This is a genomic window from Cupriavidus sp. DF5525, assembly GCF_040149425.2.
Lineage (GTDB): Bacteria > Pseudomonadota > Gammaproteobacteria > Burkholderiales > Burkholderiaceae > Cupriavidus > Cupriavidus pickettii_A.
In genome coordinates this window covers 511,345-568,625 of the sequence record NZ_CP168266.1, presented here as the reverse complement: position 1 = coordinate 568,625, position 57,281 = coordinate 511,345, and the positions used below count along the sequence as shown (strand labels likewise).

Annotated in this window: 45 protein-coding genes and 7 pseudogenes (2 of these 52 only partly in view); 19 read left to right on the top strand and 33 right to left on the bottom strand. The window is 64.4% G+C overall.

Annotated features, from left to right (window positions below):
* The 5 genes in view from ABNX08_RS23795 to ABNX08_RS23775 are tightly spaced (at most 33 nt apart) and all read right to left on the bottom strand, a layout consistent with a single transcriptional unit that may run on beyond the window.
* Positions 1-3,863: the 5' portion of a hypothetical protein gene (locus tag ABNX08_RS23795; RefSeq protein ID WP_022535015.1), read on the bottom strand. Its footprint begins 1,930 nt before the window's first position; only the first 3,863 of its 5,793 coding nucleotides appear in the window; it begins with the start codon at positions 3,861-3,863; the stop codon falls past the left edge of the window.
* Positions 3,856-7,071, bottom strand: a complete 3,216-nt coding sequence (locus ABNX08_RS23790; RefSeq protein ID WP_022535014.1) for a hypothetical protein — start codon at positions 7,069-7,071, stop codon at positions 3,856-3,858. The genes ABNX08_RS23795 and ABNX08_RS23790 overlap by 8 nt, the downstream gene beginning before the upstream one ends.
* Positions 7,072-7,079: 8 nt before the next feature.
* Entirely contained in the window at positions 7,080-10,520 is a 3,441-nt protein-coding gene (locus ABNX08_RS23785) for a DUF6603 domain-containing protein (RefSeq protein WP_022535013.1), read from the bottom strand.
* A gap of 9 nt (positions 10,521-10,529) precedes the next feature.
* A complete protein-coding gene (locus ABNX08_RS23780) occupies positions 10,530-12,644 on the bottom strand; it encodes a hypothetical protein (RefSeq protein ID WP_022535012.1) in 2,115 nt (704 codons plus the stop codon).
* A 33-nt stretch (positions 12,645-12,677) separates the two neighbouring features.
* On the bottom strand, positions 12,678-13,679 hold the full coding sequence (locus ABNX08_RS23775) for a hypothetical protein (RefSeq protein WP_022535011.1): 1,002 nt from the start codon (positions 13,677-13,679) through the stop codon (positions 12,678-12,680).
* A gap of 124 nt (positions 13,680-13,803) precedes the next feature.
* Between ABNX08_RS23775 and ABNX08_RS23770 the strand changes: the two are divergent.
* A pseudogene (locus ABNX08_RS23770) lies at positions 13,804-14,235 on the top strand (polysaccharide deacetylase family protein); the annotation flags it as partial.
* Positions 14,236-14,460: 225 nt separating this feature from the next.
* Here ABNX08_RS23770 and ABNX08_RS23765 read toward each other — a convergent pair.
* The gene (locus ABNX08_RS23765) at positions 14,461-14,766 is read right to left on the bottom strand and encodes a hypothetical protein (RefSeq protein ID WP_022535009.1); all 306 of its coding nucleotides are present in this window, start codon (positions 14,764-14,766) and stop codon (positions 14,461-14,463) included.
* A 525-nt stretch (positions 14,767-15,291) separates the two neighbouring features.
* Entirely contained in the window at positions 15,292-15,390 is a 99-nt protein-coding gene (locus tag ABNX08_RS23760; RefSeq protein WP_367576166.1) for a DUF302 domain-containing protein, read from the bottom strand.
* Between the two features lie 103 nt (positions 15,391-15,493).
* Between ABNX08_RS23760 and ABNX08_RS23755 the strand changes: the two genes are divergently transcribed.
* Positions 15,494-16,048 (top strand): GNAT family N-acetyltransferase, encoded by a 555-nt coding sequence (locus ABNX08_RS23755; RefSeq protein WP_367576165.1) that lies wholly within the window; start codon positions 15,494-15,496, stop codon positions 16,046-16,048.
* A 483-nt stretch (positions 16,049-16,531) separates the two neighbouring features.
* Here ABNX08_RS23755 and ABNX08_RS23750 read toward each other — a convergent pair whose 3' ends face one another.
* Together ABNX08_RS23750 and ABNX08_RS23745 are read right to left on the bottom strand one after the other, a co-directional pair.
* On the bottom strand, positions 16,532-16,879 hold the full coding sequence (locus ABNX08_RS23750) for an AAA family ATPase (protein WP_022535008.1): 348 nt from the start codon (positions 16,877-16,879) through the stop codon (positions 16,532-16,534).
* Complete coding sequence (locus tag ABNX08_RS23745; RefSeq protein ID WP_349606111.1) at positions 16,879-18,540, bottom strand: TOPRIM nucleotidyl transferase/hydrolase domain-containing protein; 1,662 nt, start codon at positions 18,538-18,540, stop codon at positions 16,879-16,881. Before ABNX08_RS23745 ends, ABNX08_RS23750 begins: the two co-directional genes overlap by 1 nt.
* 127 nt (positions 18,541-18,667) lie before the next feature.
* On the opposite strand from ABNX08_RS23745, the gene ABNX08_RS23740 reads away from it, so the two are divergent.
* Positions 18,668-18,928 (top strand): hypothetical protein, encoded by a 261-nt coding sequence (locus ABNX08_RS23740; protein ID WP_022535006.1) that lies wholly within the window; start codon positions 18,668-18,670, stop codon positions 18,926-18,928.
* Positions 18,929-19,002: 74 nt separating this feature from the next.
* Here the strand turns inward: ABNX08_RS23740 and ABNX08_RS23735 are convergent.
* The 6 genes and pseudogenes from ABNX08_RS23735 to ABNX08_RS23710 form a co-directional block, all read right to left on the bottom strand.
* Positions 19,003-19,206, bottom strand: a pseudogene (locus ABNX08_RS23735) (transposase domain-containing protein); the annotation flags it as partial.
* 174 nt (positions 19,207-19,380) lie between these two features.
* Positions 19,381-20,385, bottom strand: a complete 1,005-nt coding sequence (locus ABNX08_RS23730) for a tyrosine-type recombinase/integrase (RefSeq protein ID WP_349606109.1) — start codon at positions 20,383-20,385, stop codon at positions 19,381-19,383.
* Positions 20,382-21,320, bottom strand: a complete 939-nt coding sequence (locus tag ABNX08_RS23725) for a tyrosine-type recombinase/integrase (RefSeq protein ID WP_349606108.1) — start codon at positions 21,318-21,320, stop codon at positions 20,382-20,384. Before ABNX08_RS23725 ends, ABNX08_RS23730 begins: the two co-directional genes overlap by 4 nt.
* Positions 21,317-22,576, bottom strand: coding sequence for a site-specific integrase (locus ABNX08_RS23720; protein ID WP_349606106.1), 1,260 nt, complete (start codon positions 22,574-22,576; stop codon positions 21,317-21,319). Before ABNX08_RS23720 ends, ABNX08_RS23725 begins: the two co-directional genes overlap by 4 nt.
* A 152-nt stretch (positions 22,577-22,728) precedes the next feature.
* A pseudogene (locus ABNX08_RS23715) lies at positions 22,729-23,979 on the bottom strand (IS66 family transposase); the annotation flags it as partial.
* A gap of 434 nt (positions 23,980-24,413) precedes the next feature.
* Positions 24,414-24,521 (bottom strand): annotated as a pseudogene (locus ABNX08_RS23710) (IS6 family transposase); the annotation flags it as partial.
* A gap of 62 nt (positions 24,522-24,583) precedes the next feature.
* On the opposite strand from ABNX08_RS23710, the pseudogene ABNX08_RS23705 reads away from it, so the two are divergent.
* A pseudogene (locus tag ABNX08_RS23705) lies at positions 24,584-25,054 on the top strand (Tn3 family transposase); the annotation flags it as partial.
* A gap of 552 nt (positions 25,055-25,606) precedes the next feature.
* Complete coding sequence (locus tag ABNX08_RS23700) at positions 25,607-26,512, top strand: HNH endonuclease (RefSeq protein ID WP_022535003.1); 906 nt, start codon at positions 25,607-25,609, stop codon at positions 26,510-26,512.
* Between the two features lie 314 nt (positions 26,513-26,826).
* Here ABNX08_RS23700 and ABNX08_RS23695 read toward each other — a convergent pair.
* The 9 genes and pseudogenes from ABNX08_RS23695 to ABNX08_RS23655 form a co-directional block, all read right to left on the bottom strand.
* Positions 26,827-27,441, bottom strand: a pseudogene (locus ABNX08_RS23695) (IS5 family transposase); the annotation flags it as partial.
* Between the two features lie 261 nt (positions 27,442-27,702).
* Positions 27,703-28,779, bottom strand: a complete 1,077-nt coding sequence (locus ABNX08_RS23690; protein WP_022535001.1) for a phenylacetaldoxime dehydratase family protein — start codon at positions 28,777-28,779, stop codon at positions 27,703-27,705.
* Positions 28,776-29,738, bottom strand: a complete 963-nt coding sequence (locus ABNX08_RS23685; protein ID WP_349606105.1) for a nitrilase-related carbon-nitrogen hydrolase — start codon at positions 29,736-29,738, stop codon at positions 28,776-28,778. The genes ABNX08_RS23690 and ABNX08_RS23685 overlap by 4 nt, the downstream gene beginning before the upstream one ends.
* Positions 29,739-29,748: 10 nt before the next feature.
* Entirely contained in the window at positions 29,749-31,395 is a 1,647-nt protein-coding gene (locus ABNX08_RS23680) for an MFS transporter (RefSeq protein ID WP_022534999.1), read from the bottom strand.
* Between the two features lie 246 nt (positions 31,396-31,641).
* The gene (locus ABNX08_RS23675) at positions 31,642-32,412 is read right to left on the bottom strand and encodes a TrmB family transcriptional regulator (protein ID WP_022534998.1); all 771 of its coding nucleotides are present in this window, start codon (positions 32,410-32,412) and stop codon (positions 31,642-31,644) included.
* Between the two features lie 472 nt (positions 32,413-32,884).
* Positions 32,885-33,160: an H-NS family nucleoid-associated regulatory protein gene (locus ABNX08_RS23670; RefSeq protein WP_022534997.1), complete on the bottom strand. Its 276-nt coding sequence runs from the start codon at positions 33,158-33,160 to the stop codon at positions 32,885-32,887.
* Positions 33,144-34,346 carry a DNA-binding protein gene (locus tag ABNX08_RS23665; RefSeq protein ID WP_022534996.1) on the bottom strand — a complete coding sequence of 401 codons (1,203 nt, stop codon included), beginning with the start codon at positions 34,344-34,346 and terminating at the stop codon, positions 33,144-33,146. Before ABNX08_RS23665 ends, ABNX08_RS23670 begins: the two co-directional genes overlap by 17 nt.
* Positions 34,347-34,963: 617 nt before the next feature.
* Positions 34,964-36,064, bottom strand: a pseudogene (locus ABNX08_RS23660) (YhcG family protein).
* On the bottom strand, positions 36,061-37,260 hold the full coding sequence (locus tag ABNX08_RS23655) for a site-specific integrase (protein ID WP_022538136.1): 1,200 nt from the start codon (positions 37,258-37,260) through the stop codon (positions 36,061-36,063). The pseudogene ABNX08_RS23660 and the gene ABNX08_RS23655 overlap by 4 nt, the downstream one beginning before the upstream one ends.
* Before the next feature lie 244 nt (positions 37,261-37,504).
* Here ABNX08_RS23655 and ABNX08_RS23650 point away from each other — a divergent pair, with 244 nt between their 5' ends.
* Positions 37,505-38,413: a 2-hydroxy-3-oxopropionate reductase gene (locus ABNX08_RS23650; RefSeq protein ID WP_022538135.1), complete on the top strand. Its 909-nt coding sequence runs from the start codon at positions 37,505-37,507 to the stop codon at positions 38,411-38,413.
* 58 nt (positions 38,414-38,471) lie between these two features.
* Positions 38,472-39,341 (top strand): DMT family transporter, encoded by an 870-nt coding sequence (locus ABNX08_RS23645; RefSeq protein ID WP_022538134.1) that lies wholly within the window; start codon positions 38,472-38,474, stop codon positions 39,339-39,341.
* Between the two features lies 1 nt (position 39,342).
* Here the strand turns inward: ABNX08_RS23645 and ABNX08_RS23640 are convergent, their stop codons facing one another.
* Together ABNX08_RS23640 and ABNX08_RS23635 are read right to left on the bottom strand one after the other, a co-directional pair.
* Positions 39,343-39,909 (bottom strand): flavin reductase family protein, encoded by a 567-nt coding sequence (locus ABNX08_RS23640; protein ID WP_022538133.1) that lies wholly within the window; start codon positions 39,907-39,909, stop codon positions 39,343-39,345.
* Positions 39,906-41,084, bottom strand: a complete 1,179-nt coding sequence (locus ABNX08_RS23635; RefSeq protein WP_022538132.1) for an acyl-CoA dehydrogenase family protein — start codon at positions 41,082-41,084, stop codon at positions 39,906-39,908. The genes ABNX08_RS23640 and ABNX08_RS23635 overlap by 4 nt, the downstream gene beginning before the upstream one ends.
* Before the next feature lie 156 nt (positions 41,085-41,240).
* Here ABNX08_RS23635 and ABNX08_RS23630 point away from each other — a divergent pair, with 156 nt between their 5' ends.
* A complete protein-coding gene (locus ABNX08_RS23630; protein WP_022538131.1) occupies positions 41,241-42,245 on the top strand; it encodes an AraC family transcriptional regulator in 1,005 nt (334 codons plus the stop codon).
* 93 nt (positions 42,246-42,338) lie between these two features.
* Here the strand turns inward: ABNX08_RS23630 and ABNX08_RS23625 are convergent, their stop codons facing one another.
* Positions 42,339-42,482, bottom strand: a complete 144-nt coding sequence (locus ABNX08_RS23625) for an entericidin A/B family lipoprotein (RefSeq protein WP_022538130.1) — start codon at positions 42,480-42,482, stop codon at positions 42,339-42,341.
* A 497-nt stretch (positions 42,483-42,979) separates the two neighbouring features.
* Between ABNX08_RS23625 and ABNX08_RS23620 the strand changes: the two genes are divergently transcribed.
* From ABNX08_RS23620 to ABNX08_RS23610, 3 genes are all read left to right on the top strand, one after another.
* The gene (locus tag ABNX08_RS23620) at positions 42,980-43,177 is read left to right on the top strand and encodes a hypothetical protein (protein ID WP_022538129.1); all 198 of its coding nucleotides are present in this window, start codon (positions 42,980-42,982) and stop codon (positions 43,175-43,177) included.
* 174 nt (positions 43,178-43,351) lie between these two features.
* The gene (locus ABNX08_RS23615; RefSeq protein ID WP_041681990.1) at positions 43,352-43,663 is read left to right on the top strand and encodes a hypothetical protein; all 312 of its coding nucleotides are present in this window, start codon (positions 43,352-43,354) and stop codon (positions 43,661-43,663) included.
* A gap of 311 nt (positions 43,664-43,974) precedes the next feature.
* Positions 43,975-46,239: a VTT domain-containing protein gene (locus tag ABNX08_RS23610; protein WP_022538127.1), complete on the top strand. Its 2,265-nt coding sequence runs from the start codon at positions 43,975-43,977 to the stop codon at positions 46,237-46,239.
* Here the strand turns inward: ABNX08_RS23610 and ABNX08_RS23605 are convergent, their stop codons facing one another.
* Positions 46,240-46,722, bottom strand: coding sequence for a DUF1579 domain-containing protein (locus tag ABNX08_RS23605; protein ID WP_022538126.1), 483 nt, complete (start codon positions 46,720-46,722; stop codon positions 46,240-46,242).
* A gap of 229 nt (positions 46,723-46,951) precedes the next feature.
* On the bottom strand, positions 46,952-47,317 hold the full coding sequence (locus ABNX08_RS23600; protein ID WP_022538125.1) for a DUF2880 domain-containing protein: 366 nt from the start codon (positions 47,315-47,317) through the stop codon (positions 46,952-46,954).
* Between the two features lie 186 nt (positions 47,318-47,503).
* Between ABNX08_RS23600 and ABNX08_RS23595 the strand changes: the two genes are divergently transcribed.
* Positions 47,504-47,995, top strand: a complete 492-nt coding sequence (locus tag ABNX08_RS23595) for a flavodoxin family protein (RefSeq protein ID WP_022538124.1) — start codon at positions 47,504-47,506, stop codon at positions 47,993-47,995.
* 102 nt (positions 47,996-48,097) lie between these two features.
* Complete coding sequence (locus ABNX08_RS23590; RefSeq protein ID WP_022538123.1) at positions 48,098-48,370, top strand: hypothetical protein; 273 nt, start codon at positions 48,098-48,100, stop codon at positions 48,368-48,370.
* A 158-nt stretch (positions 48,371-48,528) separates the two neighbouring features.
* Here the strand turns inward: ABNX08_RS23590 and ABNX08_RS23585 are convergent, their stop codons facing one another.
* Together ABNX08_RS23585 and ABNX08_RS23580 are read right to left on the bottom strand one after the other, a co-directional pair.
* Entirely contained in the window at positions 48,529-49,530 is a 1,002-nt protein-coding gene (locus ABNX08_RS23585; RefSeq protein ID WP_041681727.1) for a BON domain-containing protein, read from the bottom strand.
* Positions 49,531-49,796: 266 nt separating this feature from the next.
* Positions 49,797-50,009: a hypothetical protein gene (locus ABNX08_RS23580; RefSeq protein WP_022538121.1), complete on the bottom strand. Its 213-nt coding sequence runs from the start codon at positions 50,007-50,009 to the stop codon at positions 49,797-49,799.
* Positions 50,010-50,361: 352 nt separating this feature from the next.
* Here ABNX08_RS23580 and flhC point away from each other — a divergent pair, with 352 nt between their 5' ends.
* Both flhC and ABNX08_RS23570 read left to right on the top strand, forming a co-directional pair.
* The gene (gene flhC / locus ABNX08_RS23575; protein WP_022538120.1) at positions 50,362-50,976 is read left to right on the top strand and encodes a flagellar transcriptional regulator FlhC; all 615 of its coding nucleotides are present in this window, start codon (positions 50,362-50,364) and stop codon (positions 50,974-50,976) included.
* A gap of 132 nt (positions 50,977-51,108) precedes the next feature.
* Positions 51,109-51,528 (top strand): hypothetical protein, encoded by a 420-nt coding sequence (locus ABNX08_RS23570; RefSeq protein ID WP_022538119.1) that lies wholly within the window; start codon positions 51,109-51,111, stop codon positions 51,526-51,528.
* A gap of 40 nt (positions 51,529-51,568) precedes the next feature.
* On the opposite strand, the gene ABNX08_RS23565 is transcribed toward ABNX08_RS23570, so the two are convergent.
* The gene (locus ABNX08_RS23565) at positions 51,569-51,874 is read right to left on the bottom strand and encodes a hypothetical protein (protein ID WP_022538118.1); all 306 of its coding nucleotides are present in this window, start codon (positions 51,872-51,874) and stop codon (positions 51,569-51,571) included.
* Here ABNX08_RS23565 and ABNX08_RS23560 point away from each other — a divergent pair.
* From ABNX08_RS23560 to ABNX08_RS23550, 3 genes are all read left to right on the top strand, one after another.
* Positions 51,860-52,522 (top strand): cyclic nucleotide-binding domain-containing protein, encoded by a 663-nt coding sequence (locus ABNX08_RS23560; protein ID WP_022538117.1) that lies wholly within the window; start codon positions 51,860-51,862, stop codon positions 52,520-52,522. The genes ABNX08_RS23565 and ABNX08_RS23560 overlap by 15 nt on opposite strands.
* A 314-nt stretch (positions 52,523-52,836) precedes the next feature.
* Entirely contained in the window at positions 52,837-54,669 is a 1,833-nt protein-coding gene (locus tag ABNX08_RS23555) for a DUF4153 domain-containing protein (protein WP_022538116.1), read from the top strand.
* 293 nt (positions 54,670-54,962) lie between these two features.
* Complete coding sequence (locus tag ABNX08_RS23550) at positions 54,963-55,841, top strand: lipid A biosynthesis lauroyl acyltransferase (protein WP_022538115.1); 879 nt, start codon at positions 54,963-54,965, stop codon at positions 55,839-55,841.
* An 8-nt stretch (positions 55,842-55,849) separates the two neighbouring features.
* Here the strand turns inward: ABNX08_RS23550 and ABNX08_RS23545 are convergent, their stop codons facing one another.
* The gene (locus ABNX08_RS23545) at positions 55,850-56,689 is read right to left on the bottom strand and encodes an IclR family transcriptional regulator (RefSeq protein WP_022538114.1); all 840 of its coding nucleotides are present in this window, start codon (positions 56,687-56,689) and stop codon (positions 55,850-55,852) included.
* A gap of 111 nt (positions 56,690-56,800) precedes the next feature.
* On the opposite strand from ABNX08_RS23545, the gene ABNX08_RS23540 reads away from it, so the two are divergent.
* Positions 56,801-57,281 carry the 5' portion of an enoyl-CoA hydratase/isomerase family protein gene (locus ABNX08_RS23540; RefSeq protein ID WP_022538113.1) on the top strand. Its footprint extends 290 nt past the window's final position, so 481 of the gene's 771 nt are visible here — the first part of the coding sequence; its start codon is at positions 56,801-56,803; its stop codon lies off the right edge, out of view.

Here is a 57,281-nt window from a genome sequence, read left to right as displayed (position 1 = left end):
AGCAGGTCCTTGACCGCGTCCAGCGTGTCGCGTAACGCATCGCGCTCGGCCAGGACGGCCGCGCCCTGCTGCGCATCGGGCCGCTGCGCAGCGGGCAGGATGGCGGACAACCCATAGCCGTCGGCGGCCGACATCGCCGCCGTGGCGAGGCGCAAGCCGTTGACCACGCTGTAGGCGGGCAGCGCGTCGCTGGGATCGCCGGTGCCGGCCTGCACCACTTCGCGCGCCTCGAAAGGAAAGGCCTGGCGGTAAGGAAGAATGAACTGGTTGAGTTCGAGCACGGGCACATCTCCGCGCGCCGCGCTGGCGGAAGTGCGGTCATGCAGCCCGCGCTCGAACTGGTAGCCCAGCAGCGCCTCGATCGCTTGCCCGTTGCGCATGCCCTGCAGCACGAAATCCGCGCGCCGCACCCGCTCGGACGAGAGGTTGACCGAGAACATCTCCGCCCTGGCCGGATCGGCGTGGCTCAGATAGGCGTTGCGCAGCACTGCGCCGGCCGCCGCGTGGTTGATCGACGGCGCATGCATGAAGCCGCCGCGCTTTGATCCAGGTGCCGCGCCGGGAACCGCGACGGCATCGTCTTCCTCCAGGATTGGCCGCGCATCGTCAGGACGCAGCGACTCTGGCAACGATTCCGACGCCAGGAAGACCTTGGTTGCCGGCTTGACGCTCTCCACCCAGCCAAAGGCGCCAAGATAGATGCCGGTGCGGCGGTCGTCGGCGCCAAGGCGGCGCTGCTGCGCCAGCCGCTGTGTGAACAGGCCGGTTTCCCACGCATCCAGCCGGTACTGGCAACAGTCGAGATGCTCGACAAAGGCGCGCTCCAGCGCCGCGGTGGTGGCATCGGCAAGCACCGCCAGGGCCTGCTTCTGTTCGGCGACGAAGCCAGCCTCGACGTCGGCCACCTCATAGCCGCGCCAGATCGCATCGGCGACCGAGGCCGCTGCCAGCGCGTGGCCCGGCTGGACCGCCCCCACCCTGGCGGACATGACCTCCAGCTTCGACAGCGTAGGCGACGCCGCGCGCATCCCGGGCAGCGTCGTGGCGCGCACCGCCTGTTCGAGCGCCGGCTCGAAATCGCCGCGCGCGCGCAACCAGTCGTAGGCGCCATGATGAAGTTGCAGCAGGACGGCGTTGCGCAGCATCAGGTAGAGCAGCGACGACGGCCTGGCGCCGTCGAACTGTTCCTTGAGGATGGTGTCGAAGCTGCCCGCCCTGGCCAGCCAGTCGACATAGTTGAGCGCAAGCCGGGCGCTTTCCGATGGCGGCCTGCTGTCGACCAGGTTGGGCGCATCCAGCGCAGTGGTGTAGTGCTGCCACAGCACGTGCAGGCTCTTCATGCGGCTGACATCGCTCATCTGCGGCGGAAAGCCCAGGTTCTCGAGATACAGGCGAGCACTGGCCGGCATCGAGTAGATCAGCGAGGCGAGCTCGTTGGCGTAGCGGCCGCGATCCCTGAAGCTGTCCAGGTTGCGCAGGTACTCGTCGCTATAGCCGATGCGCTGGTAGAACTCGACCGAGGTGGGATGCAGCCCGAGCAGGTGCATCAGCACCTCGGAGGGATCGGTGCCGGGCTTGCCCGCGAACGGGAGCGTGGCCGCGATGCCGTGCCAGGTCTTGTCGAAGCGGGCCAGCAGCGCGTGCAGGTCTTCCAGGAACGGCGTCAGCTCGTCGAACAGCAGCACACCCGCAATGCCGCCCTCGCGAGCCGGGTATTTCCAGCGCGACAGATCGCTGGTGACGAGGATGCCGTAAGGCTGGTCGCCCACGCGTATTGCCGGCACCGGCCCGCGGCCGGTCACGTAGCTGGAAAAGAAGCTGCGCACCAGCCTGGCTGTCGCGGGCTTGATCACCGGCGACATCCAGGTCCGCAGCCAGTATCCCAGCGTGGCCGGAAACAGCGCCGCGTTCATCGCGGTCGCTTCGAGCAGATCGGTGCCGTCGGCGCGGCGCACGGTCTGCAGCGGTCCGTAGGCGATCCCCAGCACGTCGGCGATCTGCCTGCCATCGGTCTGGCGCTTGCGCGGATCGGCGTGCGCCGGGTCGAAGGCCGGCGGGCCGGCCTCAGTAAAAAAGGCCAGGTCGTCGTAGGGATCGTTGTCGGAATAGCCGCTGCCGTCGCGCTCGGTGTTGTTGGTCGGCGTGCCTTGCGCTACCAGGCTGAATCCCTTGGGGCTGAACTGGTGGTTGGCGATCAGCTCCTCCAGCATCGCCGCGCCGTCGGCCGCACTGGCCGACAGCATCACGCCCAGCACGCAGATCCGGGCAAAGCCATTGCTCGCCTCCTCCGCCGACAGCGGCACGCGAAACGCCATGCCCTGTTCGACCGCCTTGTCGAAGTCCGACATCCAGTCGAACTCGCCGCCAAACGTCAGCGCACCGTCGGGATCCTTGAACGCTGCCTTGGCGTCAAGCGGATCGGGGCCCAACGTCAGCGTGTCCGGCACCAGCGCGCCGGGAACCTCGCGCGGCGCCCCCGTCTCGCTGCCATAGAGCAGCAAGACGAAGCGGTCCGGCAGCACGCGGGTACGGGGCGCGCGTGTCCAGGCATCGGTCTTGGTCAGGTCGTGTTCGGGGAAGGCGGCAATCTGCGTGCGCACGGCTTCGTTCACCCGCTCGCCCCACTTCTGCGCCTCCACCAGCCTGATGAAGGCATCGCCATCTTCCTCGGCCACGGCCTGCTGCAGTGCCAGGCGCACCGCCCCCGGCAGCGGCAGCGCGAGCAGGCCATCGAAGAAATCCGCCTGCGCGGCCAGCAGGAAGGCGACCAGGTTCTGCGTGGCGCCCCCGGCCGCCAGCGCGGACCAGTCCAGCGGACGCGTCTGCCGGGCCACCCAGGCCGCGCGCGAGCCGCCGAGGAGTTGCACGACATGCCGCCACGCTGCCTGACGGCGCCGGTCGCGTTCGTCGCGCAGGTGCTCGGCAGCGACCAGCTCGACCCAATACAGCTCGCCCGCCGCCACCTCGGTATCGGTCAGCGTGGCCTCGTGCGTGTGCACGACGATGTCGTCCGGATAGATTCGGACCCATAGCTCGGTACCGCGTCCTGTCGGCACGAAGATCGACTCGATGCGCACCGGGAACAGCAGGAACGGCGTCCCGTCATCAAGGCGGGCCAGCGCCTTGCGGGGATGCGGGTCCGTGTACAGGCCGCCGACCAGGCCGCCCAGTTCCGCCTTGCAGCGGCCCAGGCTGCCGCTGGCCTGCGCGATGGCGGATTGCAGCTCGCGCTCTCTCGCCTTCAGGGTCTCCAGGTCCGCAAAGGCGGGCTGCAGCAGTTCGGCAAGCCGGCCCTGCGCTCCAGCCAGGGATTGCCGCTGCGCCTCCATGTCGGCCCTTCCGGCCGTGAGCCTGACCTGGTGCTCGTCCTCCTGCTGGCGCAGGCGGCCCAGTTGGTCGCTCGCTGCGGACAGGCTCGCCCGGAGATTGTCGCCGGTGTGCCCGATCCGCGCGAGTTCCGTTTCCAGCCCGGCGATCTCTTCCTTGTCGGGCGGCGCGCGCCGGTTCGACGCTTCCAGCTGTTCGCGCAGGCTGGCAGACCTGCGGCCAGCCGCGGCGATATGCTGCTCCAGGTGCGCCACCAGCCGTTCCTGCTCGCGCAGGCGCGCGAGCCAGGCTTCGGTCTTGCGCACCGCTTCCCGTGTTGCCGCGAGGCGTGCCTGGGTTTCCGCCACCTGCGCCCGCAGTATCGCCGCATCACCATCCCCATCCGGCTGCGCGCTCGTTTGCCCCTGCTCCGCCCGCCGTATCTGCTTCCTGACGCCGGCGAGGCCGATGCGCGCTGTGTAAAGGTCGTCTTCATGCCGGCGGCAGTTTGTGCGCACCACGGCGATGGCTTCGAGCTGTTCGTTGAACTCAGGCATGCGTCAGCTCCAGCATTTCACCTGCGTGGACGGCTACCATCACCGGATTCTGGAACAGGGCGTAGGCCATCTGCGCCGACGTGACGCCCCACGGATGCTGGCTGAATTCGGCCGTATCCGGGCGGGGAAAAACCGGCGCGGGCGCGCGCGGCACGAAGGCCGGCTCGGCGGCACCAAAGCAGTTCCAGGCCAGATTGGCCCAGGTATCGAGCGGATCGTCGGAGGTCTGCGGGGTGGCGTTGCGCGTGGGCTTGTAGCTGATGTCCATGCCGAAGCGCGGCTCGCCCGGCACCTCCTGAAGCACGAAGAACCAGCCCCGCTTGTCGCCGGGGAAGTCGATGCTGTCGACCTCGCCCTTGGCCTTGTCCGTGGTCAGGTCGAAGCCGAAGAAGCGCAGGTCCGGTTCGATCTCGGCGCGAAACAGCGGGAACTTGAACTCGATATCGAGCTGGTGCGGCGTGGGATCGCTCTCGCGCAGCACGTTGTTGCCCTTGCCGTCATCGATGGCTTTCTGCGCGTAGACCACCGTGTTGGGATAGCGCTTGAGCAACTCGCCGCGCACCACCAGCACCACCTGCTTCTCGCCGGGCTGGACATCGGCACGCGGGCCCGGCGGCGGCTTGTGCGCGCCCAGCCGGCTCGCCACCGGCCATGCGTGGATCTTGGTGATGTCCTTCAGCTGCTCGGCATCCGCCGGCGTGTCGGGATTGCTCACGCCCTTGACCTCCCAGAACTGCCGGAAATAACTGCCGCGCAGGTCGGTCGGATACTCGCGCCACAGCAACTCGCGCCCCATCTCGTGATTGAGGCCGACCATATAGGATTCGATGAACTTCGGGTTGGTCTCCAGCAGCGAGATGGTATTGGGCGGAATCAGCTGCAGGTTCGGGATCAGCAGCTCCTTGCTGATATCGCGCAGGTAGCTGTACATCGGATCCTCGAAGTCCGGATGGGCCATCGCGTCGACGATCTCCTCGGGCTCGTCGAAGGTCCATCGCGGCAGCTTGACGAAGGCCGACAGCCGCCGCGGAAACGACACGCGCGGGTCGATGGCGTGCCGCAGCCTGGCATTGCCGTTGGCCAGGTCGAACGCCGGCAGCGGCGCCTTGGGCGGCGTGCGCACCCCGGCGCGCTGCTGCAGCCGGATGGCGGCCATGCGGAAGTTGCGCGCCTCGATGCTGTCGGCGGCGGGTGTCGGCCCCGGTGTCGCCGCGGGCGCGGCCTGTCCCTCGTCCAGGTCCAGCGCTACGGTGAAGTCCGGACGCGGCGCCACCTGCTGCACGGACGCGAGCGCCTTCTCCGGGTCGGTAAGCGTTGCGGCCGCGTCGATCCGGCGCGCCTGCTGGTCCAGCCAGAAGAACGCCGCGACCGCTGCGACAGCGCCCAGGGCGGCAAGCACCCAGGCCCCGGCCATCAGGCCGAGCAGCAGCACGAGCGCGAGGGCGATCAGCAACGCCACGCTGCGGTTGCGGATCAGCCAGCGCAGCCAGCCCGGGAAAGTGCGCGGCTGGATGGCCTTCGCGACGTCCTCCAGCGACGGAATGCCCTCCGGCACGGAACGCGGCGGGGCCGGCGTCACCCGTCCGTCGTTGAGCGCGCCAACCACCGTGGCCAGCGCCAGCCCGACCGGGTTCAGGCTGAAGCGCCGTGCCAGCCGGCCGCCGGGACGGATCATGCGGCGCACGGGCGCACTGAACACTGGCGCGGCCAGGCGGCTCTCCGTCAGCTGCTGGCGAATGGTGGTGGGGCTGCCGAGCACCTTGGCGTGGACCGGCATGGTGACAGCGATAAGATTGGCGGGCTCGAGCCGGGCAAAGAATGCCGACGAGTACAGCGAACTCACCTGCAGCACGAACTGGTACTGCCGCATGGTGTGGTTCGCCTCGTGGACCTTCTGTACCTGCTGCCACGCGCGCTGCATGAAGGCTTCCTGGTTCTTCTGGACCACCGAGGTACCGAACGCGGCCGGCACACGGGTGCGCGGATCCCGGTTCAGGTCGTGCAGCCACCCGTCCTTGCTGGTATCGAGCAGCACCTTGTCCGCCTTGTGCTGCCGGGCATGGTTCTGCCCGTAGAACGGCAGCGTCACGATGGGATCGTTCAGGAAGGACTCGTCCGAACCCGGTGGCGCGTTGGTGGCCTGGATGGTCTCCGGCAGGTTGACCAGGATCTGCAATTCGTCCTGGAATGCGTTCGGCGTGAACACTGGCGGCAGGGATTGCGTGCGGTCCGTCTTCAGCGCGCCTTCGAGCCCCTGGACGAGCGGCGCGGCGGCAGGCAGTCCGACAGGCGGAGGCAGCCGCTCGCGGCCCTGCCCGTCGACCACGACGAAACCCGGCTCGGCGCAGTCCATCGAGCGGATGCCGATCCTGGCATCGAGGATGCGCGGCTGGAGCAGCTCAACCAGCGATTCGAAATCGGTGTTCTCACCCGTGCGGAACGACCAGTCGAAATAGAACGGCAGCTCCACGCTGGTGGTGGTGGCGTCCCATGCCGGCTTCTGGGCAGGGATGCCGGCCGTCTTGCGCCCCAGGCCGGCCAGGCGGCCGACCTCGAAGGCCGGCACCAGGAAAGCCTGGTAAGCCCGGTTCGGCGCGAGGTGCCGCGGCGACAGCAGCCGGCTGTAGATCTTGTCCGGATCGCTGGCGACCGCCTCCTGCAGCGACTTCAGGTATTGCTCAAGCCCCGACAGCTCGCTGGCCCCGATGTCCTGCTCGGTATGGACATGCGCGAACAGCCAGCTTTCGTCCGCGGGCGGCAGCGCCTCCTTGCGCTTGATCGTCACCACCGGCAGCGGCAGGCGGCGGTCGTCGCGCTCGAACTCCCCCTCTTCCAGCACCAGCAACTGGATCCACGGGCGCAGCCGTTCGCCGTCGGGCCGGGCCGGTGTGTAGCGCCAGGGAAAATCCTCGTCATAGAACTCGATAAAGGCCAGGTAGTTGGGCTCGAAGTTGGTGATCCAGTTGCGCGGCTCGGTGCGCACCACCATGTCGCGCTGGATGCCGACGATATCGCCCGAGCCGATCAGCGCGAATGGCTTCGGCGTCTGCGGCGCGCCATTGATGGACACGCCGATCGGTACCGAGGCGCGCTCGCCCGGCGGCAGCGCGGCCGCCGGATTCCCCAGCGTGTCCTGCTCGCTGATCCGGGCGGAGATGCCTTTGCGCGCCCACGACTGGAACTGGTATCTCGCGACTTCGATCGCCATCTCGTGCCTCAGGAGTTCAATTCGAATCGGGATACAACCTGGACCTGTCCCGCCAGCGCCGGATTGCTGCGGATCAGCTCCTGCTGGCGCTGCGCGGCCTCGGCCTGGGTCTTGAAGATCAGTGCGCCGCCCGCGCCCGCCAAGTGCGGCTTCAAGTCCGACACATTGGCGAGGGCAAAGTCCTCTTCCGGCAGGACCACCGCCTCCGGCGCGTTCATCGACGGCCGGGTCTGCTGGAACGCCAGCGCCGACCTGCGCACCGCGCTGCCCTTGACCAGCCGGTCATACGCACGCAGGGCGATCTGCACGAGGCCCCGGAACTCCAGGCGCACGACCTTGCGGTGCAGGTAGTTCAGTTCGTACGACACGTCGCGCCGGACCGGCAGCGGTACCACGAGATCGCCCGTTCCCGTCAGCGAAAAGCCGCTGGGCAGCGCCTCGAACGAGCGGCGCGAGAGCTTGTCACTGTCGCTCAGCTTGCTGAACTCGCCGGGCGCGAACTGCTCGCGCGTGTCCTGGAAGTTGGCGGGAATGTCCCCCCCGTTGGCATTGACATTGCTGAGCCGGAACTTGTTGACGTTCAGCGGTGCCTTGTTGCCGAATTTCTCGATCAGGTAGTTCTCGAGCGGAAACGAGCGCTGGCTGAAGGTCAGCACGCCCATGGGGTGGATGACCAGCAGCGAAGCGCTGTCCGCCTCGTCGATCTTGCGCAGGCTGACGTGCAGGTGATGGTTGGCCGGCAGTTCCGCACGCCAGTTGCGCGTGTCGGCGATCTCGCGTTGGAGCCGCTCCAGCAGGTCCTCGGTCTGGTTGCCGATGGCCGGCGCCGGATCGCCCCAGGTGACATGGAAATCGACGCTGATGTCAAAGAACAGGATGGTCAGGCTGGCTTCGCCCCTCGCATCCCACGGCGTAGGCCCCGACAGTTGCGCGGTGATATTGATGCCGGCGATGACGGAGGTATCCTCGCGCAGCGCAATGCCGCCATACAGCCGCGCGATAAAGCGGAACGGCTCGAACTGGAACAGGACGTCGTAGCCGAGGAAGCCGTAGACGTTGAATCCCATCGCCTCCGCATAGAGCTCGACCTTTGCGCCGAACTGCACCGTGTTGGCGGTGACGGCGAAGTACGATTCCACCTTCAGGCGCGGATTGTCGTCGGACAGCAGGCTGATGCCGATGCGCGCCATGTTGCGCAGGCCGTCCGGCAGCGCCGGAATGGTCGGGATGTCGCGGAAATCCGGATGGAAGCCGCCGACACTGAGGGCGAAGGTCTTCTGTTCTCCCCAGGACACCAGCAGCGCCATGCTGCCGGTAATGGTGTAGACCAGCAGCCGCGAATCGACCAGGTCGGCGCGGAAGAACAGATAGCCGCGATCGAAGTCGAGCACCCCGATAAAGTTGACCTGGAGCCTGAGGATCGGCGCGTCCTCGGCGGGAAGCACCGCGCGCAGCACGCCAACGATGGCGAACATCGGATTGGGGAGGTCGAGCAGCAGCCCCAGCTCCACCGTGATGATCGAGGGCGTTCCCCAGCCCAGCTTGGCCATCGGCCCGACCACGAAATGATCGTCCAGCGGCGGGAAGAACTGCCGGATATCGCTGATGATGCGATTGATGTTGGCCACCACGTCCTGCGGGAACAGGATGCTCTTGATGGCATTGGTGCGGACCCCTTCCACCAGCGCCGACACCGCGATGGTGCGGTTCAGGCCGATGATCCCGCCCACGCCGTTCAGGGTAAAGCCGAAGCTGAGCTGGATCGGCGTGAATTCCGCCGCGATCACGATCAGCAGCGAGAAGCCCGGCGAGCCGTCCGGCTGTTTGGTATTGATGATGCCGATGGCCTTGGCCGAGAACAGGCCCTGGAAATCGAGTTCGAGCGCACCGGCATACTCGCCCTTGTCGACATCGAACATCAGGTAGCCGCCCCCCTTGAAGCCGCCGGCCTCAAGCGACAGGCCTACCCCGTTGGGCGGCTTGAATTCGACCCCGAGGTCGGCCGGGCCGATATTGCCGGGCGCAAAGCGCACCACCGTGCGCAGGCCGATGTTCTCAACCACGGCCTGCAGCGGCCCGAGCTCGAATTTCAGCACCGCGCCGGCCTCGAGCGCGACGTCGCTCGCGCTCGGAGCCAAAGCGAAGCGCAGCGCCTCGATCTTGACCGGCCCCATCTCGAGGTGGGTGCCGAGTTCAAGGCCCAACTTCGCCCCGCCGTGGAAGGTGAACCCGGATTGCAGGCTCATGCCGAAGCCGAAGCCCGCTTCCGCCTGGATGTTTACGCCGGACAGCATCTTCTGGAGAAAGCCATCGCCCTCGCCCGGCGCGATCACCAGCCGCAGGGCCTGGGCCTGGCCCTCGACGCCGACGTCCACTTGCTGCGCGTCGCCCGCGATAAACCACTTGATGCCAAGCCCCTCGATCGACAGCCGCGTGCCCCCGCGCGAGCCGATCAGCACCAGCTCTTCGGCCTGGGCCGGTTTTTCCCGGATGGTAAGCGCGGCGCTGAAGGCGCCGGTCAGGTTCAGCATGCCCTCGGCGTTGAAGGGCGGACGGATGACGACGCCCACGCCACGGATCTCGCCCGAGGCATCGAACACGAGCTCGCCGCGTTCGCAGACGCCGAAATCGAAGCTGGTGGTCCCCATCAGGTAGGGCAGCAGCGCGATGCCTCGCTTCTTGCCCCCGGCGGGCTCGGCGGGAGAGAACGTGATGCCGAACTGGCTGTAAGTCACCGGCGTCAGTCCTTTCTGCAGCAGCGGAACGCGCAGCTCGGCAAGGTCGGCTCCGGTGTTGGCCAGCGCCGTGCGCGTGGCGTCGGCCTGACCGTAGAAGCCGCCGCGCAGGCCGGCCGCGCGCATGATCTGTTCGAGGCGGCCGAGGAACTTGCCGACATTGAAATCGGTGTCCCACTGGTAGACCTCGTTGGCGATGCTGCCCGGCTCGGTGATGAACTTGCCGAACCGGTCCCAGTTGATCAGCCGCGCCGGCGTCCCGCTTGCCGCGCCGGGCTCGTGCTCGATCAGGCCGAGCAGATGAAAGACGCCATGGGCTTCGGGCCGTTGCGCGTGGAGATAGTCCAGCACCAGGAAATCCGTCAGGCGACGCGGCAGGTCCCCGATATCCGGCACGCCGGCGCCGCCGCCGGCCTGCACCTGCACATGCAGCTGCCGGATCGCATCGATGGTGGTGCCGAGCTTGCCGAGCAGGTTGACGATCGCGGCGGCGACGCCGGCTTCGCCGGTGGAATTGGCCAGCGTATCGACGGCCGCCACCAGTCCCGTAGCCTCGGTGCCCAGGGTGGAGAGCGCGCTGCCGAAGGCGCCTGCGGGCAATTCATAACCGAGCTGCCGGAAGAACACGACCGCCTTGTCGGGCGTGTCGATCTCGCGCAGCGGTGCGATCGCCAGGCCGGCGCCGGTGAGGATGTTCTGCAGCGCGTCAGCCATGCCTTTGCCTCATGCCGGTTGCGTGACGATGTGGGACATATAGCTGGGGTGCGGACACACGCCCGCGGGTCCCTGCGTCCGGTCGGACACCACCCATTGCGAATGGCGGGCAAGATTGAAATCGAGGCCGGGCGCGATGGTGGGCGGCGCAACGCCGCGCCAGCCCGCGCGCATCCAGTGCCGGATTGCCTCGTGGTGCGGCCCGCCCCCGGTGCCGTCGTCGAGCAGCACCAGGATCTGCACATTGAAATCGACGCTGGTGGTGTGCGCCAGCTGGAACACCAGGCCGAGCGCCAGGAAGTAACGCATGCGTGCCGGCGCATCCTGGGTATTGGCATCCGCGGCGGCCAGGAACACGCGTACCGGCGCGAAGATGGAATTGGCGTTGGTCTGGATGAAGTTCCTCAGGTTCGTCCGCATCGTCGTGGCCTTTGCCACGGTAAAGCTGGCCGGCTCGGTGGGCGGAACGATGCGCTGCGGGGAATTGTGGAAGGACGCGTTGCTCATGCGCGCCTCCACCGCTTCATAGATGGTCTTGTAGTTGGTGAAGTGCGCGCTCAGCTGCGCTGCCGTGGATGTGGGGTCGATGGCGGCATCGAGCTGCGTCGTCCAGGTATTCAGGTTCCCCAGTTTTGGCGAGATGACACCGAGTTGCGCAGCCGTGGGCCGCTGCGCCACGCGAACCAGGAAAATATCGCCCAGCCGGTTGAACAGGTCCGCGAAGGCGACGCCCGGCAGCGCATCGAGCCGCGAGATGGTGACGCGCCGCGCCGGGATGCCGGCGCGCCATTGCAACTTGCAGAATTCCAGCACGCCGAGCTGGAAGGTCGTGTGCCAGAACGTCAGATGGGCCGCGCCGATGCCGAAGCCATCCGCCCACACGCCGAACTGCGTGCGGACCTGGGCCGCGGTATAGGTCGGCGGAATTCCGGAATTGTGCAGGCCGTTGATCGTCGCGGCCAGGCCTTGCGGCGGCTGGCCATGCATCGTCGTCGCGGAAATCTGGTTGAAGCGCTGGAAGAAATTGGGGGCTGTCACGACCGGACGCACCGAGCCCGTACGGCCGAAGAACGCCTGCACCGCGGCAAGGTAGGCCATGTCCGTGCCCGCCCGGCAGCCGCGGATGTCGATGGTGGTAAAGCGGTCGAAACGGGGTCGCACCGCCAGCATCTTGTTGCGGAAAGCATCGCCAGCGAACGCGGCCAGTCCCGCCGCCACGTTGGCGGCATAGCGCGCCAGGTTCGCGGGGCTTACGACTTGTGCGCCGCCCAGATTGGCAAGGCCCGCGATGGCGGCGGCCAGGGCATCGAGCTGCGGGCCGGGCACGTTGTCGGGGGCGGCTATCAGCCGGGGACGCAGATCGGTGAGCAGCAGGTCGTAGGCGCTCGTCAGATTGGCCCGCAAGGTAGCATCGGCGATGCCGGACATGCCGTGGGCCAGCACCCATCTGGCGGCGTGCAAAATAACGAATTCCTTCTTGTTGTCCGAGGGCGTGCCCGCCGGGGGAAATACCGCGTCGACCGCCGCGCCCTGCCCGGCCGCACGGACCGCCGACAGCACCAGCGTTTCAGGGCTGTTGAAGATGGTGAGCGCGCTCTGGCCGCCGACCAGGTCAAAGACCAGCAGCGCGCGCAGGCCCGCGATGCTGCTTTGCGCGAAGCCCTCGAAGAACCGCTTCAGCGCGCCGCGCCCCCCGTTGCGCAGGAAGTTGATCCCCATATTGCTGGGCTGGTCGGGCTCGCCCGGGTCCGGCACGAAAAAGTGCGACACGATGCGGATGCGGTCGAGCACGCCGCTTCCCGTTTCCGCCGGGTTGGCAAGCAGTTCCAGGATTTCCTCGATCGAGCCGACCGTCCTGGGGCGGAGCGACACGTTGTTGTGGAAGTTGAGCGCATTGGCGATAAAGCCGTTGTCGTTCGGCTGCGCCGCCGAGATGAAGGTGTGCTGCGGAATGAATTCGGGCTCGCCGAGCAATGGCGCCGGCCCCGTCGGCGCGGGCGCGGGGCGGTTCACCGCGGTCCCGCCGCCACCGCCGCCTGGCGTGCCGCTTCCCCCCGGTGTGTTCGGCGGGATCCCCTGCAAAGCCGTGGTATTCCCCGTCTGGTTCCGCCTGGTGGTTGGCATGGTCCCTCACCGGAGTGGTTAGCCCTTCTTATTTCACTCGTGATGCAACGGCCCTTCCCGATAGTGGCGAACGATCCAGTGCGCGCGCGTGCCCGACATGCCGGTAAGCACGTCGTTGAACGCAACGCCGCCGAAATAGCGGTCGCGCAAGGTCTCGAGAATGCGACCGCACTGGGTAATATTGCTTTTGGGAAAGCGGGCGCGGTTGAACAGGTCCGTTCGCGTGTCCACGTCCAGCGCGCCGAGCGCCTGGCGAAGCTGCGCTTCGGCCGAAGCATGCGGTGCGCCCGACTCCGGCAGCTCGGTCCAGGCCAGGGCGGGCGACGCCCCCGCGCTGGTCGGCGTGGTCATGGCGAGCAGCCCCATCCGGATCGCGCAGACGCCGAATCCTCCCGCGGCGAGCGTGGCGAAATCGCCCTCCGCGTCGTTCAGTGACGCGGCGATGCGGTCCAGCCGTTGCCTGCGGTTGTCGGGATCCTGTTCGAGCGCGCCGTCATGCACCATCGTGAACACGAAGGTCTTGAAGCCATCGCCCGGCTCAGGCGTGCCGAGCGCAACATTCTGGTAGTAGTGGTTGTGCTCGTTGACCAGCTCGCGCGCGACATCGGGATTGACCACCGTCGGGCCTTGCTCGTTACGTGCGCTCTCGATCAGCGCTTCGAGTGCCGCGCTGGTTCCGACCACGTCCTGCGTCATTTCAAGCCGTGCCTGCTCGGCGCTCCCGGCATCGAGGATGCGGACCAGCAGATGCAGGCTGCCGCTTGCGGGCGGACGGCAGCTCAGCTCGCCATGCGGCGTGGTGCGCACGTCAGGCGCGCCGCCATCCAGGGACATCGTCCATTCATACAACGCGGCCGACGCAGCAAGCGCCGGATCGGTCACGAACACGACGTAGACGTTATCGCGATTGACAACGATGGGAGAGGTGACAAAGGAAACCAGCGCGCAATGGCCGTCGCCCGAGACTACGGCCGACCCCAGATCGGAAGCCTGGAGTTGGCTCGGAATGCGACTCTCGGTTCTCCGAACGACCATAACTGTCACCTGTTATGACGGAAGAAGAACTCACTCTAGTCAATGCAACGTCACGCGACAAGCATGGCTGAGTGTATTGTCAGGGATGGATCACATTGCGGGAGAAAGCCATTAAAGCCGGTGCCAGATCGACGACAGCAACATCTGGGACGCCAGCCATGGATAGCCGCCTGCTCCGCTGATGAATGCGGCGGAGATACGCGAATGGGCCCGCCTCGGCAATGAAGCCGGTGCCCATACGATCGACCATGTACACCTGCCGGCGGTGCCGCTGGCCGAAGCCCGCCGGCAGATCGCAGCTTCCAAGGCGGACCTGGAGGACCTGGTGGCAGGGCCGGTCACGGCCTTCTGCTATCCATATGGCGAACAGCAGGCGGCGCACCGGGAGATGGCGCGCGAGGCGGGCCACGACAATGCCACGCTGACGCAGCGTGGCCTGGCACGCGTCGATGACGACCCCTTTGGCCTGCCACGCGTCCACGTGCACTGCGGGACCAACCTGTTCCGCTTCCTCCAGAAATGCCTGACGCGGCATGAGGACAGGCGGCGCGGCTAGCGGCGGGAGGCGGCCGGCCTCGCGCCACGGGGTCATGTGTGGCAGCGCCGCTTACGTCCAGTGCCCGGGCCATCTGCTGCCGCAGGACGGGCACCACTTCGGTTTCCAGGGGTGGCAGCACAGCCGGACGCGGTTGCGCAAGACGCACCACGCAAGACGCACCATTTTCGGGCGCGCCGAAGAAAAGCCCAACGCTTACTTACCGCGTCGCCCTGAGAATCGGCTTCAATCGTCTTCGTCATCGTGCCAACGGTGCCACTTGCGATGGCGCTCCCGCCACTCGCGCTCCCTCCACCGCTGCTCACGCCATGCGCGTGCTTGCCAATCGTCGTAGTAATAACCAGGCGCCACTACCACTGGGCGCGGCGCAACGTAGACAGGAGCCGGCTCGTAGTACACCGGGGGCGGAGGTGCTGCAACTACGACACCTGGAATACCGATGCCAATTCCGACGTCTACTCTTGCTTGCGCAGCGCTTGAGGCAAGCGCGGAGGCGGCTGCGATTACACAAACCGCCAAGATCTTCTGCATGATGCTGTTCCGTCGAATGATGCTCACACCTTAGGGCGTTCTCGCCCTGTCCGGTAGGAGCAGAACCTAAAGCCGGTTACCTTGTGTAACGACGGTAGGTTGTCACGGTGACCACTGCGGCTTGAGCGTCTTGTAAGGCTTTGTATCCACTCCTGTGACGGCAACAGCGCAACAGCTTCACCCTGGCTGTCGCTCCGAACCAACATCACCAATATGAGTGATGTGAATACACCCAAACCCGGTCGGTCCTTCCGTTCGGGTGGTTCTGCGATCTACCCGCTACCACTTCTAGCCCTCGACCACCCCGGCCGAGGGCCTTTTCTATTTGCCTGAGCCGGGCAAGGTTAGTGCGTCGTAGGAGCTCGCGCCTTCCTGGAATCCGGCTTCGAACGCTTTTACGGCGCCACGGCCGCGCCAATCAAACGCGACAGGGTTTCGCGCAAGTTGCCTGCGGCGGGGCATTGGGGCACACCGCGCCGCTGTGCGAGAAACGCCGGATCGTTGTAACTGGCCCCAGTCCGCCCATCAGCGTCCGACCACGAGTTTCAAGGGCAGATCAATGCCGATCGACTGCGCACACTCCATCAGAGGCGCGCCACCCTGCGCATTACCGAAAATCAGCAATTCGGTGGGCCGTCGACGCGATGCAGAGAACGTCAATCACAATCGCTTACAGACCGCCCACTCGGTCGATGATAGCCTTTGCGAACAGTCCATCGGCGGTGGCATGACTGCCGGAATGACATGCAAAGAAGGCAACATAGTTGCCTTCAATATTATTAGATGCGCGCCACCGGCCTTCTTGGCCGAAGAGGACGCACGCAGGAGTTACATCATCATGCTGACCGACGTTGTTTTACGTTCGGCCTTTCGTTCAGATTGGCATCACATAGCTGCATTGCTTGATCGATGCGGCCTCCCCACCTCGGATACATTCAAGATAATCGAGGACTTCCAAGTTGCGCTGTATGAAGGCCGCATTATTGGATGTGCAGCTGCGGAGCATCACGGCTCGAGCGTTCTAATTCGCTCAGTAGCAGTGGAACCTGATTACCGAGACAGAGGCATTGCAGGGTGTCTGGTTGAAACACTATTGATGCGGGCTCGCGGCACAGAAGCACGAGACGCCTATCTCTTCTCCACGGTGGCTCCCGCTTACTTCGCTCGCTGGGGATTCTCGCTTGTTGCGGATGAAAAAGTGCCACTGGAGGTGAAGTCATCGCCCGCAGTCCAGCGCGCGGCCCAAGCATCGGCGCTTGGCATGCGATGTGAGCTGCGATAGCGAGAGTGTCTCGTTGGATGCCAATTCAACGTTACTAGCCTGAGGTCCCGCTGACTACAGCCCCTACAACAGAGGATGGCAAGGCTAACTGGTCTTCGCTGTTTTTACGAGGGAGCTTTATCCCCTTGTTGTTTGTCAATGTCGACTGGCCGCTTCGCAACATCGAGCGGCCAGCCAACTACCAACGCCCAACGTCCGGGAAGGCAACGGCCTGTCGGGAAGGTCTAGCTCCAGCCCCGCATGTCCATACGGTGTACCTTGTGGTGTGCGCGTCCATGGGCTGCATCTTGCCGTTACCGGCCACGGCCGTTTATGAGCCGAACTACGAAGCCGGGGCCAAGTCGACGCGGTAAAAGATCTGGCTGACCGACGAGCCTGCGTTTGGGCTAGCCGGCCTTTGGAGGGATCGGCCGGATGACATTTACTCGTTCACCATGCTGACGGTGAAAGCCGACAAGCGTTCCTGCGGCTGCTGCCGGGCGATCAAATGGTTGCTGAGCCGCAAATTGACCGCAAGCCCAACGCATCGATGGATGTTCTCATAACCAAGGCAGCGTTCTTTGTGTACGTGATGACTCGTATTGTCTGGGACTTCGCCCTCATCTCGCGGGCAAAGCGCAGGTCGAGTTCCTTCGGCGTGGCTAGAGGTTGCTCTTCCTTTGGACCAATACCGGTGAGCTTCCGGAGCGCGGCAACAAGCGTCCGAGTTTTTCCTGAGCCTGCTCCAGCGAATAGGAAGAAGCTCCTTGGAGGTGCACTGGTCACATATCCAACAATCTCGTCAACGACGCCGGCGTCGCGGTCATTAAGGCTTGCGAGCTGGTCGGCCATCAGAGCGTCTCCTTTTTCAGAGGCGCGAGTTCCTTGTCAAGCCAAGCAAGTGCTTCACCGATGTAGGCGGGACATGCCACCTCTTCCTCCTCACTGATTTGCTCGAACATGGTGGCAGCGAATTCTCCCTTATTGAATCCGTCTCGCAACAGGGCATGCAGCTCGACGCAGAGCTCGTTAGGTTCTGGCCTTTTCTGGACAGCCTCAACGACTGCCGCTAGCGGACCGCGGAGCTTCTCCGGAGGCGCTTCGCCAAGGGCAGACCCCTTGGCTTGGGCGTCGCCCAGCCTCCTGAACCATTCGATATTGGAAAGCACAAGAGAGTCTTCGAACGAACTGGGCCAGGGACCGTCCTTGGGGACTGGAGTCTGCCAAGCGAAGCGGACACGGCCGCCGTTGCCATTGGTCCAGGTATGTTCCTTCTCCGCCGGGACCGCTAGAAGGTGAAGCTGCTTTTCCTTTGGATGCCACGAATTCAATGTATCGTTACCGCATTCCAGCTTCGTTGGGTCATCGATCGCCGTGGCCTTCCGAACGGTTCTACCCCCGTCAGTCTTCTCAACGCGGACCGGGTCGATGTCAGTAATTACCACGGTCGGGATACCCAGCCTCTCTACGAGCGGGCGCAGTCGATGTGCATGCCGGCCGCCGATGTCTAGGAAGGAGATGTAGCGGCGATCAAGCTCGGGAAAATCGCGCTCGATGAACAGCGGGACGAGCATCCGTTCTGCAGCGCCCTCCACAAAGATGGCAGCGTCAGCGAAAAGCAGGTCCGTATGCTGCACGCGAAAGTACCGCTCGGCAAACATGCGCGTCTTCTTGTCTGTCTTGAACGCGGTGGCGAGGTTAATGACGTCAGAGCATGGCAAATCCCCCGGCTTGGACGGAACCGTCCGCCGGACATATCGCAGGCGGTCGAAGTTTTCAGCATGAGCTAAGTGGCTGGCGTGCGTGCTGACGATCAGTTGGCTGCTCAGATGCATGTACTCCTGCTCAGCAGGAGTAATCAGATCCATCGCTCGCTGGGTGAAGATTCGCTGTACTTGAACGTGTAAGTGTGCCTCAGGTTCCTCCACCATGACCAAGTGAACTGCCGCGGGACTTCCCTCCTTGGGATTCAAGCGAGAATCGCGAAACGACACCAGTTGGTAGCTCAGCGATTGGAGATTTTGATAGCCCAGACCAATCGAATACTCTGGAAGGAAGACGTCTGCTAGCGTGTCATCGAGGCGGTACTGAACGGCCGTGCTGTGATCGAGCAGGTCGCCGGTTTGGATGCGCGTGCGAAAGTGAATTTCTTGAGGATCATGAAGCGTGGGGTAGCCCAGCTTTTTCACGTGCTCAATAGACGGTGTCAAAGCCGTCTTGATTCGTGCATCCAGCTCAAGTTGAGCCTGGGCAATTGCTCCAACAAGGTCGGGATGATGGCCCTGGCTTGAAGTCGCCACATTGAGGTGCTGCCTAGCGTACTTCAGCAATTGAGTTGAGAACATGCCAACGCGATGGGTACCAGATGCCGAACGCGACTCGGCCTCTTCGGTTCCTAGGCCTCGCTGGGCTGCAACAAAGTCAACTCGGATTACCTTGGCTAGCTTAGTGAAGTCGATAGCTTTAGCCTTCTCAGGCAATGCCTGCGGCAGCTCTGGCGGCTTCTTCGCCAATGGCCCAAGCGTTGGGTCCAACTTGTGTAAGCGCTAAATTCAGCACACCTTGTTGAGTCGAACCGTTTCCCGTTAACGTATGCAAGACGGGAACGTTACCGGGTAACCATGACGAGGGGAGTGCAGGATGGCGCAGACGACAGCTCAGCGGCAGGCGGCCTATCGGGCAAGGCGCGCGACGGCGGGCAAGAACGGCAACGGAGAACGTCGGCTGGACATGTGGGTAAGTAGCGAAGCGGATCTCGCGCTCGCGCGGCTGGCACGCCGTTACGCGGTAACGAAGCGAGAGGTGCTGGAGCGGCTGATCGCGCGAGCCGACGACGCCATCGTGCGCCGGCTCGATCCGGATTCGGAGCAGTGGGATCTCTATTTCAAGGCGAGCCGGTAGGCTCGCCAGTTACCGGGTAACGGGCGAGTGCTCCCATTTGGCCGATCGGCGCCTCGGGTGCGGTCGGTCGTCGTTCAGGCGGCAGACGCTGCGACGAAGCTGAACGGCAGCAGGTCGATGACGTCCGCGTCCGGGGCGCGCTGCGGCAATTCGGTTAGTACGTGCAGCAGATAGGCGTACGGCTCAACGCCGCAGGCCCGGCACGTGAGCATCAGGCTATAGACCATCGCGCTGGCCTTCGCGCCGGCGACCGTGTCGCTGAACAGCCAGGACCTTCTCTTATGAAAGTGCTTCCATAAGAGAAGCTATCGCTACTTTAAAATTATGGAAGGTACGTCATGGCCCAGTCTCATAGACATCTCAGGATCGACGTCGCCGCCATTCGCTCGCTGGACGACGACATCGATTTGGAGGCGTGAGCTGCAGCACACCCAGCTGCGAACAATCCATAATCATAGAGTCTGCAGAAAGCGAAGGACGTCATCCTTGGGCCGATATCGAAGCGGCTTGCGTGACGGCGCCTGCAGAGCCTTCAATGCTCGTTCCTTCATTTGTAGGTCGGCCTCAACATAACGATGTGTTGTGACGGGGCTTTCGTGCCCCAGCCACAGCGCGATGACGGTAATGTCAACTCCGGATTGCAGCATATGCATGGCAACCGAATGGCGGATAGTGTGCGGAGAAACTCGACGATGCGCAAGTTCCGGAAACTGTTGCGATGCCCGATGAACTGCGAGCTTTAACCGTTCGGTGAAGCCGATGCGCGTGAGCGAAGCGCCGGATCGGCCAGGAAACAATGACTCCTCAGGCGCGCGTGGATATTGCCGCAGCCAGCGTCTGAGCTCTTTGGCGGTATCGGGCCACAGCGGGACTGAGCGATCCTTGCGCCCTTTACCGTGGATACGCACCCACGATGTGGACCCTAGCACGAGATCGGAGACGCGCATTTCGGTGAGTTCCGAAACGCGGGCGCCCGTGTTGTAGAGCGTTTCCAACATGACGTGATCGCGCTGTCCGGTCCATGTGTCGGTATCAGGAGCGGCGAGGATGGCCTCGATATGCTCGCGCGACAGAAATCCGATGAGTGGCTGCTCAAACCGCTTCGTGGGGATTGCCCGTACAGCCTGTGTCAATGCGAGGGCTGACGGTTCCTCGAATGAAACGTACTCCATGAAGGACCGGATGGCGGCGAACCTCGCGTTCCGACTGCGGATGGAATTGTGCCGGCCATGTTCGAGATACCCGAGGAAATCGAGGATGAACGGGGCATTCAGGTCTTCGATCGCGATATCGCTGGGGCGTTTGTGCAAGTGCTGATGGGCAAAGGCCAGCAGCAGCCGGAAGCTGTCACGGTAGGCCTCCACCGTGCGAGGGCTTGCGTGCCGCTGCTGAACGAGACGTTGCGTAAAGAACTTCTGCAGCAGGACTGGAAACGACTGCACAGCTGACTTGCTCATGGCGAACCTCCACGGCAGCGCACAAAGCGGCGGGCTGCGATTGCTAGCAGCTCGGGCGTGGCTGTCTCATACCAATACGTGTCCGTGACCTTGGCGTGCCCAAGATAAGTCGACAGGGAAAGAATGCTACGGTCGACGTCCAGCCCGCGGGCGTACCAGTCCTGCAATCGGTGGCAGACGAACGAATGTCGAAGATCATGTAGCCGGGGAGCAGGATGGTCGCCGCGAGCGTGCCACTTCAAGGCCGCGCGAAGTACCTTGAAGGCGTACTCGACGCTTCTGGTAGAAGCGGGTCGACCGTAGTCGAACACAAAGAATGCGCTGGTGTTGCCAGCGAAGGGATCGTGGTCGCGCTTCCTGACATAGCGCCGCAGAGCTTCAGCCGTAGTGAGGTGTATCGGCACCCAGCGCGATTTGCCATGCTTGGCGCATCGGATATGGAGCAGTCGTTGCTCAAGATCGACGTCCAAACGGGTCAAGCCCGTCGCTTCCGAAATGCGAAGGCCTGTAGCTGCGATTAATCCAAAGATCGTCTTGCAGCTCGCACCACGAAGGCCGCCGGGCGGATATAGGTCATCGCAGGCGGCTAGCAGATCCAAAACCTCTTCGTCTGTGAAAATATGCGGCGTCAGCCGACGATGGGAATCTCCGAAGAGCCATCGCGGCGGAATCTCGGCCGCGGGATCGAACTGCCGGCAGTAAGCGGCAAAGGGCCGGAGTACCTCGATCCGGCGTGCAGCCGTCAGCTGCCGCCCACTGCTGGTGGCCCACTGAACGGCAAGTTGGACCGTCAGCGTGCCATGGTGGCCGGCCTGTTCCGCAAAGCGTGCAAGCTGTCTGAGCTGCGCGCCTTCTGCTTTAAGCGCAAAGCCGGCCCGACGACGAACCGCTAGGTAATCGTCGATCCAGGTTGAGAAGGAGGTGTGAGTGCTCATGAGCGCCTCCCTGGCCATGGGAGAGCCACGCGCCGGAGCGAGGGAAGATCGACCTTTGCGTATATCGTCGTCGTGTCGAGGCTACGGTGGCGTAGCATGTCGGCGATCTCTTTGAATGGAGCCCCACCTTGTGCCATCCGACATGCCATGGTGTGCCGGAAAATATGCGTGCCGCGCACACGCTGCTGCAGACCGCAGCGTTCGGCCGCATAGCGAATCGCGTTCCGAACGATGTCCGGACCGGCCGCAGCATTGAGTGGCGGTCGATGGCGAACGAAGACCTCTCGCCGTGTGGTCTGGGGACGTCCGCACTGAAGATACTTTGCGATCGCCCGGCCGGTCAACCGTGGAAGAGGTACGACATCAACCCGATTGCCCTTGCCGTGAATCCTCAACATTCCACCCCGCCAATCGATGTCATCCAGGCGCAGCTGTGCTACTTCCGTGCGTCGCAGGCCCAGGTCCAACAGACAGCGCATGATTGCGTAGTCGCGTAGACCAGTAGCACTGTCGCGATCGAATGCGTTGAGCAACTGCCTGATCTCCGCCGGCGAGAGCATCTCAGGCAGCCTGGCGAGACGCCACACGGCGACCCGCGGCAGTGCCGCGATGAGAGCCGTGGTTGGGATTCCGCTACTGGCCTTAAACAAGAAGTAGCTGCGCAGTGAGATGCCGAGGCTCTTGACCGCGCAGGGTACAAGGCCGCTCGTTCGGCGCATGACAAAATGAACTACATTAGCCGGAGTGAGCTTCGAAATGCGCACTGCGCTCTTGCCGAATCGATCGACAAGAAATTCCAGTACGTGCCGCCGCCGAATGGTGCACGTACTATCGGAAAGTCCTCGAACTTCAACCAAGTGATGATTAAATTCGTCCAGTTCCTTTGTGATTGCTTGGGGAATGCCTGGCGTCTGTCGTGATGTCGTTTGGCCGAGCATGGCAAAAAAGTGCTTCAGTGCCGCATGGACGTCAGCTCTCGTGCGACGGCATCGTGGAGCGCATCGGCAATGAGGCAGATGCCCGTCGAGAAACCGGTTGATCACCGCCTCGTCCATCTCGCGAAGAACGACGCCTCGCAGCGAGTTCCAGTGAACGAAGTGGGCAACACTCCTGAAATAACACTCCACAGTCTCCCGAGCATAACCACGCTCGGTCAGGTAGTGAACGTACGCATCTGCGTGCGCTCCCAACGCAGCCTTGGCAAACCACCTCTCGCTGAGCAGATGGCCAGGTTTGATACGCGAGTATGTGGGCATGGCAACTCTCCTCGAAAACACGAACAGCACGAGGAAAGTACTGCAAATTATGGAAGGTTGCTCAGTTCCCCACGGAGCTAGCGGAACCTGGAAATGGCTGCTGTTTTCTATCGTCAGCGGCGCTGAGCTTCCATAATTTCAAAGTAGCGATAGCTTCTCGCGGTTGCAAACGGCCTAACGTCTCGTTCGATGACGTTGTTGTCCACGGGCGCACGCCCATCGACAACATAGCGGCTCAAGTATTCCCACTGATTCCGCGTGTAGACGATCGCCTTGCCCAGCAGGCTCTCTGGCAACACCCGCGGGGCCTGCTCGTCCAGCCACGCCTTGAACGCCGTCAGGAGCGGTACGCTATGCTGCTGGCGCAGCCGATACGTGTAGTCAGCGCGCGATTGTCCTTCGGGCAACTCAGCCTTGGCGAGCGCCTCGACCTGGTAGAGGGCCTTGAAGTATTCGAGCGCCTGCGCGGCGTGCCCGCCAAGCTTCTTCTGCCCCTTGAGCGCATCGACAAACGCGCGTCTCGCATGCGCCAGGCAGCCGAAGTGGGTCACGCCCTCAAGCGTGCGCCACGCGCTGTAGCCGTCGGTCATCAGCATGCCCTCGTAGCCGGCGAGAAACGCCTGCGGGTACTCCTGTCCGCGCCCTGGCTGGTAATCGAACAGCACCACGGGTTCCCCGCAGTCCTCCGCGCTGCGGTAGACCCACATATATGATTTGCTTTGCGCGGCCTTGCCTTCCTCCTTGAGCACCTGCACCGTTGTCTCGTCCGCATGGATCAGTGGCTGCGATAGCAGCGTGCGGCGCAGCGCCTCATACAGCCGGCTGTAATGCAGCTCGGCAGGCCGGATGATCCAGTTGGCCAGCGTGCCACGGCCAACTTCAATGCCGGCGCGCCCGAGCGCATCTTCCATGCGATACAGCGGCGTGCCGTCAACGTACTTGCCGATGGTCACTGTCGCCAGCATTGCCGGGCTTGCGTTGCTGCCCGGCAGTGGTTGCGCTGGCATCGGCGCGGTCACCACCGGCGTGCGTTCGGCATTGCGCTCGCAGTGCCGACACGCGTATTTGAAGCGGACGTGCTGCAGTACGGAGACCTTTGCTTCGATGTGCAACTGCTCGCTGACTTCCTCGCCCAAGCGGTGCATCGAGCCCTGGCAGCACGGGCAGATCTTCTGGTCTTCGGTCAGGTCATACTCGATGCGCTGGCGCGGCAACTCCGCCGGCAGCGGCTTGCGGCCACGTTTGCGGCCTGCGGGCTTATCGGGCTCTGGCAGCCCCGTGTCCGGCGGGGCGAGCGCTTCGTCCTCATCGTCGTTGGCCGGCGCCGCAGCGGCCATTTGTTCGGCTTCGTCGAACACGCGGTCCTTGATCTTCTCGCTGCTTGGCGCGAAGCGTTTGGATTGGGGGGCGCCATGCGCCCGTGATATGTTCGGCGGTCGGTACGCATCGCGCCATCCCCCAGTCGGGGCAGGCCGGCGGCTATCACCGCGTTGCCAGTCCAAACTGTCGCTGGATCTCCGCCAGCAGGCCAACTGCTGCAGCGGCAGTGGACGACCGAGGCCCCGGTGGAAGCGGAGTTGCTCGACGACGGGTTATTTCCGCGCTACCGGATCAATTCGGCGGTGCTTGGCCTGCTCCTTGCATAACTCGTTGATATAGAACCGTTTTCTTGCTGAAACCGTGTCAATCAGCACCGAAAGCACGGTCACCCCTGTAGCGGGGGTTTCGCGGGTCACAGACTTTGACGTGGCGCGTTGCCGCACCAGCGGATTCGGTCTCGCCGCGGTTCTGTCGAAGTAAGCCAGCGAGGACGAAGAACCCGGCGGGTTGATTGGGCTTATGTTGCCAGGGAATAGAACTGCTCTGCAGCGGACAGACTGCTCCCTTCGGCGCATTGCATTTGGCCCTTGGCAATCATGTGGATGAGCTCGATACCGTCCAGCAGGCGATGGGAGCTTCTCGTTCGGCGTTGACGTCGTTCAGGGCCCCCAATCGCCCCTGACCAAGATGGGGCTGCAGCGGTTCGGCAGCGCCGCCCAAGGCGACCCTATCCATCGGGCAGCTGATCATCTGGGCAAGATGCTGCGCACACTCTTCTTGTGCGATTTTTTCAGCAACGCCGAGTTTCGTCGGGAGTTGCGCACGCTACTCAACCGAGGGGAGTCGGTGCACCAGCTTCAGCGTGCCATTTACTCGAGCAAGGTACACCATAATCGCGGGCGCCGTCAGGACGAAATGATCGCGATTTCCGGATCGCTGACGCTGCTGACGAACCTGGTGATTGCCTGGAACACCCAGCGTATGCAAACGACGGCCGATGCTTGGCGCCACAAAGGGCAACGGATTGAAGATGACTGGCTGCGCCGCATGGGGCCCGCGCATTTCGCGCATGTGAATTTCCGGGGCATCATGAGCTTTCCGATCGACCTGTATCAAGACAGCGTGCTCGAGGTGGCACCGAAGCGTCGTGCGGTGTAGCAAGAATCGAGATCTTCCCCGATATGCGGGTGCCGGGCTGAACCAAGCCCGCGTCGATCAAGCCCGCGCGGATGCCGAGCGCGATGCCCTACGCTCCGCGGTACAGCAACAAGTGGACGAGCTAGCCAAGGTCACCGGACGGTTCGACGCCCAGCAGCAATCGCTGGCGGACTATCGGACACAGCTCGGCGTGGCTGGTCCGGCAGCTTGAATGCGTAAGGTTTTGCACGAAAAGGACGGCACTTGCGAAAACGGCGGATTCTCAACCCATTGATTCAAAACGAAAATTTGAAGAAAACCGTAAGATTTTGCACGAAAAGGACGACTACCCCATCTCGACAGCGGTGCCTACAGCGACGTAATCTGGAAAGCCTTGCGGCAAGCGGCTTTCCAGCTTCCAAGCGCCAGATTTCGCACCAAAAGTACGATGACTCCATGAAAGTCTCGACAGCAAGCTGAACTGACAGGGCCTCCTCCCCGCCACCAAGTCACGCGCGGCTTGCACGAACCAGCCTCGGCTCCATTCAAGACTCAACTTTATGTAAGGAAAACATGCCTCGTACCCCGAAATACATCTCCGAACTGGCCGCAACCCTGCGTGAAGCCCGCATGCCCAAGCCTGCGATTCGCCTGGGAGAACTGACGCTCAACGTCTCCCCTGCGAAAGGGCCAAGTGGGTCACGACCAGCAGGATGGCAATTGCTTCGGGGCGTCCACGAGTACAACGTCACCATCGGCGGTACAGAGCTTCCGCTCAGCATTCAGCTGTACCTCAACCCTCTCAATCACTACCGACTTTTTGCGTTCTCGACAACAGGCATGCTGTTCAGCCTGAACTTTACAACCACAGTCGATGCCGGCGGTATCGTCTCGCTGTCTCAGCGCATAAAGTTCTCTGAAGGACGCACCAGTGATCCGAACGCGGCACTCAATATCAGGCAGGCAAAGGCGAGACTCTTTGCTGACGTCCTCTTGCGCTGCGGCATACCCGTCACGGACAACCTCGAAGTTGAGTTCGGCACCTTTTGTAGTCGCCGCCGGGTATTTCTCGACACCACACCCGAGCAGTTCCTGGGAAGCTTTATTTCCGTTGCCCTCCTGAAAGGCCATTTCCAAGGTAACAAGGGGTATCAATTCGCTTGTATGCCTCGGTTCGACAACTCGTTTACCTGGCGTTGGAACTCGACAGAGTCGGTGCGCTCGAAGCTGGTGCCCAACAAGAAGGGCCTCCTGGGAGAACGTGCCATTCCCTTGGGGCTTCGCTTTCAAGTCCTCGAGCGCGATGATGGAAGATGTTGTAGCTGCGGCAGGTCTCCCACGAACGGAGTCACGCTCCACGTTGACCACATCGTGCCGTTTTCCACAGGCGGGCTGACCATCCTCTCGAACCTTCAAACGCTCTGCAACGAATGCAACTTGGGCAAAGGAAATCGCTCCAGAAAGCGTTTTCTTGCATAGAGAGTGGGCCCAATTCGGACCTGACACAACTCCCATTCTTCAAGAAGCCGTGCATTCTCACTGACCTCACAACGAAGGCGTCCCGGATACCGCTGTACTGATACCCTCACTGCTCAAAAGGCAGTGGGATTTTTTCAATGGTTGGGACTGGATGCAGGATCGGCTGCGCCGATCCTGCATCCAGGGCGAAGCCCTGCCGCTTGGACTCCGTGATAAGGTCGAACAGGCAGACCCTGCGCCAGGACATATAGAGGGCCGGCCGGGATTCGAAAATATGTGAGGCGTCACATATTTGCGAATCCCGGCCACCCCTCACTATTGGCTTCGAGCACAGCGCTGACGTTGCCAGGCGTGCCTCGCACCGTGTGCACCAGCCCGCTTTCGGCATCGACGCCGATATGAGCTTTCATGCCGAAATACCACTGGTTTCCTTTCTTGCTCTGGTGCATCTCCGGGTCGCGTTCGCCCGCGGCATTCTTGGTCGAGCTCGGTGCGCTGATCAGGGTCGCGTCCACCACCGTGCCCGCGCGTAGCATCAGGCCCTTGTCGCGAAGGATGTCGTTGACCAGCGCGAGGATCTGAGCAGCCAGCTTGTGCTTCTCCAGCAAATGACGGAACCGCAAGATGGTGCTCTCGCCGGGAAGTCGCACCGTCCAGTTGTCCAACCCGGCGAACTCCCGATACAGCGGCACGTCATGCAGCGCTTCTTCCATCGCCGGGTCCGACAGGCCGAACCATTGCTGAAGGAAGTGGATGCGCAGCATTGCCTCGACCGCAAACGGAGGACGGCCGCGCTTGCCTTCCGGGGCGTACGGAGCGATCAGCATCACCAGATCGGCCCACGGCACCACACGGTTCATCTCGTCCAGGAATTCGCGCTTACGGGTGCGCTTGGTCGACAAGTTCAGTCCAAGGTCAGTTTGCTTCATGCGCTACATGCTCGCTGGCTCGACGATTCATTGCAAGCACATCCGCCGGCTAATTGTGCAGAGCATCCCTAGCAGTGATGGCCGTGCTCCTATCAAGGGAAATGGTGGCAACCATGCCACGATGAGTGGTGAAACCTATTTGATCTCAGGAAGTCAGGCAGGCCGACAGAGTCCATCAAGCGTGGTGAACGTGCCCAGCAATATATATCGAATAGAACTTAATCGATTCGACATGGCTGGGCACCGACGAATTCTAACGCTCTATACTACCATCGGCGACACAATAGCCCCCCAATCGTTCGCGAATCGTAGAAGTCCAGTGTCAGCATGGCAGTTAATATATTCGAATGAGGGCGTTGTGCCAATTGCGAATACCTCGTGCCAGGTTACAACGGAGCGGGCTGCGCCGTACTTTCTCCGCATCGCAAGCGCATGCTGGAAGATGTCCAGATGACTCTTGTGGCTGGCAGCCCAATCTTCTAGATGAGCCAGCGACAGAAAGTACCCGTGCTTAGATGTTTCCATCAGCTCGTTGCCTTGCCGATCAAGGTTAACAAGCGATCTTAGAGACACACATCCGGTGCCTTCTGAATTATCTTGAAGATATTTCACCCCGGAGTCCAGCTTCGGCTGAAGGTTGGTCACATAATCGTCAAGTTGATCATCTTTCGCGTTTTGCCAAAACTGGCCTGTTCTTATGCTGACGAGGTTAGTGGGAACATCAATGCGGACGCGTTGACCCGGCCCTCCCTTGAAACTTGCCGCAGGCGCAATGTTTCCGTAAGGGGAACTCAATGGATCAATCGCCGAGATCGCTATACGGTCTCGCATTGCTCCAAAATATCCAGCGGTAAACATCGGCTCCAGCCGGCTATTTTTCGTACACGCAATACCTGCACGGTATATTGATTCGGAAAAAATCGTCTCAAAGCGTTCCACAGGGACGATTAGGGTCTCCCGCCAGTAACCCACCCCCTCGCTTGCGCGATTAGAATGGGAAAACCAGGCATTGAATGGATCGTGACACTTCCAGAGCGAGTAGCGGGTCAGGTCAGTCCAGTACCCTACAACTACGGAATTGACAGCCCCGCGCTCATCGATGCCGCGCATTTCCTCAAACGAATCCGGCCCCCATTCGCGTTCGAATGCATCGCGCACGCGCGAGAAGAAGTCTTGTTCGCCCTGCATGTCTTTCACATCCCTTTGCAGGGCGAGGTAGTCCGAGACGACTGTCACCACCGGTGCGTCCCACTGGACTTGGAATTTTGGTGCCGCGGGCTTGAAGTCTCCGGGCCGCCGGGCCGGGATCGAACGGGGATATTCAATACGCACACTCATTGCTCAACCTCAATCGCGGGAAAGTTTGTGTGGAGACGGGCTACCGTCGATTGCTGCGATTCATTCACAAGCAGGCGAAAGACATCTGGACGCGCATAGTGCCCGACCACATCGTAGTCGAAACATGCGCGAGGAATTTCTGCAAGGTCGATCTCGGCCACAAGCACGCCCTCCCCCTCGAAATTCGGGCCTGCCAATACATTACCAAGAGGATCGACAATGCAGCTGCCACCGACCGAAACGACGGCATCGAGCGGCTGATCTTGAAACGCCGGATAGTCGGCCGGGTAGTCCGAACGACGGGCGAATTGATTGCTAGATAGCACATAGCATCGACCTTCAAGCGCAATATGACGCATCGTCGGCAACCAGGTATCGCGTCCATCTGCGGTCGGCACGCAGTAAATTTCGACGCCTTTGGCGTACATAGCCGTCCGGAATAGCGGCATATAGTTCTCCCAGCAGATAGCAGCACCGATCTTCCCGATGCCCGTGTCGAACACCGGCATGGTGGATCCGTCACCTCGACCCCACACGAGGCGCTCCGACCCTGTCGGACCAAGTTTACGGTGCTTACCAAGGAACGCACCATCCGGCCCGAAAAACAGCGCGGTGCAGTACAGTGTTCCGCCATCGCGTTCGATCACCCCGATAACTAGATGTACTGCATATTTGCGCGCAATGCTTGATAGCCTATCCACAACTGGACCAGGTACGTCTACGGAACTGTCCCAATAGCGCCGATACCAATCACGACCATCCTTGCCCCGATAGCCGACTGTCGTATCAAAGCTCATGCCACGAGGATACGCCGAGAGGAATGCCTCCGGAAAGAGGACCAACTTTGCATTACGATCGCTTGCTTCTCGCGTCAGACACTCGACCCTCTCAACACTGGCATCAAGATCAAACGAAACAGGTGCTGCTTGGACGACAGCGACGTTGAATTTTCTAGACATGAAAGAATCCTCAGTTGGGATAGCCACGGCTTTCGATTTGGGTGACCGGAACGGGAACATCAGGCACTTCCTGTTCGGGCTGTTCCCTCAGGAACAACGCTCCAATGACAAATGTCAGCGCTGCAAATACCACTGGGTACCAAAGTCCGAAGTAGATGTCACCAGTCGCAGTGACCATTGCAAATGCCATTGCGGGAAAGAAACCGCCGAATATGCCATTGCCTACGTGATATGGAAATGAGAGAGCGGTGTATCTCACACGCGCCGGGAACATCTCCACGAGAGCGGCTGCCAGTGGGGCATAGACCATAGCAAAGTAGGCGCACAGGACTACCAACAGCAAGATCACCATTGGGCGGTTCACCTGCGCCGGATCAGCACGGTGCGCATAGCCAGCTCGCTCCAGGGCTCCGTGCATAGCCGCACCATCAAAGCCGACAATTGATGTAGTGCCAATCGTCACGGTAGGTCGCTCCGCAGCAGATTCAACATTCGTATACGGGACGCCCGATTTAGCCAACATTGCTTTGATCTTGTCGCACTCGGTCGTTGGGGGATTCTTCCCGAGCAGGTCGATCTGGAAACTGCAAGTCGACGCTGCGGCGTACACCGTGACTGGATGGTTCTGCGTCGCCGCTTCTAGCCCTGGATTTGCGTAATGGGTGATGCCCCGGAAAATAGGAAACAGTGTCAGGGAGGCGAGCAGACAACCCGTGAGGATGACTTTCTTCCGTCCAATTTTGTCCGACACCGCGGCCGCGATCCACATCATGGGCAAAACGAGCACCAGCGACGTCACATTCAGGAAGCTTGCCGTGCCAATGTCAAGACGAAGTGTCTCCATCATGAAGAAGAACGAATAGGTTTGCCCAGTGTAGAGGACAGTCGTGACTCCCATGACGAGACCAAACAGCGCGATCAGCATCGCCTTTACATTGGCCCAACTGCCGAAAGTTTCCTTGATGGGACGCTTCGAAGTCTTGCCTTCTGCCTTCATCCGTTCATACACGGGCGACTCATGCAGGACCGTCCGAATGTAGATCGAGACTGCCAGCATCAGCGCCGAAAGAAGGAACGGGATACGCCATGCCCACTCTTCGAATTCATCGCCGAAATACGACCTGCATGCAAACACAACAGCAAGCGCGAGAATCGTACCGCCAGCGCCGGTCATCTGGATCCAGCTGGTATTGCGCCCCTTCTTACCTGGACTAGCATGTTCCGCAACATAGATCGCCGCACCGCCGTACTCACCACCGAGGCCAAGCCCCTGCAAAACACGAAGGGCCAATAAGAGTATTGGCGCCCAGATGCCCGCCTGCGCGTAGGTCGGCAACAGGCCTACGCAGAACGTGGCGCCACCCATCAAAATGATGGTCATCAGGAAGGTGTACTTGCGTCCCACGAGGTCACCAAGTCGACCGAACAGCAATGCTCCGAGCGGGCGAACAGCAAAGCCCACTCCGAATGCAATAAGGGCAAACAGGTAAGCGCTCGACGGCGACAGTGGTGCGAAGAACTGCTTGGAAAAGACCGACGCAACCGCGCCGTAAAGGAAAAAGTCGTACCACTCGAACAACGTGCCGAGTGTTGATCCGACGATGACGAGTCGTTCGTGCTTCTTGGTTTGATTGGATAAGTCTGGTCTGTGGTTCACGTTCCCTCCTCAATGGATCACTCACAATTGCGATCCGAGTAAGCGGATGCTAGGAGGCGGGAACAGCTCCGTCAAAACAAACCAGAAAAAATGTCTAGGTAATTGCCTAAGTTATTGTTTTACATAGATATTTTGTGTACTACGACGGCATACGAAACTCGCATCCTTCATGCCCAGTTAGCAGGCATCTCCTCGCATACGGCCATCGCTACCGCTCTTTTGCAGCACAACCTGAAAGCAGTCTGATCACGCGGCTCCGTGCGTGTCACTGTTGACCTCTCTCGATATCATCCACAATCCATCGAACAGCGCGGCTTGAAAAGCAGCGAATTCCGCACTTTCGATACATAGTGCAAAGTGCTCACGACGGGAGGAAATGTAGGCCACTTTGTCGTCGTAGATATATGAAGTCATGCCGAGGTCAAGCCCCGTCGGCGCATACCGCAATTCACGGCGCTCCGCGCGTGAAGCCGGCCAAATCGCCGCGGTTTCTCGACTCTCGGATCGGATTACGCGCAACCGGATTTCCGCTTTCGTGCGAGCTGCAATGTAGCGGTTCATGACATCTAGTCCTGGTGTCTCCATCAACTCCGCCATGGCCAAAATGCCGCGCAACTCTCCGCTTCGGCATGAAAGCGTGTCGTACAGCACTTCCGTAATGCCTTCTAGCCCTTCAAAGTATCGAACACGCGGTTTATGTCCGGCTTGGTGATGGAGCATTCGTAGCTGCGGGACAATGTCAGCCGCTATTTGTCGTTGCTGCTCGATTCGGCGCAAGATTACGAACGGATCTTGAGCTTGAACAAACACCTTGCTCTTTCGCTCAATGCGGGAAATTAGGCCCTCAGAGACTAAACGCTGCATGACCTCGTAGGCATTGGTGCGCGCAATACCCGCGTGGTGAGATACATCTGCTATCGTGGCCTCACCTAACTCTAGGGCTGCCAGATAAAATCGAGCGCGATTTCCCTCGATGCCAAGTTGCGCTAGGGCGCGCTCCAGTTCGGATTCCACCATACTTTGCTCACTTTTAAAGGGGGACTGCCACCGGCCGCCGTCCCATACACGCTTTGCTGGTCCAAGGGCTTCACAACTCCAGCGTGCATTGCATTGTTCTTCCGTTGACCAGCACAAAGCAGCTTGCATTGCGCCCCGTTAGCCTTAGGAAGGCCGCCGCGCACGCTGCTGTCGAATAACGTCGCACTACTCGAAGAGAGTCCTCGTGCTTTGCATGCGCAATCTGCCGGTGGCCGCTCTGGATGCGGCTTGCCATAAGGCTTTTGGGTCACGAAGGATCCTTTCGATCAGTACCGCCGCGATTTCGCACGTAAAGTACGAATTCCCTCCGAGAATGACCGGCGAATACGAGTAATCTTAAGCATCGTCCGTTCTCCATGCCGCAAGTCCGTTAGGGCCCTGATCAAGAAAGGGAGTCCGCTATCACAAAGAAAGCCACTCCGAAATAGGCCGGAACAGCCTGCGCGCACTTCTATCCAACCCGGTAAAACTCCACGCTCTGCCCCGCATTGACCGCCCGCCGCAGCCAGTCGGGCATGTCGCCCTGCCCGTCCCAACTCTGCCCCGCGGCGTTGCGGTAGCAGACCACGGGCGGTGGCGCGGGTGCGGGTGGCGGTGGGGGCGGTGGCGGAGGAGGCGGCGGATCGAAGCACCCCGCCGCTGCCAGCTCCTCCATGGTCAGCCCGTAGTCGGCCATCTCCGCCTGGATCCAGCGGATCGCCGCCGCCCGCTCATTGATTTCTGTCATTGGTGCTGTCGTTGCTGTCGTCACTGCTGTCGCTGCCGTCATCCGGGTTCAAGGCGGCGGCTGGCGCGCCCTGCTTGTCGTCTTGCTGTTCGTCCAGCTGTTGGTCCTGTTTTGCGCCTGGCGCCGCCTGCCCGGTCGGCGCCGGGCTCCCGGCCTTGCGCCGCCGCCCACCACCCTCTCGCTCGGGCGGCCCCATCCGCAATTCTGCCAGCAGCTGGCGCGCCAGCGCCGCTTCGGCCTCGGCCCGTTCGGCCCGGCGCTGCGCCGCGCCCAACTCTGCCTGCACCGCGTCCAGGTCGTGCGCCGCTTTGCGCTGCGCCTGCTCGGCGCCGGCGAGCCGATCGGCGAGCGCGGCGGCCTGCGCTTCAAGCCGGGCGCGGACCTCGGCCTGCGCCACCGCCGCGTCGCGGGCCTCGCTACGCGCCGCCACCAGTTCGCCGCGCAACGCTTCGGCCGTGCGCTCGCTCTGCTGGCGCGCGGTGCGCTCCGCGTCCAGTTCGCGTAAGGCGCGCCGCTCGCTGGCCTCGGCCCGTTCCTGGGCGAGGGTCACCTGCTCCCGGGCACGCTCGAGCTCGGTCGAGAATTGGGTGCGCAACTCCGCCAGTTGCCGCCCGGCGGCGTCCAGCTCCGCCCGCCCCGCTTCCAACTTGGCCTGGGTCGCGGCGTGGACCTGCCGCTCCGCCGCCAGCGCCGCCTGCACCGCGTCGTGCGCCGCGCGCGCTTCGGCCAGCTGCGCCGCGAGGGCCGCCGCCTCCTCCCGCGCGCCCGCGGTCTCGGTCCGCGCCGCGTCGCGCTCGGCCTCGGCGACGCTCACAGCATGGCGGGCCTCGGCGCGCAGCGTGGCCAGCTCGCCGGTGGCGGCCTCGTTGGCGGCCTGCCAGATGGTCTGCACCGCCCCGGCCGCGATGTCCTTCAACGCCTCCGGCAAGTCGGGATGGTCGATGGTTACGCGGGTGCGCCCGCGCAGTTCCTGCCAGAACCCCTGCAGCACCTCGGCGGGCGTGCCCATGCTGCCCTTGCGCACCAGGCTGTAGAGCTTGTTGGCGGTGGGCGTGACGCCGTAGCGGAAGAACAGCAGGCCGCAGACCTCGCGGTACAGCGCGCGGGTCTCGGGAAAGCGGCTGCGCAGCTCGGCCAGGTCGGTTTGCAGCGCGGCGTCGGTCAGATCCAGGTCGGCAGCGGCCATGGGGATTAAAGACAGAAAAGTTATGATAAATATTACACCGTAATACGTAGCAAAGCCAATTCTAGGCCGCATACTTTAGACATAACTGCGCTTATTTCAATAATTTGGTGTTAGGACTATTTTTCAAATGCCGAGATCTAGGCCAGTTCAAATCGGCGCAAGGACCTGTAGTTATCGTCGACGATGGCTTGATTGGCTATTCTGCTGACAAGCTTGGGATCTCTGCGCGCTACCTTACCGATGATTTTCCGTTCCTTTGGCGAATGCATGCGAGAATATCCGATTCTCGGCGGACCTCGGAGAACGAATAACCCTAAAGAAATAAAAGGCAACGTCCAACGTTAATTGCGCAGTAAACGGTATAAGTAATATATCAGCGATTAATGGTAGCGCACCACCCACTTCACTTGGATTTTCATGGGATGACTACCGTGCAAGCTTCAATAGTTTTCAATCCACGTATGTGCGCGATCTATGCTATTCCTGCCCACGGATTTTGGCCGACGGCTGAAAGATTCTCCGAGCGGAACCAATTCGCGATGTGCAGTCACTTGCCGCGAGACGAAGACTAGCCAATATTACGCGCCGGAGTGGGCCCGTCAGCTGCTGCCAGCAATCTATGGTTCATTTGAATACGCCCCCTCTGGTCGGTGCTTCTCCTGATCATCGCCGCGCTGTTCGATCTGCAACCGTGCACGCGCGGCCGCTTGCTGTAGCCGCTCGGCCAACAACTCGCGCGGCGGCAAGGTGGCCAGGTACTCGGCCACATGGATGCCCGACTTGTTCAGCTCGAGCAACTCAATCTGCTCGGATTTCTTGCCAGTGCAAAGGATGATGCCCAGCGGCGAGGCCTCCTCCGGTTCCCGCTCATTCCTATCGAGCCAGCGCAGCTATAGCTCCATCTGGCCCTTGTACGCCGCCTTGAACTCGCCGACCTTCAGTTCGACCGCCACCAGCCGCCGCAGCTTCCGATTGTAGAAGAGCAAGTCGAGGTAGAAGTCGTCGCCATCCAACTGGATGCGCTTCTGGCGGGCAACGAAGGTGAAGCCCACGCCTAGTTCCAGCAGGAAGGACTCCATTTCGCGGACGATCGCTGCCTCCAGATCGCCCTCCTGCCAGGCGTCTCGAAGCCCCAGGAAGTCGAGGATGTATGGGTCGCGCATGACGAGGCTGGGCGACATTCGCCGCGCATCGCGCATCGTTGCCAGCTCCTGCGCTATCAACTCTTCCGGCTTTCTGGATAATGCCGTGCGCTCGTACAGCATCGAGTCGATGCGCTCTCGCAGCGTCCGCACGCTCCACCGTTCAGCACTGGCCATCTGCGCGTAGTAATCCCGCTGGCGCGGGTCTCTCAGCGGGATTAGGGCGATGAAGTGCGTCCAGCTCAATTGTCGTATCAGAGATACGACAATCTGCTCGTCTGGGAAGGTTGTGGCGAACTGCACCATGCGGCGCAGGTTCTTCTCGGCGAAGCTGCTGCCGTAGTCCCTTACCAACTGGGCCGCCAGTGTGGCCAGCACTTCCTCGCCGTAGTCAGCCCGCCGACCCTCCAAAACCTGCGTATGAATGCGGTGGCCGACACGCCAGTAAAGGATCGTCAGCTCGCTGTTCACCGCCGAGGCGGCGCGCTGCCGCGCTGCCTCGATCAATGCCCGGATGTCGCCCAGCAGGGCCGACGGTGCTGCAGGCGACGGACCGGCTATCTTGCGCCGCTTCATTTCGTCACTCCTTCGGCCTGCCGCGCTCCAGTGATCATCTTGCGCCGGCTCGCCACCAGTTCCGCAGCCTGGCGCACGGGATCGTCTTCCGTGTGGACGTAACGCATGAACATCGCCAAGGTCTTGTGCGCTGTCAGCGCCATGCCGACCTTGACCGGGATGCCGGAGTTGGCGATATCCGTGGCAGCGCGGTGGCGGATGCCGTGGGTGCCGACCTTCGGAACGCCGGCGCGCTCGAGGATGCGCAGCCATGCGTGGTAGTAGGATGCCGGACTGAGCGGCCTGCTGTGATCAAGGATGGCGGGACAGACATAGGGTGAATCGCCGTAGCGCGGCGCGTTCGACAGAAGCCGATGGGCCTCCTCGCTCAAGGGCTTGGACATACCGCCCGTCTTGCTGTCCGGCCACACCACCCGGCCGTTGGACAGATCGAGCCAATCCCACTGCAAAAGCCGGACCTCCGACATCCGCGCCGCGAACTCGAATTGCAGCCGGACGGCAAGCAGGTGGATCGAATGCTCCAGCCCCTCCGCCTCGGCTTTGTCCAGATATGCGAACAGCTTGACCATCTGCTCATCGGTGATGAGGCGGGTCGTGCCATTCTCCGGGTACTTAGGCACGTGACGGCAAGGGTTGGAGCCGTCGGGCCGGTAACCCCACACCTTGGCCAGGTTGAACATTTTGCAGATGCATGCCAGCGTCCGATTGGCTTGGATGGGTGACTTTTCCATACGCTTCATCAGCGTGGTGATGTCCTGCCGTGTGACCTCGTGGACTTTTTTGCTGCCGAAGGCCGGGATGACAAAGCAGTCGATCTGGTGCTGATACGAGCGCCGCGTGCTTGGCTTGTTGTGTAGCTTGGAGTGGTCCTCCATGAACCGGAGGCAGAGCTCATTGACGGTAGGCGCCTTGCGGGCTTTGGCCTTGTCATGTCCAGGGTCGCCGCCGCGCCGGACTTCGGCTAGCCAGTCCGGGGCCAGCGACCGCGCCAGTTCGACGGTCAGCTCGCCGAACTGGCCGAGCGCCGGCTTACGCCGCATACCCGAGTTCGTGCGGTACTGAAGCATGAACACTTTGCGGCCGGTTGGTGTTACCTTGCATATGAAGCCCGGAACGATCGTATCCCGGAGTTCGACGTCGCTGGTCTGTGCCTTTGCAGCATCAACAACGCTCTTGGTCAGCTTGATCTTAGTCATGTGGTGCTCCTGAGAGGCCCAGATTCCAGGGGCCGGCCAGGAGCCAAGCGAAAGAGAATCGGGGCGATTTGCATCGCGCACCGCGATATGATCCAAGGCGTTGGATTTGCGGAAAACCCGCCACAGCAAGCTGTATCCAAGCCAAGAGGCCCGCCGGTGCAGAGCATACGCTGTGACTGACTATCATCAGTTATGCCCCGCCGCACCACGCGGCAGCCCACAGGTAACCACCGAGGACACGGACATGAGCAAGATCGGCTTTATCGGACTTGGCGTGATGGGCAAGCCCATGGCGCAGCACATTGTCGACGGCGGGCATACCGTGTTCGCCTATAAGCGCAGCGGCGTGCCGCAGGACCTGCTCAATGCGGGCGTGAAGGCCTGCGCCAATGCCGAGGAAGTGGCGCGGCAGTCGGAAACCATCATCCTGATGCTTCCCGACACGCCTGACGTGGAGCAGGTGCTGTTCGGCAAGGAGGGCGTGGCCGACGGCCTTGCCGACACGCCCGGCGGCGTCACGGTGATCGACATGAGTTCGATCTCGCCGATCGCAACGCGCGAGTTCGCACGCTGTATCGAGGTGCTTGGCGTCGACTACATCGACGCGCCGGTCTCCGGCGGCGAGGTCGGCGCCAAGGCCGCTACGCTGTCGATCATGGTGGGCGGCAAGCAGGAAGTGTTCGACCGCGTGCTGCCGCTGCTGCAGCTGATGGGCAAGAACATCACGCGCGTGGGCGAAGCCGGTGCGGGCCAGGTCGCCAAGGTCGCCAATCAGATAATCGTGGCACTGACCATCGAGGCCGTCAGCGAGGCGCTGGTGCTGGCCGCGCGCGCCGGCGCCGATCCGGCGCGCGTGCGCGAGGCGCTGATGGGCGGCTTTGCCAGCTCGCGCATCCTGGAAGTGCATGGCGAACGAATGATCAAGCGCACCTTCGACCCGGGCTTCCGCATCGCGCTGCACCAGAAGGACCTGGAACTGGCGCTGTCCACCGCGCGCCAGCTCGGCGTGGGGCTGCCCAACACGGCGTCGTGCCAGCAGCTGTTCAATGTCTGCGACGGACTGGGCGGCGCCGGATGGGACCACTCGGGCCTGGTCAGGGCGATCGAGCACTTGTCCTCGTTCGCCATCGGCGACACCGCGGCGGCGGACTGAAGCTGGTGCAAGACATCGGACACAGGCACCAACGCAGCCTCCAGCCAACCCGCCACGCATGCCGCGCGCCCGCACCGCCCTGCTGACGACGCTGGCCCTGCTGGCCTTTGCCGGAAATTCGCTGCTGTGCCGGCTCGCGCTCAAGGGCACCACCATCGACGCGGCCAGTTTCACGATTGCGCGCGTGGCGGCCGCGGCGGTGGTGCTGTGGGTCATCGTGATGGCGCGGCGGCAGCGCGAGCGCTCAAGCGGGCGCGATGGCGCGCTGAGCGGCAACTGGTTGTCCGCGCTGGCGCTGTTCTGCTATGCCGCGGCCTTTTCGTTCGCCTATATGCGGTTGAGCGCGGGCACCGGCGCGCTGCTGCTGTTTGGGTCGGTGCAGGCCACCATGACCGGCTATGGCCTCTACGCTGGCGAGCCGCTGCGCGCGCGCCAGTGGATCGGCCTGGCGCTGGCGCTGACCGGCCTGGTCTGGCTGATGCTCCCCGGCCTGGCTACGCCGCCGCTGCATTCGTCGCTAATGATGATCGCCGCGGGCATCGCGTGGGGCATCTATTCGCTGCACGGCAGGCGTGCCGCCGATCCGGTCTCGACGACCGCGGGCAACTTCGTGCGGGCCGTGCCGATGGCGCTGGCGCTGGGCGCGGTGATGCAGGCCGAGCGCTCGCTGGACGGCACCGGGCTCCGCTATGCGCTGTTGTCCGGCGCGATCACCTCGGGTCTTGGCTACGTGGTCTGGTATGCGGTGGTGCCGCAGCTGCGCGCCGCCACTGCCGCGACCGTGCAGCTGAGCGTGCCGGTCATTACCGCAGTGGGCGGCATCGCGCTGCTGGACGAGGCGCTCACCTTCCGGCTGGCGCTGAGCGCGGCCGCCGTGCTCGGTGGCATTGCACTGGTGATCGCAGGCAAGCGGACCGAACGCGCCTGAGCTACTGCGCGTCGACGGCGGCAAACGCGCCACCGTGGAACACCAGCGGCGCGCCCGGCGCCGAGGCGTAGGCCACCACCTCCACCACGAACACCACATGGTCGCCTACCGCGCGCACCGAGCGATGCGTGCAGATAAAGGTCGCCAGCGCGCCCGCGATCAGCACGCTGCCGCACGGCCCCGGGCGGCAGTCGACCCCGGCAAAGCGGTCGACGCCGCGCGCGGCAAAGCGGCGGCACAGCGCCTGCTGGCCGCCGGCCAGCACGTTGATCGCATGGCACGGCGCCGCACGCAGCGCGGGCAGGCTGGCGGAAGCGCGCGCCAGGCACCACAGCAGCAACGGCGGCGCCAGCGACACGGAGGTGAACGCGTTGATCGTGACGCCGACGGGCTGGCCGTCAGCGCCGGCGGCGGTCACCACCGTGACGCCGGTGGCGAACTGGCCCAGCGCAGCGCGCAGCGCGCGCCGGGCCGCTTCGTCGTGGCCGATGCTGCAGGCCTCGTCGTCATAGCCGCTGTCGTTGCAGGCCTCGGTGGCGAACGGCAGCGGTGCGAGCGCGGGCATCATTGCGCGGCCTGCCGCACCTCGCCGGTCGGCGCGTCGAGATCCAGGCCCAAGGCCATGCGGCCGGCGTATTCCTGCTGCGCGCTGGCTTGCAGCGGGTGGAAGCGCGCACCCTGCGCATCGCGGAAGCGCCGCTCCAGCCCGGCATCGCGATAGAAGCCCGCGCCGCCTGCCAGGTCCATCGCGGCTTCCACGCTGGCCAGCACCGCGCGCGCGGCCAGCGTGCGCCCGCACATGATGCGGTTGGTGGTGACCGCGCCGGGCGCCTGGCCCGAGGCTGCGTCGAACATCGCATTCAGCGCCATGCCCGCGGCCTCGGCTTCGTTGCAGAGACGGCCGGCCGCTTCCACGGCATGCGCATTCAGGCGCCGCTGCCGCGCGAGCTGCAGCGCGATATCGCGCGCGGCTTCGGCAATGCCGACGTAGACCGAATAGATCAGCGGCAGCGCGATCATCGCCACCGTATGCATCATCGGGTGCCACACGCCTTGTGGACGGCGCGCAGCGATGGCGGTGTCGGGCACCAGCACGCCTTCGAGCTGCACGTCGTGCGAGCCGGTACCGCGCATGCCCAGCGTGTGCCAGTTCGACATGACCTGCACACCCGGCGTCTTCATCGGCAGCGCGAAATGCAGCACCGTGGGGCCGCTTTCCGGATCGTCATAGACCGCGCACGTCATGAACAGGTCTGCCACCGGCGCGCCGCTGGCGAAGATCTTGCGCCCGTCCACGCGATAGCCGCCGTCGACGCGCGTGGCCTTGCCGCTGCCTTGCAGCCAGTCCGAACCGCCGCTGCCCAGCAGCACCATCTGCTCGCCCGCGACGCGCTTGAGCAGGCCTTCGACCGGCGCCTTCTGGTTGCGCCAGCGCCAGGCCGCCGTGGCCACCGGATGGGTATGCATGGCAAAGGCTAGTGCGGTCGAGCCGCAGTACTTGCCCAGCTCGCGCAGCACGGCGCCGAGTTCGCGGTGCGAGAGCCCGCCTCCGCCCAGTTCCTGCGGCACCGCGGCGGCAAAGAAGCGGTGCGCGCGCAGGTCGTCGTAATTAGCGCTGACGAACTGCCCGCTGGCGTCGATCTCGGGCGCGCGTGCGTCGAAGGTGCGGCCCAGTGCCGCGGCAAGGGCGAGCCAGTCGGCCTGCGCACCTGCGCTGGCATCGGGGGCGGATAGTGTTTCCATGGTGTTGTCTCCTGCTGGTCTGATACGTGCCCCCGCGCAGTTGTCTACGTTGTCCGGCAGGTAGCACGGTGCTAGTATCGGAGCCCGGTCCCCTGGCCCGTATGATCGGGCGTCCGGCTTTCTTGCGCGAAACACCGGATCTGGAGGAATGTGACCATGGATGCCCTGTCCGACCTCTTGCGCGCCGTGCAGTTGAGCGGCGCCGTCTTCCTCAACGGCGAGTTCAAGTCGCCGTGGTGCCTGGTCTCTGAAGCGGATGCTGAATTGCGCAGCGCCTTCCTGCCCGGCACCGACCGCGTGGTCTCCTATCACCTGATTACCGAAGGCGTCTGCTGGGCCCGCCTGGTCGACGGCAGCGGCCCCGACCTGCGCGTGGAAACCGGCGAGCTGCTGGTGGTGCCGCAGGGCGAACCGCACGTGCTGGGCAGCGACCTGCGCCTGCAGGCGATACCGTCCGCGCCGCTGGTATCCGACATGTTGCGCAACAGCCCCGGCGAAGTCATGCGCGTGTCGTACGGCGGCGGCGGCGAAACCACGCGCATGGTGTGCGGCTTTCTCGGTTTTGACGACACCATGGGCAATCCGCTGCTGACGTCGTTGCCGCGGCTGTTCAAGGTGGGCCTGGGTAGCGGCCTGGAGTCGGCGTGGCTGGCCTCGGCGCTTGCCTTTGCCACGTCGGAAGCAGCGGAGCCGCGCGCGGGCACCGCAACGGTGCTGGCCAAGCTATCGGAACTGCTCTTCGTGCAGGCGGTGCGGCGCTGCATCGACACGCTGCCAGACAATGAAAGCGGCTGGCTGGCGGCGCTGCGCGACCGCTACGTGGGCCGTGCGCTGTCGCGCATGCATGCGCGCCCGGCGTACCCGTGGACGGTGGATGAGCTTGCGGGCAACGTGGGCCTGTCGCGCTCGGCGCTGGCGCAGCGCTTTACCGACCTGCTGGGACAGCCACCGATGCAGTACCTGGCGCACTGGCGCCTGCGCACCGCGGCGGCCGAGCTGCGCAGCGGCAACCGCTCCATCGGCGAGATCGCGGGTGCGGTCGGCTACGACTCCGAGGCCGCGTTCAGCCGCGCCTTCAAGCGCGAGTTCGGGCTGCCGCCGGCAAGCTGGCGCAGGAGCCGGGCCGACGAGATGCGTGCACCGGTCACGGCCGTGAGCTGAATCCCTTCGTCCCGATCTGGCGCAATACGAATAAAGGCGGCCCGCGCCGGTGGCGCGGGCCGCACTATGGAACGATGCAGGCTTGGCAGGGAATTACATCTTCTGCTTGGTGCTTTCCGCCGCGCCCTGGACCTTCTCGCCGCCGCGTTCAATATCCTTGCCTGCGCCGGACATGGTGTTGCAACCAGTGACCAGCAGCACGCCAGCGAGTGCAAACAGTGCGTATAGCTTTCTCATGACGATCTCCTTGCTTCGTGTGGATGCGACTTGCGCCGCCAGAATGGAAATGATCGGATGGCATGACCGGGCAAGCTGCTTGCCCAACCGGCAATTGGATCGTAGCAACGCGCGGCCGTCCGAAAAGTCGGCATTCGTCCTACCGCGATGTCAGCCGAAGGCGCGACATGCCGGCCCCAAACGTTGCATCACACTCTCTGCAGAACGATCCGGTTGCCTTGGCTGGCCAACGCTTGTAGGACGGCGACCGATAGCCGCCCGCGGAGGCATCGCATAGAAATCAAGTACGTCAGATGAAGCCCCTCCCGGCCGCCGGCCGGCGCCGTCCCGCCGTTATGCGGGCCACAACACCTTGCCGCTCGCAACGCGCTGTCGCGCATGCTACGTTGACAGAAATCAACGAAGCGCGCAGCGTCCGCGAAGCCACGGGTCCACTGCCGATACTGGAAAAAGGCAGATCGCCACTATCCTGAATCCAGAACCCACCGAGACCCGCCATGCCCCTGTTCCTCAGGTATCGCCCGCTGGACATCTATCCCGACCCGATCGAGGCCACGGTGGCCGAGCTGCACGAACTGGCCGCGGATGTCCAGGCGAGGCAGGCGCGCAAGTGGCAAAGACACGGCACCATGCTGGCCGCAAAGGACCTCGCGGACGGGAGATTTCCTGCCGGCGACCCCGAAACGCGGCATTAGCCTGCGGACATTTCGGGTCCACGCCGAAATGTGAACAAGTGTCATATCGGGTTGGCAAAGACATGACCCCTGCGAAAGAATGGGCTCCCGCATGCGGCGCGGCCCGTCAGGGCACCCGCCGCTGCACCATCTTCCTGACGCAGCGACATGAATCGAACCACCCGAGATTGCGTGCTGGCGTTGATTTCCACCCTGCGAGCCAAGGGGCCTATACCCCGGCACCAGCTTGCCGCCGCCAGCCGCCTGAGTGCCGCGGAACTGACCCGCGCATTGAAATCGGCCCGCCAGATGGGCGTCGTAGCCTACGCCGGCGAGCCGGGACTGCCGGCACAGGCCGACACCCCGCTCGTGCTGACCGGCCGGCCGTTGCCGCCGCCGTGCCGGGTCACGCCGCCCGCACGCGAAAGCACGCCGCACTTCGAACCATTGCTCGACGCCTGGGGCATCGCGCGCCCACGGGCGCTGCCGCGTGGCCATGCCTCGTAACGCCAGCCGCGCCCGGCGCCCGCGCAGGACGTTCGCTGCCCGCCATCTGACACTCGCGCACCCGGCGGCACCCTTCGGCAGGATCTGCCCGCGCCCCGCGCCGGCGTGCCGTTCTTACAAAGGCCGGTAAAGCGCACACACGCGGCGCGAGCGCCGGACACTCCCACGCGCAGCGGGCAAGGGGGGTTTTCCCTCCGGCCCGGCAGCCTCTCCGCGTCTGCAAGTGCACCAGACGCCCCCGCCCCTTCCACAGCCGCTTCCGGTACGGAACTTGCGCGACGCTTCAGGCTGAACCTCCCTGAGGGTGCGACATGAGGCAACAGAACCCGCCCGGCACCACGGCGCGCGTTGCGCCGGACACACCGCATGAAGTCCAGGAACCGGCCAGCTTTACGCTGCAGCCGGGGCACAATTGCTGGCGCGTCGAGCCGTGCCAGCGCTTTGCCATGCTGGTCGATGGCGACGCGTACTTCCACGCGGTGCGCGCGGCGCTGCCACTGGCCGAGCACACCATCTTCATCCTGGGCTGGGACATCGACAGCCGCATGGAACTGGTGCCGCAGGGCGCCGACGACGGCCTGCCCGCCGGCCTGCGCGACTTCCTGTGCGCGCTGGCGGATCGCCGCCCCAGCCTGCGCATCTACATCCTGAGCTGGGACTACGCCATGGTGATGGCGCTCGAGCGCGAGTGGCTGCCCTCGGCCAGCGCCCACTGGCAGGCGCACCGGCACCTGTCGTTCCGGCTCGACGGCAACCATCCCCCGGGCGCCTCGCACCACCAGAAGGTGGTAGTGCTCGACAACAAGGTGGCCTTTGTCGGCGGCCTGGACCTGACACTGCGCCGCTGGGACGACAACCAGCACGCCCCCAAGGCGCCGCTGCGCATGGCCGAAGGCAAGCCCTATGCGCCCTTCCATGACGTGCAGTGCGTACTTGACGGCGGCGCCGCCGCAGCGCTGGGCGATCTGGCCGCGGCGCGCTGGCTGCGCGCCACCGGCAAGCGGTCGCGCCCGCCCGCGCCGACCTCGTCGGACCCGTGGCCGCCCTCGCTGGCGCCGGAGCTGACCGATGTCAGCGTCGGCATCGCGCGCACCATGCCCGCCTGCGAGGACGAGCCCGGCGTCAGCGAGATCCGCATGCTGCTGCGCGACGCCATTGCCTCGGCCCGAAACAGCATCTACATGGAGAACCAGTACTTCAGCTCCGGCGAGATCGCCAAGGCGCTGGGGGCGAAGCTCGGGCGCGAAGACGGCCCGGACATCGTGCTGGTGTCGCGCCGCAACGAGAGCGGCTGGCTCGAAGCGCACAGCATGGGCGTGCTGCGCGCGCGCCTGTACCGCCGGCTGCACGCGGCCGATACTTATGAGCGCTTCCGCCTGTTCTGTCCGTCGATCCCCGGGCTGATGCCGGATTGCGTCAACGTGCACAGCAAGGTGACGGTGATCGACGACGACTTCCTCACCATCGGCTCGTCCAACCTCAGCAACCGTTCGCTCGGACTGGACACCGAATGCAACGTCGTGGTGACTTCGGGCGGCGACGAGCGCGTGCGCACGGCCATTGCCGCCATGCGCGCGCGGCTGCTGGGCGAACACCTGGACGTGGCGCCCGAGGAATTCCAGGCTGAGGTCGCCGCCTCGCGCCGCCTGCTCGCGGCAATCCGGTCGCTGCAACGCCCCGACGGCCGCACCCTGGAAGACTACGAGCCGCCGCTGCCGGACGATCTCGACGCCGCCTCGCCCGGGGATCACCTGCTGGACCCGATCGAGCCGATCGACAGCGACCAGGTGCTGGCGGAATTCGTCAGCCACGAGGCCCGCCCGCGCGTGGCAGGCCGCGTGGGGGTGATGGTGGCGCTGGCGCTGGTACTGACCGGGCTGGCCTTTGCGTGGCGCTACACGCCGCTGCGCGAATGGGCCGACTTCCGCGCCTTGCTCGCCGTGGTCGAGCGGCTCGACGACATGCCGCTGGCGCCGCTGGCGATGATGGGCGTCTACCTGGCGGGTGCGGCAACGATGCTGCCGGTGACGGTGCTGATCCTGGTGACTGTGGTCGTGTTCGGACCCGTCTACGGCGCGGCGCTGGCGCTGTGCGGCACGGTGCTGAGCACCTGCGCCGGCTACCTGGCCGGGCGCGTGCTCGGGCGCAATACGGTGCGCCGTTTTGGCGGCAGGCGGCTGAACCGCGTCAGCCACCAGCTCGGCAAGCACGGCGTGCTGGCGATGGTGGTGCTGCGGCTGGTGCCGCTGGCGCCGTTCTCGCTGGTCAATCTGGTGGTGGGCGCCTCGCGCATCAGCCTGCGCGACTGCCTGGTCGGGACCGCGCTCGGCATGCTACCGGGCATCCTGATCTCGGCCGCGCTGGTCGATCGCGTTGCCGCCGCGGCACGCCACCCGGGGCTGCTTACCTTCAGCCTGCTGGCGCTGGTGCTGCTATTGCCGGCGTCCCTGCTGCTATTGTTGCGCCGCCGGCGGCGGCGCCATGCCGAAGCGCGCGGCGCGCCCCCGCACGTCGCTGCGCACGGGCCCGGAGGGCGGCTGGCGCGCCTCGCCCGCATGGCGGGCGGACGCACATAGCTAGCGCCTGCGGCGGTAGCTGGCCGACATGATCTGGGTCCACTCGCCGTTCTCGCCCTGCATATAGGACGTCAGCAAGCGCTGGTCGTCGCCCTTGAAGGTAATCACATCACGGTACTGCGCCATGTGCCCGTTGCCGGAGCAATCGGGGCCCTCGGCGCGCAACGTCAGCTGCTCGCCACTAGCATCGAGGTCGCCCTCATAGACCCACAGGTGGGTCATCATCGAGCCGATGAACGTGCCGACGAAATGCTTGCGCGCGGGATCGTAACCCAGCGTCATCACCGTGGTGGCCGGCCCGCAGCCTGGCATGTCGCCCTGCGCCACGCACTGCACCCACACGTCGCCGACGCTGCTGACGCGCTCGGGTATTTCCCACTTCTGCGTCGGCTGGTCCGGCCCCATCGACGCCTCGCCTTCGGCGATCCAGTCGCCCACCAGCCGTTGCAGCCAGCGGTGTTCCTTCTGCGCTTCGGTCTTCATTCGCGGTCTCCTTGGCATGGCAGCCCCAAATCGCAGCCACAAGCGGCAGCGGCACGATGCCGGCCCTTGGGACGTGCATTTGTGGATGCTGTACACATAGCCTAGCAAAGGAGATGGACAGCGTCCACATTTAATTGCAATTGACCAGGCCGGGCTGGCCGCAGCAGGATTGCCAGCTGAGGAGATAAAGCGAGGAGACAAGCCGCGCGGGTGGCAGCGGCCGGAGAGATTACTGCGGCAACCGGACCTTGGGCACCACGAACTGGTTACCGGGGGCGCGCAGCACGTCGCACTGCACCTTGGCCTTGCGCACGGCGCCATCCTGCGCCAGGTATTCGACATCGCCCACCACGCTGTAGGCGTCTTCGGCCACCTTGCGGGTCTTGCCGCTGACCCACTTGAAGCTGCCGGGATTGGGCAGCGCCGCCTTGACGGCCTTCATGCAGGCGACCGGCGCTTCCGGGGCCTCGTCCTTGCCGCGCGGCTTGGGCGCGCTGTCCTGCCCCGCGGCCAGCGCCGCCGACGCAGACGCTGCCGACAACATCAGCACGAGCGTGGCGGACAGGGAACGTGGCGAAAGCGGCAAAACCTGCATCTTGGGCTCCTGGGGGCGGCAGTGACTAGCGCGACATTCTAACGCCGCCGCCAAACCCTTCAGGCTGCGCCGCCGCAACAAAAGTTCCCTCGCCGCCACGGCGTCACACCTCAGTGTCGTGGCGGGAATCGCGCGAGGCCCGCGTGATACAGTCCTCAGCGTATGGCACACCGCAAACCCGCAAGCATGAAGACGCTGCTGATCGTTTACCACACGATGACCGGAGGCACCCGGCAGATGGCGGAGGCCGCCGCGGATGCGGCCCGCACGCAGACTGGCGTGAGTGTCGTGCTCAAGCGCGCATGCGAAGCCGGCCCCGACGATGTCCTCGCCGCCGACGGCTACCTGTTCGCCACGCCGGAAAACCTGGCCGCAATGGCCGGGATGATGAAGGACTTCTTCGACCGCTGCTACTACGCGGCGCTCGACCGCATCAACGGCCGACCGTACGCCACCATGATCTGTGCGGGCAGCGACGGGCAGAATGCGTTGCGGCAGATCGAACGCATTGCCACGGGGTGGCGGCTCAATTGCGTGGCACCTGGCCTGATCGTTTGCACGCATGCGCAGACGCCGGAGCGCATCCTGGCGCCCAAGCAGATCGGGGCGGAGGATCTTGCACGGTGCGCGGAACTCGGTGAGGGGTTGGCGGCCGGGTTGGGGCTTGGGGTGTTTTGACAAGCCGGTCGTCGGGTGGCGCGCTATTGCCTGGCAGCGGGGCTACACTGCCGGGAACAGGACTTGCACGGCAAGTAACGTCGCCCCCGACCGGCATCCACCATGGAAGACCCCGAAATCACTGCCTCAGAAGCCAGGCGCGATCCGCTTGCCGGCACCGCGCGCGGTTCTATGCGGCTTGTCGATGCCCTGACCCAGACGGCGCTGGTCGTGGCCACCGCCACGCTGGCGTGGGTGCTGTGGCGCCGCACCGACGCCTTTGCCTGGCTCGGCTCGCTCGAGCCAGCGGCCACCGCTGCCCTCGCGCTCCTGACCACGTTGGTAGCGCTGCTGGGAGTGTGGATGGGCGTGCGCACCTGGCGGCGCGTGGGCTGACGCGTCGCTAAACCTTACAACGCAGCGGTAAAAAGGGGCCTGCGCCGTCTCCGGCGCGGGCCGATGCGGCACAACGTCAGCTGCTGCCGGCCCGCTGAGAAGGGGATGCTCCCCGCGCGCTGGCAAATTGTGCCGCGGCACACGGGCGAGGCTGCGACTCAGATGCGGGTGGACCCGCCAGTACTGTCACGGCCCTTGCCGGGCCCGCCGCTGCCCGTTTCCATGCCTGCGCCATAGCTGCTGGCGGTGGATCCCGTGGCGCTGCCCGAGCTGCTGACGCCGCTGACACGGCCCGGGGTGGAGACACCGGCCTGGGTGCCGGTGGTGCCTTGCACGCCTTGTTGTGAGCCTTGCGTGCGTTGTAGCGTGCCCTGCGCGCCTTCTGTAATGCCAGACACGCCGAACGCGCCGGGCGAGCCCAGCCTGAGGCCATTGTGGATCTCGCGCACGCCAAACACGTCGTCGGCGATTTCCTCGATGCTGTACTTCTCGCGGCGGTCCTGCACGTTGCCGGTCAGGCGCACCACGCCGCTCTGCACTGCGACTTCCACGTCCCGTACATCGACATGCCGTGCATGCGCCAGCCGTTCGCAGATTTCTTCGCGGATGCGCTCGTCGCTGCGTTGATAGCCCTTCGGGCCGATCCGGTCGCGGCCGCGCCGCATGGAGCCAGCACGCAGTTCGCGCGCGCCGGGCGCCTGCTTGCCGGGTTCGCGGACGCGGCCACCGCCGCTCCATTGCCTGCCTTGCGCGCCTTGCCCGGCGGCCTGGCCGCCGCGCAAGGTGTCATCGTCTTCCCACGGCGTGCGGCGGCCGGCCTGCTGCCAGTCTTCGCGCCGTTGCTGCCCCCGGTCCTGGCCGCTTGCGCTCTCGCGGCTGCCGTAATATCCCCGTTCGCGCAAGTCGCTTTCATGCCGCTGGCGGCCTGCATAACGGCCTTCGCCATAATCGCTGGCCGGGCCACCGCGCTGGCCGTAGCGCCCTTCACCGTAGCCGCGCGGATCATCGCCGCGCCCCTGGCCTTGCAACGGTCCTTGCCGCTGGCCCTGGCCCTGACCTCGGCCCTGCCCTTGACCGCCGCGCTCGCTGCGGCGGGTATCGTCATCGTCGCGGTCCTCGCGCCACCAGGAGCCGCCGCCTTCATTACGGAATGGATGCATCGCTGTCTCCGCTGATTGGAACCACGGCGCCGCCATCGCGGCTACGCCACGCCAGTAGCCGCGGGCGCAAGTTCCGTACCACTGGAGCGGCACGGCCATTGGCAGGGCCTGTCATGCACGACAAAAACAACGGCGGGCGCCATGGGTAAAAAGCGCCCGCCGTTGTAAAGGCATCCCTTGCTGTCCGCGAAGGGGTGGGGAAATGCGGCAGCCGGCATGCCCAGGGCCGGCGTTCCCGGTGTTGTGTGTCGCGGTCTTGTGTCGCTTCAGGCAGCCAGGGACCGCGCAAAGCCCCGCGGGGTATCGCAGCCGCCATGTTCTTCCTGCACGATCAGCGCGACGCCGCGCCGCCTGGCCGCGGCCGTGCCGATATTGACGGCGACGTCCCGGTCTTCGCAATGGACCAGGCCCTTGCGTGCACTTTCGACCGTAAGTTCCCAGCCTAGGGGCGTCTGCCTGATGAGGAAGTTCGCAGCCATGGGTCACTCCGTAGTCGTTGGTGTACTTGCAGCGTAGCGCATGGGCCTACAGGTGAAATCGGGGTCTGTCCGAAACCGTGTGGTCGCTCCTCCTACACGAATCCGCGAAGGCCACACCCGCAAAAGGCAATTTGCACGGAGATTAATACTCCGGGGATGCGACTTTTGATGCATATCATGGCAATCACCTGATCGATTAATAGAATGCATCGCTCAACGAGAAACGCGGGAACAGCCCCGCGAATTCGATGAAGCGGGCCGCGCAACATGGCGCGGCGGGTCATGATTATTGGAGGCACGCCCGGGGATATCCCGGCTGCGCGATTTTCCGATAACTCGCAGCAGGAACACGATGGACGCACGCAACACCGAGCAGATGGCACGACGAACCGAGCAACGAAATGACGATAGCGCGGAAAGAAGCGAGACAAGAAGCGGAAGCGTGCTGCACGAGATGGAACAGACCCGGCTGGCGATCGAGATGATCGGCCTCGGCGCCCGCCTGCAGGTGCTGGAATCGGAGGTCGCCCTGCCGCGAGTACGGCTGATCCGGCTGTACAAGGAACTGTGCGGCGCTTCGCCGCCCAAGGGCATGCTGCCGTTCTCGACCGACTGGTTCGTGACCTGGCGCCCCAACGCCCATGCTTCGATGCTGCTCAACGCCTACCGCTTCATGGCCGGCAACGGCAGCCTGAAGGGCATCCGCGCAATGCTCGCCGGCTACCGCATGTACCGCGAACAGGTCTGCGTGACCGGCGAGGCCGCCCAGCTCAGCTTTACCCGCGCCTGGACGCTGGTCCGCTTCTACGAGCGCGGCATGCTGAAGCTGGCGCGCTGCACTTGCTGCGGAGGCAGATACGTCGTCCACGCCCACGATCTGCGGCGCCGCTTTGTCTGCGGGCTGTGCATGCCGCCTGCACGTGTCGGCAGGGGCCGCAAGGCCGCGCCTGCCGCTGCCGCCGGTTGAGGCGCCGGTGGAACTGTCTCCTGCCGCACAGTCCCGCCAGACGCGGGCTTTCATGATGAGTGCGTCAGCCACTACAGCCATCCGCCGCGCCGCCATCCGGCAAGGCGGCCGGCCCGCTCCCGGGAGCCCGCCATGTTCAGGATCAACATGCTTTCCAGAATACTGGGCGCCGCGACGCCCCTGCCGGACAACCCTGCCGACCAGGCGCCGGCCGTCCAGCCGGCGGGGCCGGCCATCGCGGCCGTGCACGCCCCGCCCGCCCCGCCCGCCGCGCCATCTTCGGCGCCCTCCACGCCTGAACAATTCGCGCGCAACCTCAAGACGCAGGGCGACGCCATGGTCCAGTACGGCGCCCGGCTGCTGGTCATGCGGGAACTGCTGTTCGCGATGTCGGCAGGCTTGCCGCCCTCGGCGCGCGCCAGTGTGGAGCGGCGCTTCCGCCAGCGCATCGACCAGCTGCTGGCGCTGACCGACGACCGCGCCCTGCCGGGCGAATTCCACGATACCCTGCTGGCGGAAATCAATTATTACCTTGGCGAGCTGAAAACCTGAGCGCATGGGCCGGGGGCATAATCAATGTGCACCATGATAATCACAGCAGCTTTCCATCGTCGCGCTCCGAATTCATCATCAGAAATCGCGCGATCAGAATGAGAAATTTCGCCACGATAATAAGGACCTGCCTCGCGCCGGCCTTTTTATAATCAACGTCACGACAGACCACCACGCGCCCCCGGCCGAACATCACCCTATCGGCCGGCGCCCGTTTTTCGCGTGGCCACGCGCCGGCTAATCCGGCCGCCCACCGCGGCCGGCACATAGATTGACAAGAAGGCCGTCGGGCGCCCCCGCGCTGCCTGGCAAGCGCCGAAGCCAATGCGCCATGACCGACCAGCATTGCTCCACCTGCCCCATGGGGCGCTTCTGCCTCCCCGCTGACCTGGATCCCGCCGAACTCCCCGCACTGGACGCGGTGGTACGACGCCGGCTGCGCCTGAAAAAAGGCGACATGGCATATCGCATGGGCGATCCCGCCGCGGCGATCTATGCCGTGCGGCTGGGCACGCTCAAGTCCCACGTGGCGACCGAGGACGGCCGTTCGCAGGTCGTCGGCTTTCACCTGCAGGGCGAGATCCTGGGGATGGACAGCGTGTTCGCACCGGTCCACCTGTCCAGCGCCACCGCGCTGGAAGACACGCAGCTGTGCGTGCTGCCGGTGAGCGCATTGCAGGGGGTGCTGCCGCGCCTGCCCTCGCTGCGGCGCCAGCTGGTGCTGGCGCTGGCGCAGGAGGCGCAGCACGATCGCGCCATGATGACCACCATCGGCCTGATGACGGCGCAGGAGCGGCTGGTCGCCTTCCTGCTTGGCCTGTCCGAGCAGCTGTCGGCGCGAGGCTTTGCCGCCAACGAATTCGTGCTGCGCATGAGCCGGGAAGAGATCGGCAGCTACCTGGGGCTCAAGCTCGAGACCATCAGCCGGCTGTTCTCGCGGCTGGCCGAGGCCGGCATGATCGAGGTCCATCACCGGCGCATCCGGCTGCTGTAGTCCGACGCCCTGCGCAGCATCCACCGCCGTTCACGTTCGGTGCCAGCGCTGGTGCGCGCGGGCCACTGCGCCATTGCGGCAGCCCAGCCAGCGCCGCCCATCCTTGAAACGCTCTCCACGCTGGCTCCGCGCTAGGGAACGTGGCACGGGCAGCGCCATCGTGCCTGCGGCAGCCCGCTCAGCGCCGGTCGCCAGCCCGGCCGCCGGCACCGCGCAGGGCGCGATGATTCCCGCACGCAGGAATTCCGGGACCGCGAAACCAGCCGCTATCATTGCACGGCGTTTCCGGTCCAGAACCACATAAAAAGGAATCCATGCGCATCATCCCAGGGTCGATTCAACATCAACACCCCGATACAGGACAGCCAGGCCGCTCCGGCCTCGGCATCCGCATTGCGATCGGCATCGTGCAAGGCCTGCTGCTCTATGGCTTGTATCGCGAAGCCGCCGCCCATTCCGACTTCGCCCGCAACAGCCTGGTGTTCGTGCCTCTGGTGCTGTTGGCCCTGCTGGTGCCACCGCTGGCCATCGTCGGCATCACGCAGTTTCCGGGGCGCCGGCTGCTGCTATGGTGCGCGGCGCTGGCGGCCGTCGTGGCGGTGCTGGGCTACCACGACGCGTGGCGCCAGCTGGATCCGGCCGCGCTGGCGGCGAGGCAAGCCGGCGTCCTGACCAGCTATCCGTCCATGCGGGCGGTGCAGGCGGCATCGGCCATCCTGTTTATCGGCTTCGCGCTGATCCTTGCCGGCGAAACCGCGCATCGAACGTTTGCCCCGTACCCGGCCTACTTCCGGCTGAGCTGGAAGCTCGGCCTTCAACTGCACCTGGCGGGGCTGTTCGCCGCGGTGCTGTACCTGGTGCTATGGGCGGGCGCCGCGCTGTTCATGCTGCTGAAGCTCGATTTCCTGCAGCTGCTGCTGCGCGAGGCGTGGTTCAACATCCCCGTGGTGGCCATGGCGTTCGCGGCCGGCTTGCACCTGACCGATGTGCGCGACGACTTTATCCGCGGCGTGCGCACGCTGGTGCTGACGCTGCTGTCCTGGATCCTGCCGGTGCTGGTGCTGATCGTGGCCGGCTTCCTGCTGACGCTGGCGTTCCGCGGCCTGGCGCCGCTGTGGGCGACCCGGCACGCCGGCATGCTGCTGCTGGCGGTGATCGCGCTGCAGGTGGTCCTGGTCAATGCCGTGTTCAAGAGCGGGCAGGAAGACGAGGCCCTGCCGCGCGCGCTGCTCTGGTCGGCCCGCGCCGCCTGCCTGACATTGTTGCCGCTGGCGGCCATCGCCGCGCATGCGCTGGCGCTGCGCATCGGCCAGTACGGCCTGTCGGAGCGGCGCGTGCTGATGGCCGCGTGCCTGGCCGTGGCGCTGTGCTATGCCATCGGCTATGCCTGGGCCGCACTCGGGCGCGGCGCGCTGCAGCGGATGGCACCGGTCAATGTGCTGACCGCCTGGGTCATGCTGGTGGTGCTGGCCACCCTGTTCACACCGCTGGCCGATCCCGCGCGGCTGGCCGTCAACAGCCAGGTGGCGCGGCTGCTTGACGGGCGCGTGGCACCGCAGCGGTTTGATTTCAACTACCTGGGCCAGCGCGCCGGCAACTATGGCCGGCAGGCGCTGGCGCGGTTGCAGGCCGAGACCGCGTCACCGCAGGCCGCCGCCATCCGCGAACTGAGCGCGCAGGCCGCGCAGCAGCGCAGCCCCGACGGCGCGCGCGCCCCACATCCGGCGCCCGATGCCGCCACAATCGCCGCCAACCTGGACCTGCGCACGCCCGGCCGCGCCGTGCCGCCGTCATTCCTGGCCAACGACTGGCAGCAGGCTACGCCACGCTGGCGGCTGCCAGCCTGCCTGACCTCGCGCGCCATGCGCTGCGACGCCTACGTGCTGCCGCTGACCGCCCAGGACACGCCCAATGTCGTGCTCTTTCCCGGCACCAACGCCAACGGCTCGGTGTTCGGCCAGGACGCCGCGGGCGCATGGCGCCTGATCGCCACGGTCAATATCGGGCCGGATTGCGCCGCCGTGCGCGAGGCGCTGGCGCACGGCACCTTCCGGCTGGCGCCGCCGGTGCTGCCGGATATCGAAATCGGCGGCCGCCGGCTGCAACTGGAAGACGCCCGGCACCGCGGCGTGGGCTGCAAGCCGTAGCGCCGGCGAGTGGAAAGTGCGCACGGTCGTGGGCACCAGCGAGGAGCGCGGGCGTGCTACAGTATTCTATTCAGGTAAAACTTACGCAGCGACGTTTAGCGCACCTGCGCTGCCCCCGACAATATCCGCGCGCCACATGCCCGCGCGCCACGCCCGGGGCGGCCGGCAATCGCTCTTCACCGCTTTCGCGCGCACCCCGCCCGCCACGAGCCCGTGGCGCCCAACCATTGCCGCGCAGCCGCCTGTCCGGGCCGACGCCCCGCCGCCGCTGCCACTGTCCCCACAGGATCTTCATGACCCAACGGCTCCAGGCCGCACTGACCATCGCACTCTTCAAGCTGCTTGCCGCATTGCCCTATGGCGTGACCGCACGCCTTGGAGACGGGCTCGGCAAGCTGCTCTACCGCATTCCCAGCCGCCGCCGCCGCATCGTCCTCACCAACCTGAAGCTGTGCTTCCCGGACATGGACGAAGACACGCGCCAGAACCTGGCGCGCAATCACTTCGGCCACGTGCTGCGCAGCTACCTGGAGCGCGGCATCCAATGGTTTGGCAGCGCCGAGCGCCTGGGCAAGCTGGTCGAACTGGACACCCGCATCGACCTGGCCTCGTGCACGGAGCAGCCCACCATCTTCATGGGCTTTCACTTCGTCGGCATCGAGGCCGGCTGCATGTTCTATTCGATGCGCCACCCGGTGGCCTCGCTGTACACCAGGATGTCCAGCCCGATGCTCGACGAGATCTCGCGCACGCAGCGCGGGCGCTTCGGTGCGGAGATGATCCCGCGCAGCGGCAGCGGCAAGCAGGTGGTGCGCACGCTGCGCGCGGGCTGCCCGGTGATGCTGGCGGCGGACATGGACTTCGGCGTCACGGATTCCGTGTTCGTGCCGTTCTTCGGCGTGCCGGCCTGCACGCTGACTTCGGCCTCGCGCCTGGCCAGCATGACCGGCGCGCGCGTGGTGCCCTTCACCACCGAGGTCCTGCCCAACTATCGCGGCTACCGTCTGCGCGTGTTCGACGCGCTGGAGGGCTTTCCGTCGGGCAGCGTGGAGGAGGATTCGCGCCGCATGAATGCCTTCCTGGAAACCCAGATCGCGACCATGCCGGAGCAGTATTACTGGGTCCACCGGCGCTTCAAGAACCGGCCCGCCGGCATGGTGCCGGTGTACTGACGCCAGGGCTAGCCAGCACCGGCGCGCCGCCACGCCGCCTGGATATCGTCCACCAGGCGCTCCAGTTTGACGGCATAGCGGGCGTTGTCGCGCCTGCGCTCGCTCGCTGAATACGGGAAGCTGATGTTCAGCCCGTACAGCTGCTGGTCCGGGCCCCAGAACGCAGCGCCCACCGCCAACAGGTGCCCCGGCTGGTACGCAGCCGTGCAAAAGCCGCGCTGCTGCGACTGGGCAATCGCGCGCAGCACGCACGCACGCATGGCGGGCCACGCGTCGCCCTGCCGTGCCGCAATGCCGTCCAGCATGTCTTCCCGCACGCCCGGCGGCAACGCCCCCAGCCACGACAGCCCGATCGCCGTCAGCTCCATCGGCACGCGCGAGCCCGGCACCACGCGCCGCGTGCGCGATACGCTGTCGCGGCTATGGCGGATCGAGGCCAGGTACACCATCTCCAGCTGATCGCCCACGGCCAGCCCCACGTTGACCTTGTCGGCCTCGGCCACCTTGCGCATCAGCGGCAGCGCGATGTCCGCCGCGCGGTTGGCGTGGTGAAAGGCATCGGCCAGGCTCAGCACCACCGGCGCCAGCCGGTAGGCCCGTTCATTGACGTCGTAGCGCAGGAAGCCCGCGTCCACCAGCGAGCGCGTCAGCCGGCTGACGGTGGGGCGCGGCAGGCCGGTGCGCGCCGCCAGCTCGGCATTGGTCAGGCTGGTGGTGCCGATACGGAAGGCGCGCAGCAGCACCAGTCCCCGCTCCAGCGACTGGCTGCCCGCGGTGTCGCGGGTGAAACGCCCGGTCTGGTGGGTGAGCCGCCGCGTCGACGCCTGCTCCTGTGCTGTCTCAGCCATCGCCGCATAATTTCAGTTAGTAAAATTCGAGTATAGCGGCGAGGCGCCGCAGCGCGAATACTGTGTGCTCCACCGGCCCGCGCCGGACCCAATCACAGAGGAGCGCCCCGCATGTCATCCGATGCCGATATCCAGCTGACCCGAGACGGCCACGTCACCCGCATCGTGCTGTCCCGTCCGCCGCACAACTTTGTCGATGCCGACCTGATGCGGCGCCTGGCCGACACCCTGCTGGCGCTGGACGACGACCCCGGCTGCCGCGCCATCGTGCTGGCTTCCGGCGTCAGCGCCTTCTGCGCCGGCGCGGACTTCAGCGGCGCCGGCCAGGGCGAGGTCGCCAACGACCCCGCCGGCTTCTACGTGCATGCGATGAAGCTCTACCGCAACCGCAAGCCCATCGTCGCCGCGGTGGAAGGGGCTGCCATCGGCGCCGGACTGGGGCTGGCACTGGTGGCCGATTTCCGCGTGACCTGCGCCGAGGCGCGCTACAGCGCCAACTTCAACCGGCTGGGCTTCCACCCCGGCTTCGGCCTCAGCGTGACGCTGCCGCGGCTGGTGGGCGAGCAGCAGGCCGCGCTGCTGTTCTACACCG

Excerpts from the sequence above, each read along its gene's own strand:
- ABNX08_RS23640 (WP_022538133.1), bottom strand. The coding sequence starts at position 39,909 with ATGATGCCCGCGCTCGCACCGCTGCCGTTCGCCACCGAGGCCTGCAAC.
- ABNX08_RS23755 (WP_367576165.1), top strand. The coding sequence starts at position 15,494 with ATGACTGCCGGAATGACATGCAAAGAAGGCAACATAGTTGCCTTCAAT.
- ABNX08_RS23585 (WP_041681727.1), bottom strand. The coding sequence starts at position 49,530 with ATGCATCCATTCCGTAATGAAGGCGGCGGCTCCTGGTGGCGCGAGGAC.
- ABNX08_RS23685 (WP_349606105.1), bottom strand. The coding sequence starts at position 29,738 with ATGTCTAGAAAATTCAACGTCGCTGTCGTCCAAGCAGCACCTGTTTCG.
- ABNX08_RS23665 (WP_022534996.1), bottom strand. The coding sequence starts at position 34,346 with ATGGCCGCTGCCGACCTGGATCTGACCGACGCCGCGCTGCAAACCGAC.
- ABNX08_RS23740 (WP_022535006.1), top strand. The coding sequence starts at position 18,668 with ATGGCGCAGACGACAGCTCAGCGGCAGGCGGCCTATCGGGCAAGGCGC.
- ABNX08_RS23550 (WP_022538115.1), top strand. The coding sequence starts at position 54,963 with ATGACCCAACGGCTCCAGGCCGCACTGACCATCGCACTCTTCAAGCTG.
- ABNX08_RS23545 (WP_022538114.1), bottom strand. The coding sequence starts at position 56,689 with ATGGCTGAGACAGCACAGGAGCAGGCGTCGACGCGGCGGCTCACCCAC.
- ABNX08_RS23630 (WP_022538131.1), top strand. The coding sequence starts at position 41,241 with ATGGATGCCCTGTCCGACCTCTTGCGCGCCGTGCAGTTGAGCGGCGCC.
- ABNX08_RS23580 (WP_022538121.1), bottom strand. The coding sequence starts at position 50,009 with ATGGCTGCGAACTTCCTCATCAGGCAGACGCCCCTAGGCTGGGAACTT.
- ABNX08_RS23625 (WP_022538130.1), bottom strand. The coding sequence starts at position 42,482 with ATGAGAAAGCTATACGCACTGTTTGCACTCGCTGGCGTGCTGCTGGTC.
- ABNX08_RS23565 (WP_022538118.1), bottom strand. The coding sequence starts at position 51,874 with ATGCTGGTCGGTCATGGCGCATTGGCTTCGGCGCTTGCCAGGCAGCGC.
- ABNX08_RS23785 (WP_022535013.1), bottom strand. The coding sequence starts at position 10,520 with ATGGCTGACGCGCTGCAGAACATCCTCACCGGCGCCGGCCTGGCGATC.
- ABNX08_RS23645 (WP_022538134.1), top strand. The coding sequence starts at position 38,472 with ATGCCGCGCGCCCGCACCGCCCTGCTGACGACGCTGGCCCTGCTGGCC.
- ABNX08_RS23620 (WP_022538129.1), top strand. The coding sequence starts at position 42,980 with ATGCCCCTGTTCCTCAGGTATCGCCCGCTGGACATCTATCCCGACCCG.
- ABNX08_RS23670 (WP_022534997.1), bottom strand. The coding sequence starts at position 33,160 with ATGACAGAAATCAATGAGCGGGCGGCGGCGATCCGCTGGATCCAGGCG.
- ABNX08_RS23765 (WP_022535009.1), bottom strand. The coding sequence starts at position 14,766 with ATGCAGAAGATCTTGGCGGTTTGTGTAATCGCAGCCGCCTCCGCGCTT.
- ABNX08_RS23600 (WP_022538125.1), bottom strand. The coding sequence starts at position 47,317 with ATGCAGGTTTTGCCGCTTTCGCCACGTTCCCTGTCCGCCACGCTCGTG.
- ABNX08_RS23730 (WP_349606109.1), bottom strand. The coding sequence starts at position 20,385 with ATGAGCAAGTCAGCTGTGCAGTCGTTTCCAGTCCTGCTGCAGAAGTTC.
- ABNX08_RS23595 (WP_022538124.1), top strand. The coding sequence starts at position 47,504 with ATGAAGACGCTGCTGATCGTTTACCACACGATGACCGGAGGCACCCGG.
- ABNX08_RS23605 (WP_022538126.1), bottom strand. The coding sequence starts at position 46,722 with ATGAAGACCGAAGCGCAGAAGGAACACCGCTGGCTGCAACGGCTGGTG.
- ABNX08_RS23570 (WP_022538119.1), top strand. The coding sequence starts at position 51,109 with ATGTTCAGGATCAACATGCTTTCCAGAATACTGGGCGCCGCGACGCCC.
- ABNX08_RS23590 (WP_022538123.1), top strand. The coding sequence starts at position 48,098 with ATGGAAGACCCCGAAATCACTGCCTCAGAAGCCAGGCGCGATCCGCTT.
- ABNX08_RS23790 (WP_022535014.1), bottom strand. The coding sequence starts at position 7,071 with ATGGCGATCGAAGTCGCGAGATACCAGTTCCAGTCGTGGGCGCGCAAA.
- ABNX08_RS23655 (WP_022538136.1), bottom strand. The coding sequence starts at position 37,260 with ATGACTAAGATCAAGCTGACCAAGAGCGTTGTTGATGCTGCAAAGGCA.
- ABNX08_RS23720 (WP_349606106.1), bottom strand. The coding sequence starts at position 22,576 with ATGCCCACATACTCGCGTATCAAACCTGGCCATCTGCTCAGCGAGAGG.
- ABNX08_RS23610 (WP_022538127.1), top strand. The coding sequence starts at position 43,975 with ATGAGGCAACAGAACCCGCCCGGCACCACGGCGCGCGTTGCGCCGGAC.
- ABNX08_RS23750 (WP_022535008.1), bottom strand. The coding sequence starts at position 16,879 with ATGGCCGACCAGCTCGCAAGCCTTAATGACCGCGACGCCGGCGTCGTT.
- ABNX08_RS23675 (WP_022534998.1), bottom strand. The coding sequence starts at position 32,412 with ATGGTGGAATCCGAACTGGAGCGCGCCCTAGCGCAACTTGGCATCGAG.
- ABNX08_RS23650 (WP_022538135.1), top strand. The coding sequence starts at position 37,505 with ATGAGCAAGATCGGCTTTATCGGACTTGGCGTGATGGGCAAGCCCATG.
- ABNX08_RS23725 (WP_349606108.1), bottom strand. The coding sequence starts at position 21,320 with ATGAGCACTCACACCTCCTTCTCAACCTGGATCGACGATTACCTAGCG.
- ABNX08_RS23700 (WP_022535003.1), top strand. The coding sequence starts at position 25,607 with ATGCCTCGTACCCCGAAATACATCTCCGAACTGGCCGCAACCCTGCGT.
- flhC (WP_022538120.1), top strand. The coding sequence starts at position 50,362 with ATGGACGCACGCAACACCGAGCAGATGGCACGACGAACCGAGCAACGA.
- ABNX08_RS23780 (WP_022535012.1), bottom strand. The coding sequence starts at position 12,644 with ATGCCAACCACCAGGCGGAACCAGACGGGGAATACCACGGCTTTGCAG.
- ABNX08_RS23775 (WP_022535011.1), bottom strand. The coding sequence starts at position 13,679 with ATGGTCGTTCGGAGAACCGAGAGTCGCATTCCGAGCCAACTCCAGGCT.
- ABNX08_RS23560 (WP_022538117.1), top strand. The coding sequence starts at position 51,860 with ATGACCGACCAGCATTGCTCCACCTGCCCCATGGGGCGCTTCTGCCTC.
- ABNX08_RS23555 (WP_022538116.1), top strand. The coding sequence starts at position 52,837 with ATGCGCATCATCCCAGGGTCGATTCAACATCAACACCCCGATACAGGA.
- ABNX08_RS23690 (WP_022535001.1), bottom strand. The coding sequence starts at position 28,779 with ATGAGTGTGCGTATTGAATATCCCCGTTCGATCCCGGCCCGGCGGCCC.
- ABNX08_RS23635 (WP_022538132.1), bottom strand. The coding sequence starts at position 41,084 with ATGGAAACACTATCCGCCCCCGATGCCAGCGCAGGTGCGCAGGCCGAC.